Below are 57,671 nucleotides of genomic sequence, written 5' to 3' on the forward strand. Positions count from 1 at the left end.
CCCCCGCCCGCCGCGTGCCCCCGCCCCCGGCCGGCCCGATGAACGGCAACGCTCCTGCCGCAGCCGGCGTCGCGGCGGGCCAGGGCACGAACGGCCCCGGCGGCAACGGCCCGGGTGGAAGCGGCCCGGGTGGAAGCGGCCCGGGTGGAAGCGGTCCGGGCAGCCCGAAGAGCTCCTCCGGCGGCCCCAAGGGCCCCGGGGCCCCCGGCCCCAACAACGGTCCCGGCGCCGGCCCCGGCGGTGGCCCGAACGGCGGTCCCGGCGCCGGCCCGAACAACGGCCCCGGGAAGGGTCCGGGCAGCGGCCCGGCCAACACCGGCGCCAAGAACGGCGGCCCTGGGAACGGCGGCCCCGGCAACGGCGCCTCCGGTAACGGCGGTCCCGGCAAGGGACCCGGCGCCCCCGCCCGGCCGTCCGGCGCCTACACGCCCCGCGGCTCGTCCTCTTCGTGACCACCACGTCGGTCCGCCCCCCGGAACGGCCTCCCGCCGCTCCGGAACGGCCGGCCCCCGCAGACACCCCGCGGTCCACGCCGTCCACGCCGTCCACGCCGTCCACGCTGAGCCTCGCGATCCAGCGCAACGGCGGGTACCTCGCCGCGCTCGGCGTCGCCATGGTGATCCTGGCCTTCACCGTCGGGCCACAGATGGCGCTGATCGTCGTCGGCGCGATCGTCGCGGTCGCCCTCGTCGCTGCGGCCGTCATGATCCCGACGGTCGCGCTGTTCCTGATGGTGGCCAGCGAGTTCGCCAACGCCAGCGGCGTGATCGCGACCCCCGTCTCGATCTACACCGCGCTGCTCGGCCTCTGCGGCCTGTCCGTCGTCGTCGGGTTCGCGCGCAAGCGCTACCGCGACCGCATCCGGCCCGGCTGGTGGATCCCCGCCGCCCTGCTGCTCGCCTACCTCGTCGCCATCGTGCCGTCCGCGGCCATGAGCCAGGATCCGGCGTCGACGACCTCCGCGCTGTCCGACCACCTCAAGGACATCGTCTTCGTCGTCATCGTCTCCCTGCTGCTGCAGATGTCGTCGAAGCCCTGGTACACGATCGTCGCGATCCTCGTGCCGCTCGCCGGGATCTCGGTGCTCACCGCGCTGAGCGAGTACGTCGTCGGCAACTCCCAGACCTTCGGCGGCTTCTCGACGATCCAGTCCAACGCCGGCGCCGGCATCGCCGCCGCCCGCCACTCCGGGCCGCTGCCCGACCCCAACTTCTGGGGCCGCTTCCTCATCCTCGGTCTCCCGTTCGGGCTGGCGTTCGTGCACCGCGCCCTGGCCCGCCGCAGCCGGTTCGAGCTGCTCTTCTCCGCCGGCGCGACCCTCGCGATCCTGCTGGGCCTCTACCTCACGCAGTCGCGGGGCACGATGCTCGCCGCCGGGCTCACCGTCGCGGTGTGGCTCGTCGTCGCCGGGCCGCGGGTGCGTCGCCGCGCCTTCTTCCTCGCGCCGCTCTCGCTGCTCGTGCTGCTGCTGCCCGGCATCGGCGACCGCCTGCTCACGCTGACCCAGGCCGTGTCGTCGGCGCCCGACTACGCCGCCGACCAGTCGCTCACCGAGCGCGGCAACATCGGCGACGTCGCCTTCGGCGTCTTCAGGGCGAACCCGCTGTTCGGGACGGGCCCGGGTTCCTTCGCGACGTCGATGCAGCAGTACGCGCCGCTGACCGACGCCGGCCCCACCGGCGACATCACCGCGACGCACAACCTCTACCTCGAGCTGCTGTCCGAGACCGGCATCGTCGGGATGCTCGGCTGGTCGGTGCTGATCATCGGAATGCTGGTGCTCGGCTACCTGGCCACCACGCGCCTCGCCGGGGCCTACCCCGACGCGCGCGGCGGCCGGCTCACCCGGGGCGTCGGCGCGGCAGGTATCGCGGCGATCGTCGGCTTCTCCGCCGCCAGCCTGTTCCTGCACCTCGCGTACTCGCGGACGTTCCTGCTGGTCTGCGCCCTCATCGGGTTCGTCCACAGCGTCGCGCGCACCGACCGCAGCCTGCGCCGGCGCATGCCAGTCCGCGCGACCGCGGAGGCGCGCAAGGGCTTCTTCTTCGCCGCCGCCGTCACCGTGGCGACCGCGGTCGCGGCGACCGTCGTCGGCGCCACGCTGGTCATGGTGCTCGCCCGCGACACCTACGTGGCGCAGAGCGAGCTCACCCTGCAGGCCACCGGCGCCGGCTACCCGGGCTACGCGATGGACATCCGCCGCCGCACCGCCGTCCTGCCGGCCTACGCGTCGATCATCCAGGGTGGCGCCGCCACGCAGGAGACCACCGTCGTCGCCGACCCCACCCGGGGCGTCATGACGGTCCGCGCCGTCGCCGACTCCCCCGCCGAGGCCATCCAGCGCCGCGACGCGGTGGTCGTCAACGCCCCGAAGGCCATCACGCAGCAGGGCCTCGACGCGGTCTACAACGTCGTCACCGTCTCGGTTCAGGACGTCGCCGAGGAACGCGTCGTCGACGGCACCACCCTGCGCATCGTCCTGCTGGCCACCGCGGGCGAGATCGCCCTGGTGCTCTTCCTCTGCGGCCGAATCCGTCGCGAGGAGCGCCGCCGCGGCGTCTGGCTGATCTGAGAGGGAACGAAGAAGGACATATGGGCACCTACACGAACAAGCGACTGCTGGTCACCGGTGGGGCCGGGTTCATCGGCTCGGAGCTGGTGCGGCAGCTGGTCGATGACGGCGCGCACGTCACGGTGCTGGACAACCTGACAGCCGGGCACCGCCACAACCTCGACGGTGTCTCCGCGGACGCGCACCGCCTCGTCGTCGCCGACATCCGTGATCTGGAGCGGGTCGACGCCCTGCTGCCGGGTATCGATGCGGTGTTCCACCTGGCCTGCCGCGGTGTACGGCACTCGATCCACTCGCCCCTGGAAAACCATGCCGTCAACGCGACCGGCACGCTCGGGTTGCTGAAATCGGCCCGTGCGGCGGACGTGCCTCGGTTCGTCTACGTGTCGACCTCCGAGGTGTACGGCTCGGCGCCTCAGGTGCCGATGTCGGAGGAGAATCTGGCGCTGCCGACCACGGTGTACGGCTCGTCGAAGCTGGCCGGCGAGTGCTACACCCGCGCGTTCCACCGCACGTACGACTACCCGACGGTGGTCGTACGCCCCTTCAACTCCTACGGGCCCCGAAGCCATCACGAGGGTGACAGTGGCGAGGTGATCCCCAAGTTCATGCTTCGCGGCATGGCGGGGCTGCCGATGGTCGTGTTCGGTGACGGCAGCCAGACCCGGGACTTCACCTTCGTGGCCGACACCGCCCGGGGCATCCTGGCGGCGGGTGCGAGCGACGCAGCGGTCGGTGAGACGATCAATGTCGGTAGCGGCAAGGAGATCACGGTCGCCGAGCTGGCCGCGACAGTCGCGAAGGTCGTCGGGGCCGGGGATGCGGCGATCGAGCACGTGGAGCCGCGCCCGGCCGACGTTCTCCGCCTGAAGGCCGACGTGTCGCGCGCGACAGCGCTTCTCGGCTGGGCACCGTCGGTCGCGCTCGTCGACGGTCTCTCGCAGCTCCGCGACTGGTACGCGCAGGGCGGGTCCACCCCCGAGGAACTGTTGGCCGACGAGAAGGTGCGCAACTGGCAGCTGGCCTGAGCCGGCCACGCGAGACGAACGGCCCCGGGAGTCCTCCCGGGGCCGTTCGTCGTCGGTGAGGCACGCGGCGCGGTGTGTACGGCCGTCGACCGGCCTGCCCCGGCCTGGTGTGCGCAGGCCCCCGGTCAGTCGTCGTCGCCCCCGTCGCCCCCGCCGTCGTCCTGCAGCGGCGGCTGCTGGACGGCCTGGTTGCAGCGGTTGGTGATCGGGGGGCCGTCGTGCTTGTCGAACTGCGGACCGTCGTCGACGACCTGCAGTGCGTCGAAGGGGATGTCGCTGACGTCCTTCCAGAGGTCGTGCGTCCAGCTCTGCGGGTAGGGGAAGGACTCGAAGCTCTGCGGGGAGGCGGCGTAGAGGGTGAAGCCGCCGGAGGTGTCGGCGAGGATCATGCCGTACTTCTGCAGGGCCTTGGCGATGACGGTCTGGGCGGGCGGGAGCCCGAGGGAGTCGACGTCGATCGACGGATCGAGGCGCAGCCTGGCGCCTTCGGGGAGGGCGTCGGCACCGTCGGTGGTGCCGTCGCTGGAGGTGGCGGGGGCCACGGGGCCGCCGGATCTCGTGTACGGGTAGGCGAACACGAGGGCGTGGTCGATCTCGCCGGCGGCGAGCTCCTGGGGCCAGATCAGTCCGGCGCCGGCGGAGATTCCGGCGGCGCGGGCGGAGATGCCGTCGGGGTAGATCCCGTCGCCGTCGGCGGGGGTGGCGTTGATCCAGGAGGCGCCCCAGCCGCTGCCTTCCTTGCGGGCCTGCCAGAACTCGTAGAGGCAGTTCGCCTGCCTGTCGACGACGACCATGTGGCCGTCCTCCTGCGGGTCGGGCTTGGCGTTGGCCGGGACGGGGACGTCGGGAAGGATCCAGCCGCCATGACCGGTGTGGTCCTCGGAGGCGGTGACCGTGTACTTCGGTGTGGCGGCGTCGGCGTCGTAGACGGGGATGGTCCAGCCGCTGACGGAGACGAGCGGTCGTTCGGTGAGCAGTTTCTGGACGTAGCGGTCGGACCCGGCGACGGGTGCGGTGTCGTCGGGGACCGGTGTGGTCCAGGGGTTTCCGGCGCCGGTGAAGAGGCGGGATCCGTCGGGGCCGGTGATGTCGGCGGGGATCTTGTCGGCGTCTGCGGGGGCGTTCGTGGTGGTGGGTGTCTGGTCTCCGCCGCCGGAGCCGGAGCAGCCGGCGACGACCACGGCGAGGGTGGCGAGCAGGACCACTGCGGTGCGGGTTCGGGACGTGACGGCGAGTGCCGACGGCCGTCGATGCGGCCGGGGGAACAACATTGACCAGCCCTCCGGGTGGCGGCCGGCACGGCAACCGGGCCGGGGTTCAACGGTACCGCCGGTGCGGCGGGCGTCCCCGCGCACCCGTCGTTCGGGGCCGACACGCCGTCGGTTCCTGGGGTTCGACCGCTGGGCGACCGGTCGTCCCCGAGATGGCTGCATGTCGGCGACGGGTTTGGTTGTCGACCGTTCGGGTGGTGTTCGGGCGGGCATACTTCGTCCTCGGGAGCTGTGCGTCCCGGGGCACCCGTTCCGGGACGGTGGAGGAGTTCGGGGATGGGACCCCGGGCTCTGGTTCGAGAAGCCGACGTTGGGGCCGACGGCGAGCATTCGGAAGGACTTGCACACCGTGACTCGACACCGTCGCTCGGCGGTTCGACCGCGCCGACGTTCGACGGGCCGGCTGCTGCTGGCGGTCGCCGTTCCCGCTCTGGTGGCGTTGGTGGCCTCCCTGCTGCCGATCGTCTTGAACGCACCCGACTCCAACGCTCCTCTCGACACGTCCCCGGATCCGGCGGCGTTGGTCGTCGAGACGAGCCCTCCGGTGACGACCGCTCCCCCGCAGCCGCCGTCGAGTGTGGAGAACTCGCCGACGGCGCCGCGCCGGTCGTCGTCGTCGTCGTCGCCGTCGTCGCCGTCGACGGGGTCGCGCGGGACCGGCGGTGGCTCGACGGGCGCGGGCAGTGGCTCGTCCGCGCTGTTCGCGGGACCGGGCAGCCCATGGGGTCAGGTGCTGGCGGCGGGTGCCGCGGTGGACCCGAACTCGGCGGGCTACGTGAGCGCGATGCAGGGTGAGAAGTTCCTGATGTCGTTCAAGCAGTGGACGGTGCCGGTGTACTACGCCGACGCGTCGACGCCGCGTCAGACGGTGCGGTTGACCGAGGACTGGGGCGCGAGCGAGTTGCGCAACGTGCCGGTCCCGGCGAACGCGAAGCCGGACCCGTCGGAGGACGCGCACCTGTCGATCGTCGACCGGTCGACGGGCTGTGTGTACGACTTCTGGGGTGCGAAGGGCGGCTCGGGCGGGTTGTCGGCGTCGTGGGGCAACGCGATCCCGACGAACAGCAACGGCATCTACCCGGGTGGCATGGGGTCGCGGGGGTCGGGGTTCAGCGCGGCGGCGGGCATCGTGACGGCCGACGAGCTGCGCCGGGGCGTCATCAACCACGCGCTGGTGTTCGCCTACCCGCAGACGAAGTCGGGTGGTCCGGTGGCGCCGGCGACGAAGAGCGACGGCACGTCGGGTGGCGGCAGTGCGCTGCCGGAGGGCGCGCGGTTGCGGCTGGATCCGTCGTTGGACCTGAAGTCGTTGGGGCTCAACAAGTACGAGCTGACGATCGCGACGGCGATGCAGAAGTACGGGATGATCCTGGGCGACACGAGCGGCGGCTTCACGATCTACGCGCAGCACCCGCAGAGTGCGCCGGGTGCGTTCACGGGTCTGCTGCCCGACGAGACGTGGGTCGACCTGACGAAGATCCCGACGGAGAAGCTTCAGGTGATGAAGCTGCCGGGGCAGGCGTCGAACACGTCGTACGTGGTCGGGAACCGCTGCAACGGTTGGTGAGTCAGCTCTTCACCGGTGCCGAGGCCGTCATCGGGGCGGCCTGACCCCGGCGGGCCTTGCGCTGCACCGCGCCGGCGGCCTTGCCGCCGAGGCGGCGCAGCTCGGCGGTGAGCGGGGTGCGGTCGGCGGGCGCGGAGAATGCGGCCATCCGGCCCTTCGCGCCGCGCAGGGCGCCGACGAGGGCGCGCACGTCGAGCGCCCGGCGTGCGGCGGCGACGGCGAGCGCACGCAGGATCGTCGTCTCGTGGATCCAGACGGCGGGCCGGGGCGCGGGCACCGTGGGCAGGGGGAGGCCGAGGGCGTCGCGGACCTGCAGCACGGTGAGGTTGACCCCGGCGGCGGTGGCGATGTTGGACTGCAGGTTGGGTCGTCCGACGGTCGGCTCGGTGATGTAGAGCTTGCCGTCGGCGGTGCTGCGCTTGACCTCGAGCGAGCCGATGCCGATGTGGCCCGCGGCGTCGAGGAGGTCGCGGGTGAGGGTGTGGAGATCGTCGTCGGCGGCCGTTGCCGCCAGGGCGGTGGAGCCGGTCCCGACGGGCCACTGGACGAGCTTGCGGCCGACCTGGGAGGCGACCTCGCGGCCGGTGCGGTCGCGGTAGACGAGGCAGAACCACACGTCGGCGTCGGTGCCCGGGATCCACTGCTGCACGACGAACCGGGGTGCGGCGTCGAGGAGGCGGAACCCGAGGCGGTCGACGTCGGCGGCGGACTGGAGCCGGTAGGCCTTGTGCCGTGGGCTCGCGGCCTGCCATTCGGGCGTGCGTTCGAACGGCTTGACCACGGCGGGGTAGGGGACGCGGGCGAGTGCGGCGTCGAGTGCCGCCTGGTCGGCGACGATCTCGGTGTGCGGCACGGGGAACCCGTGGTCGACGGCCCAGCTGTGGAAGGCCGTCTTGTCGAGGAGTGTGGTGACGACGTCGGCGGGTGGGAGCACGAAGTCGACGACGGTGCGGAGCTCGTCGGCGTGGGCGGCGACGAGCTCGACGACGTCGTCACGGACCGGGACGAGGACGGGGCGCCCGTAGCGGGTGGCGGTGGCGCGGATGGCGGCGATCCGCGCCTGGGCGTCGTCGCCGCCGTCGTGGACGATCTCGTGCCACAGCGCCGAGCGGCACGGGGAGGCGGTGACGTCTGCCGCGAGGCCGACGAGGGTGAGCCCTTCGTCGCGCAGTGCGCGGGCGACCCCGAGCCCCGTGGGCGACTCGGCCCCTACGACGAGCACGACGGCACGATCGGGCTGCGGCATCGGCTGATTCTCGACCATCGTTCGGTACCGGGAGCGGCCGGGGTCACGTACGCACGGTCACGGGCGAATCGGGTGTTAAGTCCGGTTGTGCAGCTCGTCAGTGTGGCACCGCGACCGGCCGGGCCGGCTCGCGGGTGGCCACCGGCCGGGATGTCGGGGCGGTCTGGTAGACCCGACGTCGGCAATCCCCCGACCGGGTCACCGGTCGCCGGCCCACCCGAACCGGTCCCCGAGAACACCCGAGAGAGCCCGTGAACCGCAGACGCGTCGCCTTCGTCGAGTTCCCGCCCGCGGGCGGGCTCTACCAGTTCAGCGCGCAGCTCGCCGCGGCGATGGCCGAGCGCGGCCACGAGGTCCACCTCTACACGGGGCCCCGTCCGGAACTGGTGCCGCAGCACCCCGACCTGCGGGTGCGGCCGGTGCTGCCGACGTGGCACCCGGCCGACCCGAAGAAGATCCACCCGCTGCTGCACAAGGTCCGCCGGGTCCTGCGCGCGGGACAGCTGGTCGTCGCGTGGGTCGTGCTGCTGGCGTTCCTGGCGCGCGACCGGCCGGGCACGGTGATCTGGTCGAACTGGCGTTACACGGTCGACGCGGTGGGTGTGCTCGCGGTGCGCCGGCTGCTCCGCCGGTCGCGGCTGGGGCTGATCTCGCACGAGCCGGTGCTGCACAACCAGCAGAACACCACGGTCGACCGCACCGGTCGCGTCCTCGACCCGACGCTGGCGAAGGCGTGGACGTCGATGGACGTCGTCTTCGTGCTGGGCGAGGAGCCGCGCGCGCGGGTGCTGGAGCGCTGGAAGGTGACCTGCCCGGTCGTCGTCATCCCGCACGGCGACGAGAACGCCCTGCGTGGCGACGCACCGGTGCCCGACGTCGCCGACACCGGGCCCAACGTGCTGTTCTTCGGCACCTGGAGCGCCTACAAGGGCATCGACGTGCTGCTCGACGCGGTGCCCGCGATCAGGGCCGCGGTGCCCGATGCGAAGGTCGTCGTGGCGGGCGCGGTCTACGGGGTCGACCTGCCGGCGTTGCAGGCGCGCGCCGACGCGCTGGGCGTCGAGACCCATCCCGGCTACATCCCCGCCGAGCAGGTGCCGGTGCTGTTCGGGGCGGCCCGCGTGGTCGTGACGCCGTACAAGCGGGCGACGCAGAGCGGCGTGGTGCACCTGGCGTACACGTTCGAGCGCCCGGTGGTGGCGACGTCGGTGGGTGAGCTGCCCTCGGTCGTGCACGACGGGGAGACGGGCCTGCTGGTCCCGCCGGACGACGCGCCGGCGCTGGCCGCCGCCGTCGTGGAGCTGCTCACCGACGCCGAGCGGGCCCACAAGATGGGGCTGGTGGGGGCGCGGTGGCTGGCCGACGTGGCGTCGTGGGCCGCGGTCGCGGAGAAGATGGACGCGGGGCTCCTCGAGGCCGATGCGGCTCGGGCAGGTGCAGGGCGTTGATCGTGATCACCGAGATCGGCCTCTCAGGATCCTGTGGCAGGGTCGAGCTGTGAGCATCCTGTGTTACCACTCGGTCGTGCCGGGGTGGGACGACCCGGTGTCGGTCGAGCCGATCGACTTCGACGCGCAGTGCGCAGCACTGGCCCGTCGCGGTGGCGTCGTGTCGCTCGACAGTGTGCAGGCCCACGTCGCGTCGCACGGTGACGCGCCCGCAGGTGCCACGGTCCTCACGTTCGACGACGGCTTCGCCGACTACGTCGACCATGCGGTGCCGATCATGTCGCGGCACGGGCTGACGGCGTCGATGTACATCGTCGCGGGGTCGCTGCGCCCGGAGGGCGTGACGATCGACTGGATCACCGGCCTCGACCCGGCCGACGCGCCGCCGCTGATGACGGCCGACCAGATCCGGGAGCTGCACGACCGCGGCTGGCACATCGGCAGCCACTCGATGGTCCACGCCGATCTGCCGACGTTGTCGGAGGCCGAGTGCCTGGCGGACCTGACGGAGAGCCGCGAGCTCCTGTCCGACCTGCTGGGCACGGCCGTGACCACGTTGGCCTACCCGTTCGGCCACCACGCCGAGCACGTGCGCCGGGCCGCACGCAAGGCGGGCTACGACATCGCGCTCGCCCTTCCGGACAGGCCCGAGCAGGGCGAGCGCTACGCCGTTCCGAGAACGGGCGTGTACCGGGGCAACCCGATGTGGAAGTTCCGCGTCAAGAATATGGGGCTGTACGCACGCGTCCGGACGTCGTCGGCCTACCAGCACGCCACGGGTGCGGCGAGCGCGTTGCGTTCCCGCATCGGCGCCTGATCCGCGCCTTCTCCGAAACGAACCGACACTGTCGTCCGAACGTTCCGCAGGGGAACACTGTCCACACAATCGTTCCGAACCGCACGAATTCCACCACGAACCACCACACAGACGCACCGGTCACACCTCGCGCCCCTCCGTGGAGCCCGGTCGCGACTTCCGGACAGGAAGGACGCGCTGTCGCATGTCCCGCACCGAACAGGCCGCCAAGCTCCTCCGGCTCACGAGGCTCGACGCCCTCGCCCGCCGCACCTGGAGCGGCCTGCTGATCTTCAACTACCACCGGTTCGGCTCCGCAGGCCCGCACGACGACCCCGACCTCTACAGCGCGACGCTGGAGGACTTCGACACCCACCTCGCCGAGCTGGCCGACCGGTTCGAGGTCGTCGCCGCCGGCAGCGCCGAGTGGAGCGACGACGCCCCGGCGCGACGGGTCGCGATCACGGTCGACGACGGCTACCGCGACCAGGTCGGCGCGGCCGAGGTGCTGGCCCGGCGCGGCGTGACCGGCACGTTCTTCGTCTGCACCGGCTTCGTGGACACCCCGCGCCACGCGTGGTGGGACGAGATCGCGTGGCTGACCGGGGGCGGGGCGTGCGACCTGCCGCCGTCGGAGTGGTTCCCCACCGGGCTCGACTCGGCGGGCATGTCCACGGTCGCGTTCCGCCGCCGGGTGAACCTCGCCTACAAGGCCCGCGCCGGCGAGTACGGGGAGAAGTTCCTCGACGACCTGGCCGACGCCGTCGGCCGCACCCGCCTGACCGCCGACACCAGCGACCACTGGATGAGCTGGGACGACGTGCGCCGGGTGCGCGAGCTGGGCATGGAGGTCGGCGCCCACACGGTGACCCACCCCGTGCTGGCGACGCTGCCGAAGCAGCGCCAGCACGACGAGGTCGCGACGTCGGTCGAGCGGCTCTCGGCCGAGCTGGCGGAGCCGGTCGACCTGTTCAGCTACCCCGTCGGGGCGCGGGCGAGCTTCGACGACGCGACGCGCGGGGTGCTCCGCGAGCTCGGTGTGCGGCGGGCGTTCAGCTTCTACGGCGGTGTCAACGGCCGTCGCCACGACGACATGTTCGACGTGCAGCGCGCCGGGGTGTACGCGGCGCACTCGACGCCGGTGGTGCGGGTGATGGCCGACCTGCCCCGGGTGCTCTGCAAGAACTAGAACCCGCGCGCAACCTCACGGTTCTCGGGCTGCCGGAACACGACAGTGAGGTTGCGCGCGAACCCGGAGCGGACCCCTACCCCGAGCGGCCCCTGCCCCGAGCGGCGCGCGACCCGGGGGACGCGGGCCGTCAGGTCCTTACGCGGGCCTTCACCGACCGCAGCGTCCGGCCCACCGGGCCCTCGTCGCGGGCCAGCGGCGCGAGCCCGGCGCGGACGACGCGCTTGGCCCGGCGCGGCAGCGACGACAGCGACGCCGCGTCGAGCGAGCCGGTGCGCACGAGGAGCTCGCCGGTGGCGGTCGCGTCCTTGTAGTCGTGCGCGCCGCGGCCGAGGTCGAGCTGGGTGACGCCGCGCCCGGCGGCCGCCTCGGCGATGGCGAGCAGCAGCAGGATGCCGGGCGAGTAGCGACCGAACTCGGCGTCGTAGGCGGGGAACCACCACGACAGCACGGTCTCGGAGTGCACCCCGAGGTGCGCGGCGACGAGCTGGTCGCCCGCCCACAGCGCCGACACCGCGCCGGAGCATTCCGGGGCCTGCGACGCGGCGAGGGTGTGGGCGATCGACACGATGGCGGGGTCGGCGAAGCGGTCCCACTCCCCCAGCGCCGCGTACTGCCCGGACTTCCACTCCATGAGCCGGGCGAGGACCTTCGCGTCGTCGGTGTGGAACTCGAAGCGGATCTCGCCGACCTCGCGTTCGAGTTTGCGACGCTTGCGCCACGTCGACGCCAGCCACTTCTTCGACCGGGCCGAGATCGTCGTGAGGTAGTCGTCCCAGCCGGGCGAGAGGTCGAGCACGGGCGAGCGTTCGGTGTCGACGCGGTAGGCGCCTGCGGGCAGCAGGCCGTCGGCGAGGGTGTCGAAGTCCCAGCCGGCGAGGCCGTCGTGGGCGAGCAGCGCCGCCATGTCGACGGTGACGCCCGGCGCGAGGACCGGTCCTTCACTGTCGGCGAGCAGTGTGCCGACGGGCCGCGCCACCCGTCCGTGTCGTTCGTGGGCGAAGAAGCCGACGGTCGTCGCGGCGTCGTCGATGACCGTGACGCGGGTGTCGGGCCGCGCCGCACCGACCGCGACGGCGAACTCGGCGGACAGGAATGGGTTGCGCGGCAACGTTCCGGCGGCCCGCAGGGCCTGCCAGCGGGCGAGCTCGGGGGCGCCCAGTTCGCGTGGGTGGACCGTGGAGAACCGCACGCGACAAGCTCCTCGTTCGACGTCGGTGGGGGTGCTGGGAGTCTCGCACGGGTGACGCGCGGGCATGATGGCGCCCGGAGCCGGGTCGTCCGGGGACGTCGATCGGACAGGGGTGGGGTGCCGGTGCGCAAGCGGATCGTGCTGCTGACGGTGGCCGCCTCGACGGTCGCGATCCTGCTGTTCGTGCTGCCGCTCGCGGTCGTCGCGATGCGGTTCTACACGCGTATCGAGTTCGCCGAGCTGGAGAGCCGCGCGCACACCGTCGTCGACCGGATTTCCGACACGGTCCGTGACGGTGGTGTCCCCCCGCCGCGGCAGCTGCACGTCGGTGACGACGACACCGGTGCCGCTCTGTACGGGCCCGACTCGGTCCGGCTGGTCGGCGACGGCCCGCCGATGGGCGAGTGGCTCGTCGACGACACGATCCACAGCGGCGAGGTCCACGAGGGCGACGTCGACGGTGACCTCGTGGTGGCGGTGCCGATCATCGAGGACGGCGAGGCCGTCGCGGTGGTGCGGGCGGCGACGTCGAGCGGGGACGCCGCGTCGCGGATCGCGACGCGCTGGGTCGAGATGTTCGGTCTGGCCGTGGTCGCGCTGATCGCGACGTGGGCGTTCGCCCGCTACCAGGCGAGGCGCCTCGCCGACCCGGTCGAGGAGCTGGCCCGCGACGCGGAACGCCTGGGCGACGGCGACTTCAGCGTCGAGGAGCGGACCGTCGGCATCCCGGAGGTCGACGAGGTGCGCACCGCGCTGAACGCGACGGCGTCGCGGCTCGACGCGCTGATCGCGCGCGAGCGTGCCTTCTCCGCGGAGGCCTCCCACCAGCTGCGCACCCCGCTCACCGGTCTGCAGCTGCGGCTGGAGGCGGCGTTGCGCACCCCGGGCAGCGACCACACGGCGGCGATCCGGGCGAGTCTCGCCGAGGTCGACCGTCTGGAGCGCACGATCGCCGATCTGCTGGCGCTGGCCCGCGGCACCCGCCAGCGCGGCGTGCTCGACCTCGACGCGCTGCTGCTGGAGGTGGGGCAGGTGTGGGGGCCGCGCCTGGGCAGCCAGTCGCGCACGTTGTCGTTCGCCGTCGAGCCCTCGATCCCGCCGACGGAGGCGTCGACCGCCGCGATCCGCCAGGTCTTCACCGTGCTGTTGAGCAACGCCGTCGAGCACGGCGTCGGTGGGGTGACCGTGGGGGTGCGCGACATCGGCGAGGCCGTCGCGATCGACGTCGCCGACGAGGGCCGGGTGACCCACGGCCCGGACCTGTTCGAGCGCCGTGAGCCCGACTCCGACGGGCACGGCATCGGCCTGGCGCTGGCGCGGCGGCTGGTCGAGGCGGAGAGCGGGCGACTCCAGCTGACCAGCGCCGACCCGACCCGGCTCACCGTCTTCCTGCCCATCGTCACCCCTGCTGTCGACGACGCCGCCCCTCCCGCGCCCCCTCCCGTGGCGGAGGTCCCCGACGAGGCACCGGCCTCCCGCCCGTAACCTGACCGCCGTGGCCCAACTGCTGCTCGTCGAGGACGACGCGACGATCGGGAACGTGCTGCAGGCCAGCCTGGCGTCGTCGGGGCACGAGGTGACCTGGCACTGCGAGGGCCGGCCCGCGATCGAGTTCGCGACGACCGCCCAGGTCGACCTGGTGCTGCTCGACCTCGGTCTGCCCGACATCGACGGCATCGACGTGTGCCGCCGGGTCCGTGCGGTCCAGCCGGGCTGCGTGATCGTGATGCTGACGGCGCGGCACGAGGAGATGGACGTCGTCGTCGGGCTCGAGGCGGGTGCCGACGACTATCTGATCAAGCCGATCCGGCTCGGTGAGCTGCTGGCCCGGGTCCGGGCGCACCTGCGCCGGGTCGTCGCCGCGGGGTCCGACGAGACGCAGGTGATCGGCGACCTCGTCGTCGACGCGGGGCGCCGGCGGGTCACGGTGGCGGGCGAGGAGATCGCGTTGCGCACCAAGGAGTTCGACCTGCTGGCCCGGTTGGCGGCCGAGCCGGGGGTGGCGTTGAGCCGCAACCAGCTGATGGCCGACGTGTGGGACACCAACTGGTTCGGCTCCACGAAGACGCTCGACGTCCACGTCGCGGCGTTGCGCCGCAAGCTGGAGTCGGCCACGGATGCCGCAGCTCGGGTGCCGCAGATCGTGACCCTGCGTGGCTTCGGCTACCGCCTCGAAGAGACCTGATCCGCCGACTGGACGAACCGGGCAGGCGGGGACGAACTGTGAGTTAGGAAACCCTTGCCCGACGGTAGCGCTGACTTTGCCGAGCGCTAACCCACCGGAGCCGAGACTGGTCCCATGACCGCGACGCTCCCCGTCCCCGCCCCGACCGCCACCGTTCCCGCCTCGCGTCGGCAGCGGATCCTGGTGACCGGGGTCGAGCACGCCGGCGGCCTCGCGGCGCTGCGCGGGCTGGCCGCCGCCGGGTACGAGCCGTGGGCGGCGACCGACGACACCGCGTCCTACGGCGCCGTCTCCCGCGCGGCGGGCGGCGTGGTCGAGGTCGCCGACGCACGACTGGACGGCGATAAGTTCGCGCGCGACCTCGTCGAGGCCGCCGCCCGCATCGGGGCGGTCGCCGTCCTGCCGGGCACGGAGGCCGCCCTCCTCGCGCTCGGCCGCCACCGCCACCTGTTCCCCGCCGACGTCGCCGTCGGCGCCCCCGACGTCGACGACACCGTCGCGGCGCTCGACAAGGACGCCTTGGCCGGGCTGGCCGCGCGTGCCGGGTTCCGCACGCCGCCGACGCTGCGGCTGGCGGTCGCCGACGTCGCGGCCGCCGACGTCACGTTCCCCGTCGTCGTGAAGCCGGTGCGCTCCGAGCTCGTCACCGAGGACGGCCTCGCCCGCTTCGAGGTGACGCGTGCCGCCAACGCCGCCGAGCTCACCGCGACGCTGGCCGCGCTGCCCGGCCGCGAGGGCCTGGTCCAGCCGTACCTCACAGGGCGCATCCGCACCGTCAACGGTGTCGCCTGGAAGGGCGAGACCCTCACGACGGTCCACAAGCTCGCCGAACGCACCTGGCCGGCCGACTGCGGTGTCGTCACCTGGGCCGAGACCGTCGAGCGCGACCCGGGTCTCGACGTCGCCGCCCGCGCCCTGATGGCCGAGCTCGGCTGGAGCGGGCTGTTCAACCTGCAGCTGATCGAGTCGGCCGGCCACCACTACCTGATCGACGTGAACCCGCGGATGTACCACTCGCTGGGGCTCGCGGTCGCCGCCGGGGTGAACCTGCCCGCGATGTGGACGGCGCTGCTGCTGGGCGAGCGTCCCGAGGTCGTCGAGTTCACCCGTGGTGTGCGCTTCCGCTCGGAGGAGGACGTCCGCAGCCTGTGGGCGATGTTCCGGTCCGGGCGCCGCGGCGCGGCGATCCGCGGCCTGCTCCCGCACGCGCGCACGACGCATGCGGTGCTGTCGGTGTCCGACCCGGCGCCGCTGCTCGGGGTGCTCCGCCGCGCACAGCGCGTGCTGACGCACCGTAGCTGACCCCGGAGGAGCGGGAGTCACACGAGTCACTCCCGCCTCTTAACACGACTGGGTCCTCTGTTGTCTACGGCTTCACCCTGAATGGTGATCTTCCGCGCGCAGCTTCGGCGTGGCGTGACGGATGTGGCTAGCGTCCCGACGTCACCGCCACTCCATCGGATAGATCGGCCGAGGCACCCATGTACGCAAAGCGACCGGCACGGAGCCGTCGCCGCCCCCTCGCGGGCGCCGCATCCGCCGTCACCCTCGCCGTCCTCGTCGCGGCCGTACTCACCTCCGCCCCACCACGACCCGGCGACGACGTCGATCTCGCCGCAGCCGTCGTCCCCGCCCAGGCGGCCGCCGGCGCCACCCTGCGCGTCGGTCCGGGCGCCCAGTACACGACGCTCGCCGACGCCGCCCGCGCCGCCAGGCCCGGCGACACCGTGCTCGTCACCCCCGGCAACTACGCCGGGTTCCAGGCCCCCACGAGCGGCACCGCTGGCGCGCCCATCACCTTCAAGGCCGACGGCGGCAAGGTCACGCTGACGAGCGGCGGTACGAGCAACGGCCGCCTCGACCTCAGCGGCCGCTCCAACCTCCGGTTCGTCGGGATCGACGTCTCCAGGTCCAGCCGGTTCGGCATCTACGCCACCAACGCCCAGAACATCACGCTGCAGGACTGCGAGATCGCCGACTCCCAGGACGGCGGCGCGGTCTTCGTCGGCGGGTCGAACATCCGCGTCATCGGTTGCGACGTGCACGGCAACAACGCCCGCGGCACCAGCGCCGACATGGAGGGCATCAGCCTCGAGAACGTCGACGGCTTCGAGATCGCCGGCAACCACGTGCACGACAACGGCGAAGAGGGGATCGACGCCAAGTACGAGGCCCGCAACGGCACGATCCACGGCAACCGCGTCGAGAACAACCGCGGCCCGAACATCTACGTCGACTCCGCGCACCAGATCAAGGTGTACGACAACATCTCGATCGGTGCGAAGGAGAGTTCGAAGGCGGGCATCGCACTGGCCGTCGAGAACTACTCGAAGACCCGCAAGACCTACTCCGTGCAGATCTACAACAACGTGATGATCGGCAATGCCGGTGGCGGCATGAGCTTCTGGACCGAGGGCAGCGGCTCGTTCACCGACATCTCGGTCGTCAACAACACGTTCGTCAACAACAAGAAGGCGGGCATCTCGATCGCCGGCGGTCAGTTCGCGGGCACGAACATTCTGCGCAACAACCTGTTCAGCGGGAACCCCACCGCCGTCTCGGGCAGCGCGTCGGCGTTCAAGGCCGACCACAACCTGTTCTCCGGCAACGGGATCGGCACCAACCTGGTGACGGGCCTCGTGACCTTCGTCAACGCCGCCGCGAACGACCTGCGGCTCGCCCCCGGCTCCGCGGGCCTCGACGCCGGCTCGACCGACGCCGCCCCCACCACCGACATCACCGGCGCCCCGCGCCCCAGCGGCAGGGGTGTCGACCTCGGCGCCTACGAGCTGCAGGTCTCCCCGCCGCCCGTCGCCCCGACGACCACCGCCCCGACGACCACCGTCCCGGTCGCGCCGACGACCACCGTCCCGACCACGACCGTCCCGGTCGCGCCGACCACGACCGTGCCGACGACGACCGTGCCGACGACGACCGTCTCGGCGACCACGGTGCCGACGACCACCGTCCCGACCACCACCGTGCCCACCACCACCGTGCCCACCACCACCGTCCCCACGACGACCGTCCCGACGACGACCGTGCCGGTCCCGGGAGCCACGACGACCACACCGGTCGTCCCCGCGGAGGCCGTGACCGCCACGTCGCAGACCCCGGCGAAACCGGTCGTCACCCCGGGCACGTGCATGCCGCTCGTGGTCCAGGCGGTCGCGCCGGGCGGCGCCAGGACGATGCTGTTCTTCCCCCTCGGCCTGATGCTCGTCCCCGGGACGGTGCCGTTCTACCTGCCGTGCACCCTCCCCACCGCGACGTGATCTCGCACTGACCCGACGCCGGGCCGGTCACCGCGTACGCGGACCGGCCCGGCGTCGCGTCAGTTGCGGCCGGGGATCCGGTCGTCGACGCTGTCGGCGGCGGGGTCGGCGGCCACGAGCCGCAACCGTGCCACCGTCCCCGGCCCGTCGCCCCCCGGGCGGAGGACGAGGCTGCCGCCGTCGTGCTCGGCGAGCCGGCGGCTGATGTGCAGTCCGAGGCCCGACCCGCCGGCGTCGACGTCGCGGGTGCCGCGCTCGAACAGGCTCTCCGGGTCCCCCGGCGGCAGCCCGGGGCCGTGGTCGCGCACGTCGACGACGACCGCGGGCCCGTCGGCACGGGCGGTGAGCGTGACCGGGGCGCCGGGGGCGTGCCGGTCGCAGTTGGCCAGCAGGTTGGACACGACCTGCGAGAGCACCGCGGAGTCCCCGCACGCCCGCAGCCCCGGCTCGGCGTCCAGCTCGACCTGCGGTTCCGGCCCCGCGGCGCGCAGCGCCACCAGCCCGCTCAGCACGGGCTCGACCGCGTACGTGCCGTCGACGGTGAGCTCCTCCCCGTCGAGGATGCGGTGCAGCCGCCCCAGCTCCGACAGGACGGCCAGCTTGAGCCGCTCGTGTTCGTCGTCGCCGCCGTCGGCGCCGAGGAGGTGGGTGATGCCGGCGAGCCCGGCGATGCCGTTGCGCAGCTCGTGGTCGCGTTCGGCGGCGTGCTCGGCGGCGCGTTCCATGTGCCGGGCGGCGGTCTCGAGCTCCTCGCGTTGCACGGTCTCGCGACGACGCACCGAGCTCAGCGCGGCGGCGGCCAGCTGGCCCACCCCGAGCAGGACGATCGCGAGGCCCAGGAACCGCAACGCTCCGAAGGCCATGCCCGGCGTCGCCCCGGTCGGCGCGACCAGCCGGTACAGCTGCGCGGCCGCGATCACGACGAGCCCCAGCCCGATCCGGGCCCGCGGCATCGACCGTCTGCCCAGCGCGTCGACGACGAACCCGACCGCGACGATCACCCACCCGACGAGCACGACGAACGTCGGGATGGGGCCCTCGACGATGACGCGGACCGGCTCGGTGCCGGGCACGGTGAGCGCCGAGACGGTGGCGACGGCGCCGAGCGCGGCGACGACCCAGCCGCCCCACCAGCCCAGCCGCCGCGGCGGGCGGACGGCGACGACCAGCAGGATCAGCGCCGTCGCGTACGCGACGAGGCGGGCGAGCCGGTGCGGGACGTCGAGGGTCGCGCCGGGCGCGGCGGCCGTCCACGGGAGCACCACGAGGCAGTAGAGGACGAGCGCGGGCGCGACCCACGCCATCCGCAGGTCACCGAACAGCCGCCCGACCACCACCGACAGGATCGCCGCACCCGCCCCGACCGTGGCTGCGGCGACGGTCAGGGTGGCGGTGGCGAGCGCCGGGTCGACGTCGGCGACGGGCCCACTGAGCAGCCCGCGGGCGACGAGGACCCCGACGCCGACGCACACCACTGCCACGACCAGCACGTCGACGGCCAGCCGCGCGGGGAACCGCACCGCGTTCGACACCTCGACCCTTCGCCTCCTGCTACGGAGTGAATGGGATCACACCCAAGGTGCTCATGCTAACCGTGCGCGTACAAATGACACGTCAGGGGTAACCCGAATGCCGGGTCAGACCGCGACCTGCTCGCGGATACCGACGTGCTGGACGGGGGCGTGCCGCCCGGCCTGGTCGGCCAGCATCCGCAGGCCGCTGAGCAGCCCGCCGACGAGGTCGCCCTCCTTGAACGACGCCACCATGCTCATGATGGCCAGCTTCGCGCTGCGGTCGGGCAGCCGGACCTTCGCGTCACGGCCCGTGAGGACCTCGACGAACCGCTGCCCGGGGCTGACCGCGATCAGCACGGCGTCGACCGCGCCCTCGACGCCCGCGTGCAGCTCGCCCGTGCGCGCTACCGGGTCCTCACCCAGGTCGCCGACGTAGACGTTGAACCGCAGCCCCGTCGAGCGGCTGGCCAGCATCATCGCCTCGTCGATGCGGGCCAGCTGCTGCGGCGAGAACGGCTCCGCCTCCGGCGGGTTGGCCACGTAGTCCTCGGCCGCCGAGACGCGCCCCGACTGGGTCACGACCGCGCCCTCGGGGAGATCCTTCGGATCGACGACGGTGCCGTGCCCGTGGTCGCCGTGCCCGTGCTCGACCTCACCACTCACCGCGCGCACCTCCTCGTCCGGTCGCCGCGGCCGGGTCGTCGACCCGCCCCGGGGGCAGACCGGTGCCCGCCGGGTTCGCCGTCCAGAACAGCGGCTCGTGCGTCCACGGCTTGCCCACGCGGTAGCGCGACCGGCGGCTGCGGTTGCGGCCGACGATCACGGCGAAGAAGGCCCCGTAGACGGCGGCCGGGATCAGCACGTAGATGCCGATGGTCTGCCACACGCTCATGTCCCCAGACGGTAGCCGACCCGGATCCGGCGCAGGTCACGGGCCGACCACCATCACACTGATCCACATCCCCCGCGCGAGGGAGATGGGCGGCGGAACGCGTCCCCGGCACCGGGCTCGACGGCCGAGGGCGGGGCACCTTCCCGCCGGCCGTCACCGACACCGGCGCAGCAGGTCCTCGGGCCCCGGCCACAGGCGCCGGGGCGGGGCGCGCACGGAGCCGATCCTTCGGGCCCGTTAACGCCATGACGACGGAGAGCGACGTCTATGACGCTGACGCTACGCCAGGAGGGGTAGAGATGAAGGTTGTCCTGTTCTGTGGCGGTTACGGAATGCGCATGCGTGACGGCCGATCGGATGTACCGAAGCCGATGACAACCGTCGGTCCACGCCCCCTGATCTGGCACGTGATGCACTACTACGCCCATTTCGGCCACAAGGACTTCGTCCTGTGCCTGGGGTACGGGGCGCACTACATCAAGGACTACTTCCTCAACTACTCCGAGACGGCGTCGAACGACTTCACCCTCGCCGGCGGAAAGGTCGAGCTGCTGGGCTCGGACATCCAGGACTGGAACATCACGTTCGTCCACACCGGACTCGACTCCTCGATCGGTGAGCGCCTCCGCCGGGTGCGCCCCCACGTCGAGCACGAGGAGATGTTCCTCGCGAACTACGCCGACGTGCTCACCGACCTGCCGCTCAACGACATGATCGACACGTTCAAGGCCAGCGAGGCGGTCGCGTCGCTCGTCGCCGTGCCGCCGCAGACCGCCTTCCACTGCGTCGAGGTCGACGACAGCGACCACCTCACCGGGATCAAGACGCTGCAGGAGATGCCGGTCTGGCTCAACGGCGGCTACTTCGTGCTGCGGCCCGAGGTGTTCGACTACGTCCCGGAGAACGGCGACCTGGTCGCCGACGCGTGCACCGCGCTGGCCGCCGAGGGCCGGATGCTGGCCTACCGGCACCGCGGCTTCTGGCACCCCGCCGACACGGTCAAGGAGCGCACCGCGCTCGAGGCCAGCTACCGCGCGGGCAAGAGCCCGTGGATGGTCTGGGAGACCACCCCGCAGCGCGACCCGCTCCAGGCGGTCATCGCGGGTCTCGGCGCGGCCGAGCACTGACGGGTCCGGCCCGTACCGCCCCCGGAGAGGGGGCCCCACCGCCGCACGCACTGCCCGTGCCGGCCCGTCGGCACCTGCTGGTCGTCGCGGCGGTCTGCGGTGTGGGCGCGGCCGTGATGGCCGTCGCGGTGGCGGGCACGTCCGTCCCCACCGCGACGGACGCCGCCGTGTCGGGCCGGGTCGACGCACACGAACCCATGCCCTACGCGGTCGCCCAGGCACTCGACGTCGTCGGCACCGCGCCGGTGGCGACCGCGCTCGCGGTCGTCGTCGCGGCAGCCTGCCTGTTCGCGCGGCACCGCCGCGGTGCCGCCCTCGCCCTCGCGGGCCCGGCGCTCGCCGTCGCCACGACGAGCGGGCTCAAACCGGTGGTCGGTCGCACGATCCACGGTGAGAACCTCGCCTTCCCGAGCGGTCACACGGCGGTGGCGACGGCGATCGTCGTGACGGCGGCCCTCGCGGTCGCCGGGGCCGCCCGGCTGCGGGCGCCTGCCGCGCTCGCCGTGGTGCTCACGGTCGCCGTGATCGGGGGCGGGGCGATGGCGCTGGGCCAGGTCACGCTCATGGCCCACTACCCGAGCGACACACTCGGCGGTCTCGCCATCGCGTTCTGCGTCGTCGTGCTCGCCGGGGAGGTGGTCGACCTGGTCGCCGACGGCCGGGCCCGCCGCCGGCACCGGGACTTCCCCACGGAACGTAACGGTGCCGCAGGGCCGGGCGAGTGACCTGTCGTACGGGTCCGAGCACGGGTCCGGTCAGCACGAACCGCCGGAACCGAGGGGAAACGTGGCAGTACAAGGCCCGCGGACCGAAGACACGCACGCCACGGCACCTCCGACGACCACCTCCCGGGTGACCGCCGGAGACGCCTCTGCAGCGTCGACGCGGTCACGGGCAGTGAGATCGATGGCGCGCCGTGTCGGCTGGGGCCTGGGCGACCAGGCGGTCTCGAGCATGACGAACTTCGTCGTCGGGGTGTACGTCGCCCGCTCGCTCGACGCGACGGCGTTCGGCGTCTTCAGCCTCGTCTGGGTCACCTACGGCGTGCTGCTCAACGTCTCGCGCGGCCTGGGCACCGACCCGCTGACGGTCCGCCACAGCGGTGACCCGACGCCTGAGTGGCGCGAGGCCGTGGGCCAGTCCTCCGGCACCGCGCTCGTGCTGGGCGCGGCGGGCGGCCTGGTGGGCATCGCCGTCGGGGCGCTGCTCGGCGGGTCCCTCGGCCACGCCTTCATCGCGATGGGCGTCGTGTTGCCGGCGCTGCTGCTGCAGGACAGCTGGCGGTTCGCGTTCTTCGCGGTCGGGCGCGGCCAGTACGCGTTCGTCAACGACGTCGTGTGGGCGTGCGCCCTGGTGCCCTCGATGGTCTGGGCGACCCACCACGGCACGGTGTCGGGCTTCGTGCTCGCGTGGGGCGGGTCGAGCGCGGTCGCCGCCGCGCTGGGCGCCCTGCAGGTCCGCATCATGCCCCGGCCGCTGGCCGTCAGGACCTGGGTCCGCCGCCATCGCGACCTCGGGTCCCGGTACCTGATCGAGAACGTCAGCATGAGCGGCGCCTCCCAGCTGCGTGCCTACGGTCTCGGCGCCATCGCGGGCCTGGCCGCGGTCGGCACCGTCCGCGGCGGTGAGCTGCTCGTCGGGCCGTTCCTCGCCGTCCTGATGGGGCTGAGCCTGGTGTCGGTCCCCGAGGCCGCGCGCATCCTGCGCAGGGCCCCGCACCGGCTGCCGCAGTTCTGTGCGGTGCTGGGCGGCGGACAGGCCGCCGCTGCGCTGCTGTGGGGCTGCGTGCTGCTCCTGCTGCTGCCCGCGTCGGTCGGCCACTACTTCCTCGGCGACGTCTGGGAGTCCGCGTCGCACCTGATCGTGCCGATCACCGCGTCGGTGATGTTCGCGAGCTTCATCACCGGGGCGGCGGCAGGTCTGCGCGCCCTCGGCGCCGCACGGCGCAGCCTGCGCGCCCAGCTCGTCGCCGCCGTCTGCTACCTCGGCGGCGGGCTCGCCGGCGCGGCACTCGGCGGCGCCTACGGGTCGGCGTGGGGCACGGCGATCGCGCAGGTGGCCGGCGCCGTCATGGCGTGGTGGCAGCTGCGCCTCGGGATGCGTGACCACCTCGCGCAGCTCGACCGGGCCACGCCCACCGAACCCCTCCCCGTCACCCCGGACGCCGACCTCACCACCCCCATCCCCGTCGTCGACGGACACGCCCACCGCGGCCACACCGCCGACATCCACCGACTGCTCGACGACCCCGCCGCCGCGCTCCCCCGCACCACCCCGCCGGCGCCTTCCCCCCGGGGCGCCGACGCCTCCCGCAGGCACGTGGTTCCCGCACGATCCGGAGCGGACGCCGACGTCCCCGCCGGAGCATCCGAGAGGAGAGACACGTGAGATCGACACCGCGCCTGACCATCGGACTGCCCGTCTACAACGGCGAGTCGTATCTGGCCGAGTCGCTCGACGCGCTGCTCGGCCAGACCTTCCGCGACTTCGAGCTGATCATCTCCGACAACGCTTCGACCGACGGGACCGAGCAGATCGGGCGCGCGTACGCGGCCGAGGACGACCGGGTCACCTACATCCGGCAGCCGCGCAACGTCGGCGCCATCCCGAACCACAACCTGCTCGTCGACCACGCCCGCGGCGAGTTCTTCAAGTGGGCCTCCCACGACGACCTCTACGCGCGGACGCTGCTGGAGCGGTGCATCGCCGAGCTCGACGCGCACCCGGACGCGGTGCTCTGCCACGCCTGGCAGGCGATCATCGACGAGCACGGCCACGTCGTGCAGGAGGTCGGCTACCCGCTGGCGACCGACTCGGCGAGCGCACCGGAGCGGTTCCGCAGTGTCCTGTTCACTGTCGGCGGCGACGACTTCTACGCCGTCATGCGCACCGACGTGCTGCGCCGGACCCCGCTCAACGGCAGCTACCACCACTCCGACCGGACGATCATCGCCGAGCTCGCGCTCCTCGGGCGGTTCCTGCAGGTCCCCGAGTTCCTGTTCTTCCGGCGCGACCACCCCGACCGTGCGGAGCGGGCCCGGCCGACGAAGCGGGCCCGCGCGGCCAACATGGACCCGCGCCGCGGCGACCGGCTGCGCAACCCGACGGTGCGGCTGGTCGGCGAGTACGTCTGGGGGTTCGTGTCCGCCGTGCGCAGGGCGCCGCTGTCGTCGGCGGACCGGCGCGCGTGCTTCGGGCACCTGGGCCGCTGGCTCGTCGACCGTGCGCGCACGGGCGGCAACACCGACCGTGTCGAGGACCGCTGGTCCGACGAACCCCCACGGATCTCCGTGGACCTCGACGAGATCGTCGCGGGACGGGTGCGGAGGACGGCATGACCGCCGGCGTCGGCCGCGCCCGTCGAAGACGTCGGCCGACCGTGGGGCTCTTCGGCCAGCTCGGGTCCGGCAACGTCGGCAACGACGCATCGATGCGGACCGTCGTCGACCATCTGCGGTCCCGCCATCCCACCGTCGACCTGAGGGTGATGACGACCGGGAACCACGAGGTCGCCGACCGCTACCGCGTCCGCGCGAGCCCGCTGCACGTCGTCGACGCGCTGCCGAGCAGGCCGCACGGCGCCGTCGGCATGCTGGTGCGCCTGTGGGGCAAGGCGGCCGACGTCGTCGCGACCGTCGTCTGGCTCGTCGGGCTCGACGTCGTGATCGTCCCCGGCATGGGGGTGCTGGAGGCCAGCGTCCCGATGTGGGCGTGGCAGTTCCCGTTCGCGCTGTTCACGATGTGCCTGGCGGCCCGGCTGCTCGGGGTCCAGGTCGCGCTGGTCGGGGTCGGGGCGCAGGCGGTGACGCAGCTCCCGCTGCGGTTCCTGCTCGTCCGCTCGGCCCGGACCGCCCGCTACCGGTCCTACCGCGACGAGCTGTCGCGGACCGCGATGCACGACATGGGTGTCGACACCAGCAGCGACCCGGTCTTCTGCGACATGGTGTTCGCGCTGCCCGTGCCCGTCGGGGTGATGCCGACGCCGGGCTGCGTCGGTCTGGGCGTCATGGACTACCACGGCCGCAACGCCGCGACGGACCGTCGCCGCGACGCGGAGATCCACGCCTCGTACCTGATGATGCTGTCCCGCTTCGCGCTCCGGTTGATCGACTCCGGCCGGAGCCTGCGACTGTTCGTCGGGGACCGGGTCGACGTGGAGGTGGCCGAGCACCTGCTCCACGAGCTGCGGGCGGCCCGCCCCGGTCTCGCCGACGACCGCGCGGTGCTCGTCGCCGCCGACGACTTCGACGCGCTGATGACCGCGATGGCACAGGTGGAGATCGTCGTCGCGACCCGCTACCACAACGTCGTCGCCGCGCTGAAGGTCGGGAAGCCGACGCTCTCCCTCGGGTACGCGCCGAAGAACGCGGCGATGATGGAGTCGTTCGGGCAGGGCCGGTTCGCGCTTGCCTTGGCCGGCGTCGACTTCGAGCAGCTCTGCGACCGGTTCGACGAGCTCGACGCCGACCGCTCCGCGGCGGCCCGCGCGATCGAGGAGTCCTCGGCGCGGTACCGGACCCGCGCCGAGGAACAGCTGGCCGACCTGTCCCGGCTCCTCGAGCGGCGCACCGGGTCGAGCCCGAGGCCCGGGGTGCCGGCGTGAGCACCGTGCCGCCGTCGAGGACCTGCCCGTGACCGTGTCCGCCGCCGTGCGCTCGACCGCCCGGAGAGTCGTGACCCACCTGGTGAACTCGGCCTCCGACGTCGTCGGCGACGACATCCTGGGCCGCTGGGTGCGGCGCCGCGTGCTGTGTGCCGCGGGCGCGACGATCCCGGCGTCGAGCAGCTTCCACGGCGGCACCCACTTCAGTCGGCCCGCGCACCTCCGGGTCGGCGAGGGCTGCTTCGTCAACCGGCGCTGCTACTTCGACCTCGACGGCGTCGTCACGCTCGAGGACGACGTCGTGATCGGTCACGGCGTGACGATTGTGACCTCCACCCACGAGCTGGGTCCGTCGACGCGGCGGGCGGGTGCCGTCACGCCCCGGCCCGTCACCGTGCGCCGCGGTGCGTGGCTGGGTGCGAACGCCACGGTGCTGCCCGGGGTCACGGTCGGCGCGGGTGCGGTCGTCGCGGCCGGGGCCGTGGTCACCGACGACGTCACGCCGGACACGCTGGTGGCGGGGGTCCCGGCCCGGGCGGTCAGGCGACTCGCCCCGCCCGGCGCCGACGCCGCGGCCCGGGCCCGGTGGCGCGAGGAGCAGGTGGGCTGACGTCCGGGACGCCGTCGCCGACCGCGCGTGCGCCGGTGGCTGAGTCGTATCCGGCCAGGAGTGCGGCGAGCCCCGCCGTGGGCGAGAAGTCCCGCTCGTAACGGCGCCGGGCCGCGCGGCCCATCTCGGCGTTGCGTGCGGGCTCGACGATCCCGGTGATGCGGCGGGCCAGGTCGGCGGGGTCCGCGGGGGTGTGGAGGAGCCCGGTGACGTCCTCGTCGACGAGCTCGGTGAACGCCCCCGTCGCCGACGCGACGGGCGGGACGCCCGCGGCGAGCGCCTCGACGACGACGAGCCCGAACGCCTCCTTCCAGACCGACGGCGCGACGACGGTGACGGCCTGCGCCGTGAGCTCCGCACACCGCTGGGCGGACTGGAGGCCGAGGACGCGGACGTCGGACCGGCCGGCGGCCCAGCGTTCGACGTCGGCCTGCATCGGCCCGGACCCGGCGACGACGAGCGGGAACCGTTCGCGCACGGCCGCGGGGACGAGGTCCCACGCCTGCACGAGCGTCCCGACGCCCTTCTCCCCGGTCAGCCGGCCGACGAACAGGACGTGTGCACCGGCGCCGTCGCGGCGGGCGGCGGGCTCCTCGACGAAGTTGTGCTTCACCGCGAGCCGCTCCCCCGGCACGCCGAGCTCGACCAGGGTGTCGCGCTGGGCGCCGGAGATGCAGAAGAAGCGGTCGACACCCTCGAGCAGGCGCCGGCGGTTGAACGCGGTCCCCGCGGCGACGGGGATGCTGGCGAGCCGGGACCCGCGGTAGCAGCCGTGGCGGACGGCGGGCAGCGGCAGGCCGCCCGCGCAGTCGGTGCAGACCTTCCCGTCGCGGTAGAAGCTGCCGACGGGGCAGAGCAGCGAGTAGTTGTGCAGCGTGGCGACGACCGGGGTCCCGGTCGCCGTGCAGGCGTCGACGACCGACGGGCTGATCAGCGGGAACGTGCTGTGGATGTGGACGACGTCGGGGCGCTCGCGGCGCAGCACCTGCTCGAGCGCGGTGCGCGCGGCCCGGCTGTAGGGCACGCGCAGCGGTACCGCGACCTTGGCGGGCACCGACATCGCGGCGATGTCGTCGCTGTGCCGCTCGAACATCGTGACGCGGTGCCCGGCCCGGCGCAGCAGGGCCGTCTCCTGGTCGACGACGCGGTCCTCACCGCTGGGCTGTTCGGTGCGGTAGCGGTTGTGGACGACGAGGACGTGGCGCGGCGCGCCGGTGACGGTCATCGGCCCTCCGCGGGCAGGGCGTCGGTCGCAGGGGTGCGCCGGTACACCAGCAACGACGCCGCGACCGCCATGTTCAGCAGGTACGGGGACGCGTCACCGAGGCCGACCTCGGTGTAGGAGGCGACGAGCCCGTACACGAGGATGAACACGGCGCAGGTGCGTGCCGGCGACGGCGGGCGCAGGAACGCGACGCAGAGCATCGTCACCAGCATCGCGGCGACCAGCACGATGCCGATCAGGCCCTGCTCGTTGAACACGGCGAGCCAGGCGTTGTCGATCGGCAGGCCGCCGAACGACTTGTCGGTCAGGCCGACCCCGAGCAGCTGCTCGTCGAGGGTGCGCGGCTTCGCCAGGAGCGGCCCCCACACCTTCGCGCGGCCGGTGAGGCTGGCGAGCTGGTCGGCGTCCTGGCCGCGTTGGAGCCATTCGATGATGACGCCGCTGAACAGCAGCGCCACGACACCTGCGGCGACGACACCGCCGGAGAAGACCTGCCGTGCGCGCTTGCTGGTGAAGGCGACGCTGAGCCCGGCGACGGCGAGGCCGACCGCGAGACCCAGCAGTGAGGTGCGGGTGTGGCTGAGCAGGACCAGTCCGAATGCCGGGATCGCGACGCAGGCCGCGAGCCTGCCGGGGACGGCGCGCTCGATCCACAGCAGCAGGCACAGCCCGATCGTGATCGCCCCGTACATGCCGACCTGGGGCGCGGGGATGGGCCAGATCGCGCCGACGAGCCGGCCGTCGGGGCCCGAGAACGCCGAGCCCGGCGAGATGACCAGACCGAGCAGCACCGACCCGAGGACGACCGCGAGCGCCCGCAGGTGGTAGCCGACGAACCGCAGGTCACCACGCCACCACGGGGTGAGCAGCCACAGTGTCGTGACGAACAGCGTGAGGCGGAAGCACCGGAACAGGGCGCCGTAGCCGGCCTCCAGCCGCAGGCTCGACACGACGCTGACGACGAGGATCAGCGTCAGGAACAGCAGGTAGGCACTGGGCCGGATCCGGATCCGTGGGTTGAGCATCAGCGCCAGGCCCAGGGCCAGGGCCAGCGCCGCCATGGTGACGACCTGGCCGACCTGGCGCGGGAACGGGATGATCTGCGCGACCGTCGTGAAGCCGAGGGTGTTGAGCACCATCAGTGCCCAGACGGCGCCGACGAGGCGCGGCACCGGAGGCTCGGTGGCGACGGACCCGGACGCGGACGCCGGCGCGGTGGTGGGGGCGATCATCGTCAGCACCCCGCGGCGGTGTCGGGGGTGAACGTGCTGCCCTGGTCGCGCGGGTCGGGCCCGCCCTGCCACTGCGTGACCGACTCCGTCTTGTCGACGGCGGCCACCACGAAGGTCCACGAACCCTGGTAGGTGTTGGACCGCCAGCCGACGTTCTGGGTGGTGCTGATGGCCGTCTGGATCACCTCGCCGTGGTAGGGCGACCAGTCGGGGTAGGTGCCGTAGTTGGCGAGGACCGCCATCCGCGACGCGTAGCCCGGTGCGCAGCCGATGACGGCGGTGTCGGCGACGAAGGTGTTGTCGTGGACGTCGACGTTCTGGGTCTTCCAGCGGCAGTCGCCGTAGAGGGGCGGGGTGGCGATCCCCGGCTGGACGCACTTCTCGACGTCCGGGACCAGCAGCGTGCACACGCCGGTCGAGGTGTTGGCGGGGCTGTTGCAGAAGCGGTCCGAGTTCTCCCAGGCCGTGATGCCCGACCAGTTGTCCTCGAAGCGGTTCCCGTAGATGTCGATCTTGTCGGTGCGTGCGGGGATCCGCGGCTCGCCGCCCGACTCGCTCAGGTACACCGCGCCGATCGGGAAGGAGTCCTGCTGGTCCGCCTTCTCCTTGCCCGCGACCATGGCGTTCCTGCGGATCAGGTTGTCGCGCAGCACCAGGTTGTAGCTCGTCTCGTAGAACAACGCCTCGCTGTCGTTGTTCTCGACGAGGTTGCCCTCGATGAGGAAGTCGTTGTTGTTCGTGTCGGCCCAGATGCCGGGCCCGCGGTTGTCGTGGATCCAGTTGCCGCGCACGTCGGCGCCGTTGACCGACCAGAACTTCATGCCGCCGCTGCACCCGCAGCCGGGGACCTTGTGCTCCCAGTCCTGGGTGTTGTTGCCGGTGATCTCGTTGCCCTCGACGACCATCCCGGTGATGCCGTTGCCGGGCTGGTAGGCGTTGAGGCCGTACTGGCCGTTGTTGCGCAGGCAGTTGCCGCGGACCTGCTGGCGGGCCCCGGCCATCAGGCCGGCGCCCTGGTTGTCCTCGATCGTGTTGGCGACGATCGTCCAGCCGTTGCCCGAGTCGTGGTTGACGACGCCCTGGTCCTGCGGCGGGTTGAAGCCGCGGATGGTCAAGTGGCTGATCGTCACGTTCTCGGCGGTCTCGACGAACGCGTAGTTGTTGAGGCCCTTGCCGTCGACGATCGCGCCCGGGGCACCGGTGAAGACGTCGCCGGTCTTGGGGGCGACCTGGTCGTACTCGTGCGTGCCGAGCGTGTGCACGCCCGCGGCGAGCCAGAACGTCGTCCCGGGCGGGCTGGCGTCGGTCTTCGCGACGAGGTCGCCGGGGACGGCCGGGTCGATGACGACGGCTCCCGGTGGGGCGCCGGCCGGGCCCGGTTCCGTCCGCCCGCACACGGCCGCGGGGATACCGCTCGGGAGTGCGGACGCACTCGTCGCGACGGTGCCGCCCTGGTCGGGGACGGCCGTGGGCGCGCTGCTGCACGCCGCGACGACGAGGAGGGCGAGGGCGAGCAGCGCAGCTGCTGCGACGCTGCGCGGTCGGGTCATCCGGTACCACTCCCGGGGGTCGGGTCGTCGAGGCTCAGGACGGTGTCGAGGCCGTGGGTGGCGCCGCAGCGGCCGTGGCCGACGAGTGTGACGGCAGGTTGCCTGCGGCCGAAACCGGCTGAGTACCAGCCGAGCGGCGGCCGGGTCTCGGCGCGGTGGGCCGACCAGGTCAGGGACGGGGGCAGCGTGAGCCGTCCGCGGACGGTGCGGCCGTCGTCGCCGCGCCACGAGAGCTCGGCGACGGCACCGGTCAGGTCGACCTCGACGGCCGGTCCGAGGTGGAACGCCAGCCGGCAGTCCTGGGCGGCGCCGGTGACCTCGTCGACGATGCGGAGCGTGCCGTCGGCAGCCAGCGCGACGGTGCGGCGGTGGGTACCGGAGCCGTCGCGAGTGCGGTAGCCGTCGTGCTCTCCGACCCAGCGGGCCGTACCACCGTGCGGGGTGTCGAGGTCGACGAGCCGGCTGCGGGCGTGGCGGACCCACAGGAACGGTCCACCGGACCGCGACTGGTCGCGCCCGGCCAGCTCCAGGGTGTTGTGCCCGATCGTCGATCGGAAGTAGCCCCGCCAGGCGGGTTCGCCGTGGTAGCAGTAGGTGCCGGGGTCGGCGAGGACGTCGACGCCGTCGTGGCGGACCTCGACCGACAGCGCGTCGGCGTGGGCGTGCGCGGCGATCGCGAGGAAGCCGTGCGGGCCCGCGTCGCAGCGCACCCACACCTCGCCGGTCGGCGCCGCCGCCCGCAGCACCGTCATGCCCGCGTCGGCGAGCTGGACCGGGCGTGACCACGGCCGCTGTCCCGGCACGACGCCCGGGCGCGCGAGCGCGGCCAGCGCGGCGGTCCGGACGTCGGTCCCGCCCGTCGCGGGCCACCAGTCGCACGCGCCGAACAGGGCCGCACCGGTCGCCAGCAGCCCGCCCCAGCGATCGACGCCCGCCCCGTCGAGAACCAGCCCGTGCCCGTCGTCGGCGTCGCCCTGCCGCGGCGGCCGGAGCCGGGCGTCGACGACGGCGGCGAGCGCGTCGGTCATGCGGCGCAACGTCTCCCACAGTGCAGGCGGCACGGCGGAGCCCGCGGCGTCGGCCTCGGCGGCCGCTGCGAGGCCCAGCTCCAGGACCAGGCCGTGGTACTCGCTGGCCAGTTCGCGGTTGAGCCCGGACCCGAAGGTGTTGGCGGCGAGGTGGTGCTCGAGCGCGCGCATCGCGTCGGCGCCCCAGCCACGGGACCCGGCGAACCACGGGAACGCCGCCGACGCCACGACCTGCCCGGCGAGCTCGGCGATGACGTGGTTGTTGGCCGACGACCCGCGGCTCGGGAACGCGGCCAGCCAGCTCTGGTGCGCGCCGACCTGCTCGACGGCGACCGGGTTCTGCTCGAACAGCGCCGCGGCGCCGCCCCAGCCGTGCAGCAGCCGGCGCGCCCACACCCAGCTCAGCAGCCGGATGCCCAGCTCGATGCCGCTGAGCCAGTGCGGGCCGCGCATCGGCGGGTTCGCGGCCCACCACGACTTGAGGTGGTCGGCGACGCGGTGGGCGTACCTGTCGTCACCGGTGACCGCGTACGCGGCCGCGAGGACCGTCAGGTGCTGGTGGCGGGAGGGCTCCCAGATCTGCTTGATGTCGCCGACGGCGTCCTCGTCGCGGTAGGGCACGTCGAAGGCGTAGACGTCGGCCGGGGCGCGGCGACCGGTCTTCGGGTCGGCCGACCAGTCGGGCAGCTCCATGTCGTCGCGGACGACGCCGAAGAACTCCGCCCGGCCGGCCATCAGCTCGTCGGCCGTCGCGACCAGCGCCCCGACGACACCGGCGGGCAGGTCGTCGAACGTGCCCGCCGGCAGCGGCGCGGGAGCCCGGCGGCTCCCGAGCGGGACCGGTACCGGGAACGACGTGCGGAACCGCCGGACGCGGGCGGCCGTGACCGCCCGGCCCGCGATCTCCGCGGGTCCCATGCGGGACAGCCGCCGCAGGTACCAGCCCGGACCCATCACGACGGCGCACCCGCCAGGGCATCGAGCCGGACGGTCGCGCCGCTGCCGAGGCTCGCGTCGACGGCCAGCGTCGCGCGGGTCGTCGCGGCGATCGAGGCCACCGACGACGGGAACGGGCCGCCGGTGCGCGCGGCGGTGACGAACGCGTCGACCTGCGCGGCCTGGCCCTTGTCGCGCCCGCGCGGGATCCGCGACGACGCCCACCTGCGGGGGCCGTGCACGGTGGCGCGGGCGAAGTCGTCGAAGCGCAGCACCGAGCCGTCGGCGAGGACCTCGATCGTCTCCTTCGGGAACCGCGCGGCACCCGACGTCGCGTAGGTGATCACCGCGGTCGACCCGTCCGGGTAGGTGAGGACGGCGTGCAGGTCCTGCCGGCCGGGCGCCGCGGCGGCGAACACCGACACCGGGTCGGCGCCGAGGAGCCAGCTGACGGTGTCGACGAAGTGCCCGCCCTCGCCCGCGAAGCGCGAGCCCTCCGTCGCGCTGCGCAGGTACCAGCTCTGCGCGTCGAGGCGGCCCGCGTTGACGAGATAGCGGACGGTCGCCGGGCCGACGCGGCGGCCCAGCCGCTGCGACGCCTCCACCAGCAGCGGCGCGAAGCGGCGGTTGAACCCGACCTGCAGCCGGTCGTTGCCCGACTCCGCGACCGCGTCGAGCACCGAGCGCAGCCCCGCCTCGTCGAGGGCGAGCGGCTTCTCGACGAACACGGCCTTGCCCGCGAGCAGCGCGCGGCGGGTCAGGGCCGCGTGCGAGCTGTGCCGGGTCACGACGAAGACCGCATCGATCGACGGGTCGTCGATGACGTCGTCGAGGTCGGTCGAGCTCTCGGCGAAGCCGAACTTGCGCCGCGCGTTCGCGGCCGACAGCGCCGAGGTCGTGACGACGCGGGTCAGCTCGGCGTCGGCGCGCTCGGCCAGGTGCGGCAGCAGCATCGACGTCGCGTAGTTGCCGGCGCCGACGAACCCGATGCGCAGCGGGCGGCCCAGCGGGATCGAGGCCGTGCGCTGCTGCGGGACGACGGGCACGACCGGGCTGGTCGTCGCGGAGGGCGCCGTCGCAGGCACCGGCGTGCCGGCCTCGGGCTGCGGGTAGCGGAACAGCACCGCGACGGCCTTCAGCTCGCCGGCCTCGAGCCCCCGATAGGTGGCGACGGCGTCGTCGAAGTCCGCGACGTGCGAGACCAGCGGCCCGACGTCGACCCGCCCGCGGGCGACGAGGTCGAGGAAGCACTCCAGGTTGCGGCGCTCGGTCCAGCGCACGTAGCCGATCGGGTAGTCGCGACCCTCCAGCTCGTAGGACGGGTCGTAGCGGCCGGGCCCGTACGACCGGGAGAACCGGACGTCGAGCTCCTTCTCGTAGTAGGCGTTCCACGGCAGGTCGAGCCGGGTCTTGCCGATGTCGACGACCGTGCCGCGGTCGCGGCTGAGCTTCGCGGCCAGCTCCACGGGCTCGTTGCTGCTGCCGCCGGCCGCCAGGTAGACCTGGTCGACGCCATGGCCGCCGGTGATGTCCGCGACGGCTGCGTCGACCACCCCGGACGACGGAGCGCTGCACACCGACGCGCCGAGCTCCTCCGCCAACGCGCAACGCGCCGGGTCGGGGTCGACACCCACGACCTTCACGCCCGCCGCGACCAGCAGCTGGACGACGAGCTGCCCGATCAGGCCGAGGCCGACGACGAGCGCGACGTCGCCGAGCTGCGGCTCGCCGCGCCGCACACCCTGCATCGCGATGGAGCCGACGGTGCCGAACGCGGCCTGGCCCGCGTCGAGACCCGCGGGCAGCGGGCTGTAGAGGTTGACCGGCACCCAGTTGAGCTCGGCGTGCAGCGCGTGCTCGTTGCCGGCGCAGGCGACGAGGTCGCCGACCTTGACGTCGCGCACGCCCTCGCCGACCTCCTCGACGACGCCGCACGTCGAGTAGCCCAGCGGGGTCCAGGAGTCGAGCTTGCCCGACACCTTGCGGTAGGTGGCCGACAGGCCCTGCGTCGACACGCTCTGCACGACCTTCGCGACCTGGTCGGGCCGCGCCTTGGCCTTCGCGATCAGCGACATGCCGGCCTCGCCGACCTTCATCATCTCCGTGCCGGTGGAGATGAGCGAGTACAGCGTGCGCACCAGGACGCCGCCCGCCTTGCACATCGGCTCGGGAACGTCGAGCAGTGCCAGCTCGCCGCTCTTGTAGTTCTGGACGACCTGCTTCATCGGGCTCCCCCGCTCACGGCGGTCCGGACGTCGCCGGCGCCTGCCGACATCGCGTTCCGGTACCAGTACTCCAAGGTCACGATGTGCCAGAGGTGCTTGGACCGGTCCTCGCGGCCGGCCGCGTCCTCGGCGACCAGCCGGGCCGCGGCGTCGCGGCGCAGGAACCCGGACCGGACGAGGACACCGTCCTCGACGACCTCCCGGACCAGCGGCGCGAGATCGCGGCTCATCCACGCCCGCAGCGGCGCGCTGAACAGGCCCTTCGGCCGGTGGACGATCTCGGCGGGCAGGATCGACGTCGCCGCCTCCTTGAGGACCGCCTTGCCCGAGCGGCCGACGATCTTCTGGTCGCCGCGCAGCCGGAACGCCGCGGTGACGACGTCGACGTCGACGAACGGGACGCGGACCTCCGTCGACGCCGCCATGCTCGACCGGTCCGTGTAGCCCAGGTTGAGCCCCGGCAGGAAGAGCCGGGCGTCGGCCAGGCACATCCGGTTCACGTGGTCGGTGAGCAGGGTGTCGTTGTAGACGTCGGCGTGCTCGGTGAGCACGTCGTCGACCGCACCGGCGAGGTCGGGGCTGACGAGGTCGAGCAGCTCGCCCCGGTCGTACATCGTGTAGCTGCGCCGGAAGGCGGCCTCCTCCCCCAGGTCGGCGAACGACAGGAAGCGCTTGGCGAACCGCACTGACCGGTAGCCGCGCGTCGAGCTCGCGACGGGCAGCCGGTCGACCGCGGCGTGCAGCGGCCGGCGCACCGCCCGCGGGACGCGCTGGTACCGCACCGCCAGCCGGTTCGCGAGGTGCTTGCGGTAGCCCGCGAACAGCTCGTCGGCCCCCATGCCCGAGACCATGACCTTGACCCCGGCCTCCCGGGCGGCGCTGCAGATCAGGTAGGTGTTGATCGCGGCCGGGTCGCCGATCGGCTCGTCGAGCGCCCGCGTCATCAGCGGCAGCAGCTCCAGGACGTTCGGCGCGATCTCGATCTCGTTGAGCTGCACACCGAACTGCCGGGCCACCTGACGCGCGTAGCGCAGGTCGTCGGGCATCGCCTCGAACTTCGCGTCCTCGGCGCGGAAACCGATGGTGTACGCCGAGATGCCCGGCTGTTCGCGCGCGGCCAGCGCCGTCAGGTAGCTGGAGTCCAGGCCGCCGGACAGGAACGTCGCGACGGGCACGTCGGCGATCAGGTGGCGGCGGGTGGAGTCGGCGACGATCTCGTCGAGCTCCGCGGCCGTCGGCGCGGGCTCGTGCGCGGCCCGCTCGGCGACCTCGCGCAGCGACCAGTAGGTGCCGCGGGCGACGGCACCGTCGGGACGGATCCGCAGCCAGCTGCCGGGCTGCAGCTTCTCGGCCTCCCGGTAGGCGCAGCGGCTGTCGGGGACCCAGTAGTAGAGCAGCGACGCGACGAGCGCGGCCTCGTCGACGTGCAGCTCGCCCCCGAACGCGTCGGCCAGCGCCTTGAGCTCGGAGGCGAACGCGAGCCCACGGCCGCGGCGGACGACGAACAGCGGCTTGATACCGAGCTGGTCGCGGGCCACGAACAGCTCGCCCGTCGCGGTGTCGAACACCCCGAACGCGAACATGCCACGCAACCGCGGCAGGCACTCGACACCCCAGCGCCGCCACGCCTGCAGCAACACCTCGGTGTCGGACGTCCCGCGGAACCGCACCCCCGACGACCCCAGCTCGGCGCGCAGCTCGGCCGCGTTGTACAGCTCGCCGTTGTAGGTGAGCACCAGCCCGTCGGCGGCCATCGGCTGGGCGCCGGTCGGTGACAGGTCGACGATCGAGAGCCGGCGATGGCCGAGCTCGACCGTGCCGTCGCCGACGGGATGCGACCAGCGCCCGGCCGCGTCGGGGCCGCGGTGGGCGACCGCGTCGGTCATCAGGTCGGTGAGCCGGTCACCGTCGGGAATCAGGTACGTCCCCGCGATACCGCACATCGTCGTCTCGCTCCTCAGGATCCGATGAGTCGGTCGTAGACGCCGACGTAGGGCGGTATCTGGTGACGCCAGGCGAGCACGTCCTCGACCCGGCGCCTGCCCGCCTCACCCATCTGCTTGCGCGAGACCTCGTCGTCGAGCAGCGCGAGCACCGCGTCGCCGTACTCCGCGACGTCGTTCGGAGTCGCGTACACGGCGGCCTCGGCGGCCGACACCTTCGTCTCCACCAGGTCGAACGCGACGACGGGAAGCTCGAAGGCCATGTACTCCATCGTCTTGTTCATCGTGGAGACGTCGTTGAGGGCGTTCTTCGGGTCGGGCGACAGGCCGAGGTCCGCCGTGGACATCACGCCCTTGACGACGTCGTCGGGCGCACGGCCGGTGAACGTGACGTGCTCGTCGAGCCCCAGCTCGGTGGTGAGCGCCCGCAGCGCGGGTGCGGCGTCACCGTCGCCGATCAGGGTCAGCGCGACGTCGGTGCGCCCGCGGGTGCCCACGATGTGCTCCATCGCCCGGATCGCGAGGTCGACACCGTCCTGCGGGCCCATCACCCCGATGTAGACGAGCAGGTGCCGGTGCCCGCGACGCAGCGCCGCGTCCGGCTCCCGGCGGCGCATCCTGTCCGGGTCGGGCCCGGTGCGCACGACGGTGACGTCCGACGGCTTCTTGCGGCCACGGGTCATCGCGACCCTGCGGTAGGACTCGTTCGTGGAGATGACGTGCGACGACAGCGCGTACGTCGCCCGCTCCGCGAGCACCAGCGCCTTGTAGGGCAGTGCCGCGGGCGACTCGAACCGCGACTCGTACAGCTCCGGGCACAGGTCGTGCTGGTCGAACACCATCCGGACACCGAACAGCAGCGTGAACGGCAGCACCGCGGTCCACAGCACGTCCGGCGGGTTGCAGACCTGCACGACGGTGAACCGGCTGCGCCGCCAGACCTTCGCCAGCCCGAGCAACGTCGCCAGGATCGAGTACGCGTACTCGGCCAGGAACATGACCTGGCGGGTGATCGGTGGGAACGCCCGGTACTTGACGATGTGGACGCCGTCGAGCTCCTGGTAGGACGGGTCGCCCGGCCCCTTCGGGCACACGACCGAGACCTCGTATCCGGCGGCCACGAGCGCCTTGCACTCGAGCCACACCCGGCGGTCGAACGGCACCGGCAGGTTCTGCACCACGATGCAGACGTGCCGGCCGGATACGCGGCGGCGGAACCTCACCAGCCCACGCCCTGGTATCCGGGCAGCACCTCGAGCGCCGCGAGCCGACCGTTGAGGTCGATGACCACCGCCGGATCGGCCGCCACGATCGCGTCGACCACCCGCGGCGCGGCCGAGGACACCACCGCGACCAGCGAGCCCGAGAGCGCCGACGACGGGTCGTCGTGCAGCACCTTCTGCAGGTGCGGCAGCTTCGACTCGACGTAGCGCAGGTTCGCACCCGACAGCTTCGACATGCTGATGATCGGGTCGTAGATGTGGACGTCGACGCCCTTGCCGATCAGGATCTCCGCCAGCGCCACGTTCGGGCTCTCACGGAGGTCGTCGGTGGCGTGCTTGAACGCCAGCCCGACGAGCGTCACCCGCCGGTTGCCGCCGCCACGGGCATCGATCTCCTGCAGGATGCGATCGGCGACGTCGCGCACCAGCATCTCGTTCGAGGCCAACGTGCCCGCCAGCACCGGCAGATCGACGTTGTTGACCCGGCCCAGGTGCAGCAGCGACCGGACGTCCTTGGGCAGGCACGAGCCGCCGAAGGCGAACCCGGGACGCAGGTAGGCCGGGGAGATGTTGAGCTGGCGGTCCTCGACGAAGACCTTCATGACGTCACGGGCGTCCACGTCCAGGGCGCGGTAGAGCCGCGAGACCTCGTTGGTGAACGCGACCTTGAGCGCGTGGAACGCGTTCGACGCGTACTTGACGCTCTCCGCCGCCCGCGTGTCCACCACGTGCACCGAGCAGGTGAGGAACGCGAACAGCTCACGCAGCGCCGCGGCAGCCGCCGGGGACCCGCCGATGACGAGGAACGGCGGCTCGAAGAAGTCCTCGACGCTCGACCCCTCCCGCAGGAACTCCGGGCACATCGCGACCTGCAGACCCTCACCCACGGTCCGGCCCGACGTGGCCTCCAGCAGCGGGACCACGACGTCGGCGACCGTGCCGGGCGGCACCGTCGACCGGACGACGACCGTGTGCGGACGCGTGCTCTCCGCCAGCGCGGCACCGATCTGCGCGACGACGCGGCGGACATAGGTCAGGTTCGTGCTGCCGTCGAGCGCCGACGGCGTCCCGACACACACCAGCGACAGGTCGCTGTCCTCCATGCCCTCCGACGCCGAGATCGACGCCCGCAGCGCACCCGAGGCGACGACACGCTCCGCGATCTCGTCCAGGCCCGGCTCGATGACGGTCGGGCGGCCCGAGTTGACCGTCGCGACCTTGCCCGGGTCGGTGTCGACGCCGACCACGCGGTGGCCACGATCGGCCAGGCAGGTGGCCGTCACCGACCCGACATAACCGAGGCCGAACAGTGTCACGTTCATTGCTACTCCCGGTGATCTGCCGGCGTGGAGGCCACGACCGGGACGCAGGAATCCGCGTCCGTCGCGCCGTCCGACGCGGTGGAGCCTGCGGTGTTGTTCGTGGTGGACCGTCGGCGGTTCGACGTCCGCGGTGCGGCCTTCGACCGGCCGCGACCGGTGGTCGTGCGCTCCTCGCCCTGAGCGGGAACCTGGTCCTGTGCGGCGGCCTCGGCCGCCTCCTTGCGCCGGCCCCGGCGGGAGGTCCGGGGCTTGCGCGGACGCGCCGTGGACGCGGCCCGACCTGTTCCGGACCGGCCGGCGGACGCTCCGGACGTCGGCGGGACGTCGTCGACCTGCGTCGTGGAGCCGGTGTCGGCCAGGTCCCGCTCGGCCGTGGCGACCGCGGACATCGCCGGGACGGTCGGCGACTCGTCCCCGCCCCGCGCGACGGCACGGAGCTTGACGGTCTCCACGTCCACATCGGTGAAGAGCCCGACCGAGCCGGTGGAAGCCACCTGCACCCGGCCGAGGGCGGGGAGCTTGACGGTCTTCTCCTCGACCGCGGCAGCCTTCTCGGCGGCGGCCTTCTCGGTGGCGACCTTCTCGGCGGCGACCTTCTCCGCGGCAGCCTTCTCAGCAGCAGCCTTCTCAGCGGCGAGCTTCTCGGCGGCGACCTTCTCCGCGGCAGCCTTCTCAGCAGCAGCCTTCTCAGCAGCGAGCTTCGCGGTGGCGGCTTTCTCCGCTGCAGCCTTCGCGGCGGCAGCCTTCTTCGCTGCAGCCTTCTCGGCCGCAGCCTTGTCCGCAGCCGCCCTCTCCGCAGCACGCCTCTCCGCCGCAACCTTGTCCGCAGCACGCTTCTCCGCCGCACGCTTCTCCGACGCAGCCTTCTCCGCCGCAGCCTTCGCCGACGCAGCCTTCTCGACGTCGTCCGTAGCGGCCGCGTTCGCGCCCTCGACAGCAGCTGTCTTCACAGTGGGCGTCTCCACCGCAGGCGTCTCCACCGCGGGCGTCTCCACCGCGGGCGCGTCCGTGACCGCGGCGGGCGGGTCCACGGCCGCGGCGTCCGTCGGGCGGGCGAGCACCTGCTGCCGCAGGGCGGCGTGGCTGCCGTCCCAGAGCGTTCCGTCGGAGCGGTCCCGCGGGTCCGGATCCACGAGGACGACGCCCAGGCACTCGACACCGGCGTCGTCGAGACGCCGCGCGACGGTGTGCAACCACGCGGTGTCCGCGCTCCCGGCGCGCACGACGACGAAGGCGGACGCCCCGTCGAACAGCGGTCCCGACCAGGTCGTTCCCGGAGCGGCCGAGGTCAGCCCGACGACGGTCGCCGCCGCGGCACGCTCGTCACCTCGCGCGAACCCGGCGCCGTCGACCACCCGGACCGCGACGTCCTCCGCGGGCGTGACGCGGCGGTGGTCGCCGGGGAGGTCGTCGACGACCAGGACCTCGCCGCCGTCGGCCGCGAGTTCGGTGGCGATACCCGTCGCGAGCTCGGCGGCCACGTCGGCGGCGCCGACCTCGACGAGGACGACCTCGCACGACGCGGCTCGAACGGTCCGTGCCAGCTCGACGACGACCCGTTCCTCGTCCCGGTGCGACCCGGCCGAGCGGCCCGGCCGTAGCAGCCGCCGGCCGCCGATCTGGGCCACGACGGAGCTGCGGAGATGCTCGGCGATGTCGCGGCGCAGCATCGGGCGGTCGCCCACGACGGTGCGCAGCAGTGACACCAGCAGGCCGAGCAGCAGACCGAGCAGCAGACCGAGGCCACCGTCGATCACCATCGCCGAGCGCAGCGACCGGGTGGTGGAGTGCGGGGCGTCGATGACGCGGGTGCCGGCGACGACCTCCGGGGCCCCGAGCGTCGCCTGCTGCGTCTGCTGGGTGAGCCCGTCGATCTCGGCCTGGAGCTGCGCCCGCGCGACGGGGTTCGGGGCGGAACCCGGCCGGTCGAGCTGGTCGAGCTGGCCTCGCAGGTCGGTCACCCTGTCCTGCAACGCTTTCGTGTAGGCGTCGGCCGCGGCCTGCGCCCGTCCGATGTGGTCGGCGACGAAGGCGTCGGCGATCGCCTGCGCGGTGACGACGGCGGTCTGGACGTCGTTGGCCCGGACCGTCAGGTCGATGAGGTTCACCCCGGTCGACGTGGCGGTGTAGGTCTTCATGAAGTCGCGGGTGGGCGTGGTCGAGCCCAGGGTGCGCAGTGCGGCGTCGGCGACGGTGCTCGACTGCATGATCGCGACGGCGGTCTGCATCCGTGCCTCGCCGGTGTTCGTCTGGTCGGAGTCGACGACGAACACCCGGGCCCCGGCCGTGGCGCTGCCGGGCATCACGATGGGCAGCGCGGCGCCGGCGACGAGTCCCACCAGTGCGACGAGCACCCAGACGCGCATGCGGCGCCGGACGCCCGCGACGAGGGCGTGCAGGTCGAACAACGGGGTCGGGCTGCTGGAACCGGCGGGGGCCAGATCGAACAACGTCACGACGACCCCACCGTCACTCCGTTGGTGTGGCCGTTGGTGTCGCCGTCGGGCGGTGCGGCGTCGGTGGCGTCGGGCGGGTCCGCGGGCGCGGTGTGCTCGTCGGGCGCCCGGCGCGGCTGTACCAGCAGCACCCCGGTGACCGTGTGGCCCGCGTCGAGGACGGCCCCGGCCAGGTCGGACAGCTCCGGCACCGTGCGGGCGCCGACGGAGGTGACGACGAGGGTCGCGTCGACAGGGCCCTGGTCGGGCACGGTGGGGCGGACGCCGTCGACGTCCACGGCGACGATCCGCACGCGGCAGAGGTCCGGCTCCGGGAACAGTGCGTCGTCGTCGCCGACCGTGACGGGCAGGCCGTCCGCGCAGGCCTCGGCGAGTGCTGCGCGCACCGGCTCGGAGTCGGTGACGACGGCGACCCTCCCGATCGGGTCGTGCGCGGCGGTGACGAACCCGGCGGTGGCCCGCACGGCGGTCTCGTCGTCGGCGGCGACGACCACCAGCAGGTCGTGGGTCCCGGCGACGTCCTCGCCCCGCACTCGGCGCAGCGCGCGCCGGTAACGAACGGTCTCGTCGTCGACGCGGCCGGCGGGCAGTGGCGCCAGGTCGTCGACGGCGCGGTCCGCGAAGAGTGCGGCGACCGCTCCGCCGGGTCGGCCGGCCGCCGCCGCGGGGGCGGCTGCGCGGGCGACGGTGACGGTGGCGACGACCGGGGCGCCCAGTGTCGCCTCGACCGTCGTCGCGTCGGCGACCCGACCGCTGCGGCGCCGGTTGCGCAGCATGACGAGCAGCCCGACGAGCGCGAACAGGATGGCCCCGCCACCGATGAGCTGTGTCGGGCTGGGGGTCGCCGCGCCCTGGTCCTGTGCCTTCTCGAGGATCGAGACCGAACCGGTCGTCGCGCCGGAGGAGGAATCGGTGGCGGCCTGCCGGTCGAACTCGTCGAGCTGGGCCTGGGCCGCGTCGCGCGCCGACCGCAGCTGCTCGGGGGTGCGGTTCTCGTCGTCGGCGACGGTTCCGGGTGGAGCGGCGATCTTGCGGTCGAGGTCGGTGATGCGCGACTGGATCTGGTCGCGCTGCAGCTGCCGCGCGTCCCGGGCGCTCTGCGCCGCGTCGGCGGTGACCTTGGTCGAGTAGTCGACGTAGGCGGTGGCTGCGGTGTCGGCGAGCGCCCGGGCCGCGTCGGCCGATGCTGCCGTGGCGGAGATCTGGATGACGTTGCCGTCCAGGACGGCAGCGTGGACGACGCTCTGCAGGTCCTGACCGGACCGGCCGTCACCCAGCTTCGCGGCGACCTGGTCGGTGACCGAGGTGCTGGTGGCGATCTGTGTCTCGGTGAGCAGTTGGTCCGCACTCCGCTGGCCCTGGAGGAGGGCCTTGGCGGCCGCCTCCTGGCCGGGAGACAGGACGAAGGACGCCCCGAACCCGATCACGGCACCGGCGACGGCGAGGGCGACCAGCCCGCGCCACCGTCCGCGGACCACGTCGCCGACGGCCGACAGGCGGACGACATCGTCATTCGCCATGGGCGCCGACCTCCCCCTGACGGCAGGAAAGTCGCGTCGGCGCCATTTCGGCGCGCGGCCCGGTGAGCCGTTCCATCGATTTCTCCCAATGCCCCGATCACGACAGCGGTCGGAATTTCTTGGCCCACTCGACCGCTCGTACTGAATGACTCTCGACGGAATACTCGGCCGATCCCCGCTCTCCGTTACATCAACCAGGGGATACTTTGCGTACGCACTGTCACGATTTGGTGACCAGCAGGCGTCGGGGTGCCGCCATCAGGCGATGCGCCGGTGCGACGGGCCGACCGTCGAACAGGTCCTCCGGCCGCCCGGTCTCGAGCGCCTTGCGGTAGGCGGGCATCGCGGCGCGCGCGGCGTCCACGGTGTGCTCGACGTCGGCGCGCGTGTGCGCCGCGGAGATGACGTAGGACTGGCCGAGCACGCCGTGCAGGAGGTTCTCCCGGAGGTAGAGCGTCCGCATCGCCTGCGACGGTGTCCCGGTGGCGTCGGCGGTCCGGAAGACCTGGCAGGAGGGCCTGCCGACGACGTCGAGGAAGTCGGAGATCCCGGCCTCCGCGGCGGCCTGGTTGACCCCCTCGGCCAGTTCGGCCCCGCGGGCCTCCATCGTCGCCACCGGGTCGCCGTCGCGGTAGGCGGCCACGACCGCGCGGAACGCGGCGAGCGACACCGTCTCGGCGCCGTTCGTGCTCGACAGGACGAACACCCGTGGCCGGTCGGTACCGAGCCCGCCGAGCTCCATGAGGTCTCGCCGGCCGGCCAGCGCCGCGATCGGGAACCCGTTCCCCATGGCTTTTCCCCAGGTGGACAGGTCGGGGCGGACTCCGTAGACGGCTTGGGCCCCACCGAGGGCCCAGCGGAACCCGGTGATCGTCTCGTCGAGGATCAGCACCGCGCCGTGCTCGTCGCAGAGTGCCCGGACGCCCTCGAGGTAGCCGGGCGCCGGCTCGGCGAGCGCGGTCGCGGCCTCGAGGATCACGCAGGCGACGGGCTCGGCCCCGAGGACCGCGGCGAGCGAGTCGAGGTCGTTGTAGCGGAACTCCCGCACGAGCGAGCGGACCGCCTCCGGTACGCCGGTGCTGATCGGGAGGGTGCCGACGAACCAGTCCTGGGCCGAGAAGTAGGGCTGGTCACCGCACATCGCGACGACGTCGCGGCCCGTGGCACCGCGGGCGAGGCGGACCGCGGCGCTCGTCGCATCCGACCCGTTCTTGCAGAACTTGACCATGTCGGCGCCCGGGACGATCGACAGGAAGTCCTCGGCGGCGGCGAGCTCGAGATCGGTCGGCCTGCTGAAGGAGATCCCGCGGTCGAGGACGTCCCGCACCGCGGCGAGCACCGGCTCGAAGCAGTGACCGAGAGTAACTCCTCGCATACCCATTCCGTACTCGACGAATTCATTACCGTCGACGTCCCACACACGCGCACCGCGACCGCGCTGCAGAACGGGTGCCATACCTTCCGGATACTGGTCCGAGCCCTTTGCGAACGTATGCGCCCCACCCGGAACGACACGATGCAGTTCGGCCTGCAGATCGGTCGACCGCCGGAATCCGTTCGTCACGAACATCCCCCTCAGTAGGCACCCCGGCTCGAGACCACGGCACCGAACGTCTTCCAGAGGATCAAGGCGTCCAGGGCGAGGTTCCAGTTCTCGACGTACCGCAGGTCGAGCCGGACGGACTGCTCCCAGGTGAGGTCGCTGCGGCCACTGATCTGCCACAACCCCGTCAGCCCGGGGCGGACGAGCAGGCGGCGTTGGGCCGCGCGCCCGTAGGTCGCCGCCTCGACGGGCAGCGGAGGTCTCGGGCCGACGAGCGACATGGTGCCGTTGACCACGTTGAACAGCTGCGGCAGCTCGTCGAGCGAGTACCGCCGCAGCACGGTGCCGACCCGGGTGACCCGCGGGTCCTTGCGCATCTTGAACAGGGGGCCGGCACCGTCGTTGCCGTCGTTGAGCTCACCGAGCCGACGTTCGGCGTCGATGACCATCGACCTGAACTTGAACATCGTGAACTCGCGCCCGTGCCGCCCGACGCGCGTCTGCCGGAACAGGACGGGACCGCCGTCGAGCTTGACCGCGACCGCGACCGCGAGGAGGACCGGCGCGGTCAGGAAGAGGAGGAGAACCGCGCCGAACCGGTCCACGACGTGCTTGGCGATCCAGGCGACACCCGTGAACGTGGGCCGGGTGAGCCGTAGCAGCGGCAGTCCGTCGACCGGGTCCACGTGCAGCCGCGGTCCCGAGACGTCCATGAGACCGGGGTCCACGACCAGTTCCGCGGCGAGGTCCTCGATGCTCCAGGCGAGCTGGTGCAGCCGGGTGGGCGACCAGCCGGGTGCCGGGCACACGGCGACGATCCGGTGCTGCCCCTCGTGGGCCACCTCGGCAACGGCGTCGAGGTCACCGAGGACGGGCACGCCGGCGACGCTGTCGGCCCCGTCCTGACCGACACCGGTCGGCACGCAGGCGCCGACGACGACCCAGCCTCGCTGCTCGTCACGTCGGATCCGGTCGATCAGGTCGGTGACCGACTCGAGGTTGCCGACGGCGAGGACCGGGAGCGCACACCGTCCGCGTGAGCGCAGCCGGCGGATCCGCGCGCGGAGCAGGAGCCGCCCGACGGCGGCGAGGACGCCCGCCAGCGGGATGAGGCCGAACACCCAGGGGCGGGCCGCGAGCGCCTGCCCGGCGAGGCCGATCAAGCCCAGTGCGACCGCGGCGCTCAGCACGGCGCGGAGCAGGCGACCGAACTCGTCGGACCCCTGGCCCAGCACTCGCGGGTCCCACGCACGGCAGAGGTAGAGGAAGAGGAGGACGAGCAGGCCGGCGAGCACGCCCACGCCGGGTGTGACCTCGCCGATCCACGGGACGTGCGTGCCGAGACCGAGCAGGTATCCGACGACGACCGACACGATGACCGAGGTGGTGTCGGAGGCGATCGTCGCGACGACGTAGCGGGTCTCCCACCGCTCCCGGGTGACGGCCACGCGCGGACGCACACCTGGCGTGGGACCGCGCGGGGCAGGCGGTGCCGCCCGCTCGGAAGCCCGCACGTGCTCTGCCGGCCCTCCGACGTCCAGATGTGAGCTCACTGGTTCCCTCGCTCCGACCTTCGCGCGTGGTGATCTTCGCTGCGCGGCCCCGGCTCCCCGACCGGCAACCGCACGAGAACACCGTCCTCGGCGGTCAACTCGCTCCCCCCTCGCCGTCCGTTACAGGGAGCGATTATTGATTGGGCTGATCGAGTGATCAGTGCAGTCGTCATGGACCCGACCGGGCTACGCGACCGCGTCGATCGACGATGTGTCGTAGACCACTTCTCGCAGTCGTCCTGGACCGATCGGCGCAGGCCGGGCGCGACTGTTCGGAGTTGCGTCGATCACGTGACCGACTGCGCGCACCCGCACCGACGCCCTCGAGGCATCATCACTCCGGGTAGCAGCTGCTCCACCATTCGTGGAGATTGCGGCACCGGGCGGACCGGGCCGGGACCACGCACACCGTCACCCCACGGCCCGATGGACGATCTCGTGATCGGCCTCGGTCTGGTCGGCATAGCGGCGGGCGAAGGTGCACAGGGCGCGCTCCAGGTTGTCGCCCCGTCCGCAGTACCCCGCGATCATCGACGCCCCACTCGTCCGCGCGTGGCCCTTGGCCAGCATCAGCCCGCAGACGGCGGCGTAGTCGGCGAGGGCGGCGGCGTCGATGCCGTCGAGGACGATCGCGCCCTTCATGTCGCGGAACTGTCGCACGTAGTACTGCCGCTCCCCCACCGTCGTCCACCCCAGCAGTGGGTCGGACACCGTCTGCAACGCCTGCTGGTACTCGACGACCCGCTGGCCCTGGTGGGCGTGCCAAGCCGAGTCGCCGTGCACGTACGGCGCCACCACCGAGCGGCGGGCCTGCTTGAGCTGCAGGAACAGCACGTCCTCCGACGTGGACCCCTCGCACAGCGCCAGGTAGGCCCGCAGCCCCACCGAGCCCACGCCGACGACCTTGTGGGCGATGTCGACGACGTGGTAGCCGCCGACGACCCGCCCCCAGTGCGCGGGAAGCGTCGTCACGTACTCGTCGAGGCCCACGACGAGCTGGTCGTACTCCGCCGGCGCGGGCCGGGTGATCAACGGCGGCTCGGTGACGATGCGCCGGGCCCCGCCCTGGTCGGTGGTGAAGCGCGGCAACGCACGGTCGCTGGTGCGGCGCCGCGCCCGCTCGGCGGCCTGCTGCACCGCGGCCCGGCTCGACCGGCCGCTGACGTAGCCCTGCATCGCGTCGGCGTCGATCCGCTCGTAGGAGCGGGCGAGCAGCGGCTCCTCCGCCAGCCGCCGCAGGTTCCGGCGGTAGGCGCGCACGCACCGGTACACGGCGTGCTCGCAGTCCTGCTCCGACGCCCCCGCCTGACGGCCCGCCACCCAGGTGCTCGACGCCAGGCGGCGCAGGTCCCACTCCCAGGCGCCGGGGTGGGCCTCGTCGAAGTCGTTGAGGTCGAACACCAGGTCACGCTCGGGGGAGGCGTAGAACCCGAAGTTGCCGACGTGCGCGTCGCCGCAGATGACGGGCTGGATGCCGGTGGCGGGCAGCGTCGCGAAGTCGGCGGCGTTGATGCCCGCCGCGCCGCGCAGGTATCCGTAGGGCGAGGCCGCCATCCGCTCGAGCCGCACCCGCACGAGCTCGGGGACGCGGCCCTCGTGCGCGGTGCGCAGCTGCGCGAGGACGTCGACCCGGTCCGGCGACGGCGTCCACTCGGCCAGCGAGGCCCGCGGCGTCCGCTCCCGCAGCAGCTTGCCGATCTCGGTCCGTTCCGCCCGCGGGATCGCGGCCCGCGACAGGGCCCCGAACGCGGCCGCGTCGACCGCGGAGGTCGACCCACCGAGCACGACGTGACGTTCCGATGACGGCACGAGAATCTCCTGGCGACGAACGGGGCGGGTCGGGACTTCATCATCGTCCCAGCGCCGCTACCTGCCGCCACCCGAGCGGGGGGCGTGTCAGGCGATCGGGACGACGTCGACGAGCGGAGCGAGGCCCTCGAAGTCGCGCGGGTTCGCCGTGAGGACGGGACAGCGGGCCGCTGCCGCCGTCGCCGCGATCTGCAGGTCCGTCCGCCGTGGGCGCGGATCGCGGCCGGAGCGCCGGACCATCGCCGACAGAACCCCGTAGAGCTTGGCCTCCTCCACCCCGAACGGGATCACCTCCAGGGTTGCGAGGACGACCTTCAATCGCTTACTTCGCAACGCATGTTGGACGGCGTCCACGGTGTCCAGGCCGTACGCGAGCTCCCCGATCGTCACAGCGCTGACGACTGGTGCTTGGTCGGCCACGCTCACGTCGGGTGTGTACCCGCCGATCACGACGGACGTGTCGAGCAGGATCGTCATGAGTCGATGTCGTCGGGGCCGAAGATCTCGTCGGCCTCTTCCCGCTCGCGGCGCCATTGCTCCGGGTCGATCGGCGGCAGGTCAGCAAGCAGTTGCATCGCTTCGCCGAGCGTGATGCGCGGCCGCACAGGTGCACGGGGGACTATGTCCGCGACAGGCCGACCGTTGCGGGTCACGGTGAAGGTCTCACCCGCCTCGACCCGCCGCATGATCTCGGCGTTGTCGTTGCGCAGCTCACGCTGGCTGATCGTCTCGCCCACACCTCCATCGTATTCAGGTGTAGCGCAACAGTGCTACGCCGCGTGGCGACCGGCCGTGCTTCCGTCCACTCCGTTGCAGACCTTGCCAACTTCTCAACTCGCCAACCCGTAAGCTGCGCCGATGCGGCGTGTGCGTCCGAGAGCCTCACCATGACGACGGTCCGACGCCCGAACGTGTTGCGCTGGCTGTGGTACGCACTCGGGGGATCGCTGCCCGCGCGCCACCGCGAGTGGGTCCTTCACGACGCAACCCGCCCCACGTGGCAGCTTCGCCACTTCGCCCGGGCGTGCGTGCAACTCGGGCTGATCACGGTGCCGGTGTTGCTGCTGGTTTCCGGGCCGCTCTGGGTCAGAGCAGTCGCCACCCTGCTCGGCTGGCTGGTGGGCCTGCAGTACGTGCTGTACACCGCCGACGGGTCGGTCGAGTACCGGGTCCAGCGGGCGGGCTACCCGCCAGGTCTCGCGAAACGGATCCGCGACGACGCCACCGCCGACGAGCGGGCTGCTGCTGCCGCCCGCTACGCCCGCCGGTACCGCACCTGACCATCGGGCTCCCCCTGCAATCCCGTGCGGCGTGGATTCAGGCTGTGCCGAGCAGCTCGCGCAGCCGCTCCTCGTCGCCGCCGTCCACGTCGACGATCTTGCGTCGCGAGGTGGCGCCGCTCACCAGCCGAACCGCGCCGCGCGGCACGCCGAAGGCACGGGCGACCGCCCGCAGCGCCGCCGCCGTGGCGGCCCCGTCGACAGCTCGCTCGTTCACCCGCACGACGAGGGCGTCGGCGTAGGTGCCGCCGACCGCGGTCCGCGAGGCACCGGGCCGCACCCGGATCGTCAGCCGCAGCGTCGTCACGCGCACATTGTCGCGTCGCGTGTTGTCGCGTCGCGTGGCCGTCCCCTGCGACGGGGTGGCGCCCGCCGCTGGGCGCATCGCGGCGGTCGGTCGCAGCTGCTCAGGCGGCGGCCTGCAGCCACGGCTCCCAGGTCGGGTGGGGTTCGACGGCCAGCACGAGGATGCCGCCGGCCCGTGAGGGCGGGGCGGGGGGAACGGCCAGGGTCCAGCCGATCTCGTCGAGCATCCGGTCGGCCTTGCGGGAGTTGCACGCGCGGCAGGCCGCGACGCAGTTGTCCCAGCTGTGGGCGCCACCGCGGCTGCGGGGGACGACGTGGTCGATCGTGTCGGCGCGGGCGCTGCAGTAGGCGCAGCGCCGGTTGTCACGCCGCAGGACACCGGAGCGGGTCATCGGCACCGCCCGCCGGTAGGGGACGCGCACGTAGCGCGAGAGGCGCATCACCGAGGGAGCGGGGACGGTGAGGTTCTCGGAGTGGAACGCGCCGCCGTCGAGGACGTGCTCCACGCACTCCGCCTTGCCACTGAGCATCAGCACGATCGCGCGCTTCGCCGTGACGACCGCCAGGGGTTCGAAACTGGCGTTCAGCAGGAGCACCCTGGACCCCGCTGGGACCACGCCCGGGCTCGGCATGATCCTCGGTACCTCCCCTGGGTCGGGGTCGGCGCCGATGGGGTCGGGTTGTCGATGGGGCACGCGACCACCTCCCGCTCGTCGCACCTAGTCGACCATACGGAGGGTCTTCGGCGCGACTGTGATCTCGACGTGTCCCACAGGTGGCTGACCGATGGCGACGAACGTGCGGCGGCGGCAGCCGAGCGGTCGGCCAAGATCGGTTGCCCGGGCGTGATTCACGTCATAACCCGGGTCTTGTAACGTGGGGTCCTTGAAGCGCGAACCTTCTCGCATGAAGCTCGGTCGGATCGGGGTCCGTCCTGCTGCCGTCGACTACGTCGATTACGTGGTCGAGGGGCCGGACGGCGACTTGCTGTGCGGCACCTTCCGTCTCGAGGGCAGCCGCACCGAGGACGAAGCACGTACCTTCATCGCCGGTCGCCTCGGCGAGGCGCACGGCATGCGGGTGTCCTGGCGCGACGTGCACCTGCTCCAGCCCGCGTCCTGACCCGGCCCCGGCGGGGTCGTTCCCGGGCACGGTCGACGCAGCGTCACCCACAGGCGTCGAGGGCACCCCGCACGTCGTCGACCAGGTCGGCGGTGTCCTCGCACCCCGCCGAGAGCCGCACGAGGCCGGGCGCGACGTCGTCGCCCCAGCGCTCGCGACGGTCGGCCGAGGTCCGCAGGCCGCCGAAGCTCGTCGCCGACTCCACGAACCGCGAGGCGGCGAGGAACGTGCCGACGGCGGCGGTGTCGCGCAGGGTGAACCGCAGGACGCCGTTCCAGCGACGCATCTGCCGGGCCGCGACCTCGTGGGCGGGGTCGTCGGCCAGGCCGGGCCACCGGACGTCGCGCGCCGCGGGGTGCATGCGCAGGGCCGAGGCCAGCGCGCGGGCGTTGGCGGCCTGGCGTTCCAGGCGCAGGTCCAGCGTCCCCAGGCCGCGGTGGGCGAGCCACACCTCCATCGGTCCGGGGACGGCACCGCCGCGGGTCCGGGCGTCACGGATGCGGGCGGCGAGGCCGGCGTCGGTGGTGGTCGCGTGCCCGAGGACGACGTCGCCGTGCCCGGCGACGGCCTTGGTGTCGCTGGCCACGACGACGTCGGCACCCAGCTCCAGCGGCCGCTGCCCGAGCGGCGTCGCGGTCGTGTTGTCGACGGCCACGAGCGCCCCCGCCGCGTGCGCGCGGGCGGAGACGGCGGCGATGTCGCAGACGTCGAGACCGGGGTTGGACGGCGTCTCCAGCACGACGAGAGCCGCACCGCCGAGGTCCGCGTCCGCCATCGCGGTGGTCGGCGCCGTGCGCACGGTCAGGCCGAGGTCCGCGGCCAGCGCCCGGGCGAGGTAGTAGCCGTCGGATGGGAGCACGACGGTCCCGTCGCGCCCGCACGTCTGGAACAGGGCGGCGATCGCCGCCATGCCCGACGCGAACAGCGTGCACTCCCCGCCCTCGAGCCCGCCGATCGCGGCCTCCAGCGCCCGCCAGGTGGGGTTGCCCGCGCGGCCGTAGAAGTCGGGGCCCTGCTCGGTGCCGGCTCCCAGCGCGAACGTCGAGGACAGCACCGGCCCGGGGTGCAGGGGCTCACCGACACCGGGCGCGGAACCCCCGCCGTGGACGCAGCGCGTCCCGTCGCCGAACGCGGTCATTCCGGCTTGGGGGCCCGCGTGATCAGCTCCTTGGCCATGGCCGGCGCGGAGAGGCCCTCGTGGCAGACGCGGCGCACGGCGTCGGCGATCGGGAGCTCGACGCCGTGGCGCGCACCGAGCTCGCAGATCGACTGGCACGACTTCACGCCCTCGGCGACCTGGCCGTGATTGGCCTCCTCGGCCTGCGCGAGGCTCTCGCCGCGGCCGAGGCGCTCGCCGAAGGTGCGGTTGCGCGACAACGGCGACGAGCAGGTGGCGACGAGGTCGCCCAGCCCGGCGAGGCCCGCGAACGTCATCGGGTCGGCACCCAGCTCGGTGCCCAGCCGCGAGATCTCGGCGAGCCCCCGGGTGATGACCGACGCCCGGCTGTTGTCCCCCAGGCCCATCCCCGCCGCGATGCCCACCGCGAGGGCGATGACGTTCTTGCCCGCCCCGCCCAGCTCGCAGCCGACGACGTCGGTGTTGGTGTAGGAGCGGAAGTAGTCGGTGGTGCAGGCGTTCTGCAGGGCGACGGCGCGGTCGTGGTCGGTGCAGGCGATGACGGTGGCCGTCGGCTCCTCACCGGCGATCTCGCGGGCCAGGTTGGGCCCGGACACGACCGCCACCTGCTCCGGCGAGACTCCCGCGACCTCGGCGACGACCTCGCTCATCCGCTTGAGCGTCCCCAGCTCGATGCCCTTGGCGAGGCTGACGAGCGTGCGCCCCGGCGGGAGCAGCCCCGCCCAGCCGGACAGGTTGGTGCGCAACGTCTGCGACGGCACGGCGAGCACGACGACGTCGGCGCCGTCGAGGGCGGCCGCGGCGTTGGTGGTCGCGGACAGTCGCGACGGCAGCTCGACACCGGGCAGGTAGCCGGGGTTGGCGCGCTCGGAGTTGACCGCGTCGGCGATCTCGGGGCGGCGCGCCCACAGCGTCACGTCGCGGCCGGCGTCGGCGAGGACCTTGCCGAACGCCGTCCCCCACGACCCGGCGCCCAGGACGGCGACACGCTGCACGGCGCGGCTCACGCGGTCCCGCCCTTGCGGAAGAAGGCGGCGGGGGCGGGCTCGCCCCGGACCTCGGCCAGCAGGTCGCGTACACGGACCATGAGCAGGTCGGTCACCTCGCGCAGCAGGGCGGCGTCGACAGGGCGGCCGCGGTACTCGGACAGGTCCACCGGGTCACCGGCACGCACGACGATGTCGCGGCGCGGCAGCGGCCGGAACTTCTTGCGGTAGTGGTCGTAGACCTCGCGGGTCCCCCAGTGCACCACCGGGATCACCGGCACGTCGGCACCGAGGGCGAGCCGGGCCACCCCCGTGCGCGCGTGCATGGGCCAGCCGGCGGGGTCGCGGCTGATCGTGCCCTCCGGGTAGATGACGACGATCTTGCCCTCCCGCAACGCCTTCTCGCCCTCGCGCAGGCTGTTCTGCGCGTCGACGGACTCGCGGTAGACGGGGATCTGCCCGGACGAGACCAGCACCCGTCCGAACACGGGGATCTTCCACAGGCTGGCCTTGGCCAGGAACCGCGGGATCCGCCGCGACGTGTGCACCCACAGCGCGGTGTGCACGGGGTCGAGGTAGGAGATGTGGTTGGCGACGACGAGCGCGCCCCCCGTGCCCGGCGTCGGCAGCCGGTCCCGGCCCTCGTAGCGGCACCGCCCGGTCAGGAACGCGATCGGGTAGAAGAACACCGCCGCGAACCCGACCCAGAAGCCGCCCTTCTCACGCCTCACCCGCGCCCTCCCGTCCGTGATCTCGCCGTGAGTCTCCCGGGACGGGCCCCGCGGGTCCACCCACGGGGGTCCTCCGATGGTGGCGGCGGCGCGGATCCGGACGTCACGGCCGCGTCGCGTGTCGTGACGGTGGCTGCTCGGCGGCGGTGCCGGTGATGCACGATGGGGGCGTGCCGCCGCCCGCCGCCGCCCCCGTCGACATCGTCGTCCCGGTGAAGTCGCTCCGCGCGGCCAAGTCCCGCCTGCGCGGCGCCGCCGACGCCGGGGTGGGTGATCCTGACGCCCACTCCCGGCTGGCGCTGGCCCTCGTCCTCGACACGCTGACCGCGGCCCGGCTCGCGCGGGTGCGCACCCTGCTCGTCGTGACGGCGGACCCGGACGTCGAGAAGGCCATCGACGACGCGCTGCGGCAGGCCCGCGTGCCGGGTCGGTCCCCGGCCGATCGTGTCGCCGAGATCGACGTCGTCGCCGAGGGAGGGCTGCCCGGGCTCAACGCGGCGCTCGCGCACGGGGCGGGTCTGCTGCGGGCCCGCGACCCGCACGGGATCGTCGGCGCGCTCCAGTCCGACCTGCCCGCGCTGCGCCCCGGCGAGCTCGACACCGCCCTCACCGCGGCGACCGCGCTGTTCGCCGGGGGGGCCGCGCGCGCGTTCTGCACCGACACGCCCGGCGACGGGACGTCGTTGCTGCTGTCGGCCCCCGGCGTCGCGCTCGACCCGATGTTCGGGGCCGGTTCGGCCGCGCGCCACGCCGGGTCGGGCGCCGTCCCCGTCGAGGGGTCGCTGCCCGGGCTGCGCCGCGACGTCGACACCGCCGACGACCTTCGCCACGCCGTCGCGCTCGGCGTGGGCACGCACACGACGTCGGCGCTGGCCGTGGTCGCCCGTGGCGCCTGATCGTTCGGGCAGGTGCGCCCCGACCTCGTTGCGGCACAACGATCCGTGACGGTGGCGTCGTCGTCGCGTCGCCCAGAGTTCACTCGGATGCCACCTGCCTCCGCGCTTCGTCCCGCACGGTTTGCGGAAGAATCCCGACTGTGAGTGACGACGCGCGGAACCCGGACCAGGACGAGCCCGGACAGTCGGCCGACGAGGCCGGCACCTCCGCGCGCGCCCGTCGTACCGGCCGGCGCGCGCCGCGCCCGTCGAGCAGACGGGTCTCCGCCACCGCGAGCCGTTCCGACACCGCCCAGCCGGCCGCGCCGCGCACCCGCGGCACCGTGCGGCGCGCCGCGGCCGCCACCGCGACGACGTCGTCGACACGCACCGCGGCCCCGCAGCCCGACGCCACCCCCGCAGCTCCTCCGCAGGCCGCGTCGACCACCGCGACGACCCCGACGAGTGTCCCCGCGGCCGGCGCCGCGCCGATCGGGCCGCCCGCCCCGACAACGGCCCCGGCCGCGTCGGCGGCGCCCCCGCTGCCCGACGACCGCTACCTCAACCGCGAGCTCTCCTGGCTCGACTTCAACGCGCGCGTCCTGGCGCTGGCCGAGGACCCCAGCCAGCCACTGCTCGAACGGGCCAAGTTCCTGGCGATCTTCGCGTCGAACCTCGACGAGTTCTACATGGTCCGCGTCGCCGGGCTGAAACGTCGCGACGAGACGGGGCTGGCCGTGCGCAGCGCCGACGGGCTCACCCCGCGCGAGCAGCTGGCCCGCATCACCGCCCGCAGCCAGGTCCTCTCCGACGCGCACGCCCGTGTCTTCCTCGAGGAGGTGCGGCCCGAGCTGGCCGAGCACGGCGTGCACATCCGACGCTGGACCGACCTGTCCGACGACCAGCGCGAGCGCCTGTCGAACTACTTCACCGACCAGGTCTTCCCCGTTCTCACCCCGCTCGCGGTCGACCCGGCGCACCCCTTCCCCTACATCTCGGGGCTCTCGCTCAACCTCGCCGTCACCGTCCGCGACCCCGAGGGCCGCACCGAGCGGTTCGCGCGCGTCAAGGTCCCCAACAACGTGCCGCGGCTCGTCCGCGTCGCCGACGACGACGGCGTCGACGAGCGGGGCGTCACGTTCCTGCCCATCGAGGACCTCATCGCCGCCCACCTCGGCAAGCTGTTCACCGGCATGGACGTCGCCGAGGTGCACGCCTTCCGCGTCACCCGCAACGCCGACCTCGAGGTCGAGGAGGACCGCGACGAGGACCTGCTGCAGGCCCTCGAACGCGAGCTGGCCCGTCGCCGGTTCGGTCCGCCCGTGCGGCTCGAGGTCGTCGACACCATGAGCGAGCACGTGCTGGAGCTGCTGCTGCGCGAGCTCGACGTCGACCCCGGCGACGTCGTCACCGTCCCCGGCCTGCTCGACCTGACGTGCCTGTGGGAGGTCTACGGCGTCGACCGGCCCGACCTCAAGGACGAGCCGTTCCGCCCCGCCACCCACCCGGCCTTCGCCGACCGCGAGACCCCCCGCAGCATCTTCTCCACCCTCCGCGAGGGCGACGTGCTCGTGCACCACCCCTACGACTCGTTCTCCACGAGCGTGCAACGCTTCATCGAGCAGGCCGCGGCCGACCCGAACGTCCTCGCGATCAAGCAGACGCTCTACCGCACCTCCGGCGACTCGCCCATCGTCGACGCCCTCGTCGACGCCGCCGCGGCCGGCAAGCAGGTCGTCGCGCTCGTCGAGATCAAGGCGCGCTTCGACGAGCAGGCCAACATCCGCTGGGCGCGCGAGCTGGAGAAGGCGGGCGTGCACGTCGTCTACGGGCTCGTCGGCCTCAAGACGCACTGCAAGACGTCGCTGGTCGTGCGCCAGGAGGGCAGCCAGATCCGGCGCTACTGCCACATCGGCACCGGCAACTACCACCCGAAGACGGCCCGGCTCTACGAGGACATCGGCGTGCTCACCGCCGACCCGACGATCGGCGCCGACCTCACCGACCTGTTCAACACCCTCACCGGCTACTCCCGCCAGACGTCCTACCGCAGCCTGCTCGTCGCCCCCTACGGCGTGCGGCGCGGCATCGTGCGGCGCATCGAGGACGAGATCGAGGCCTTCCGCGAGGGCGACACCGGCGCCTGCGTCCGCATCAAGGTGAACTCGCTCGTCGACGAGCAGGTCATCGACGCCCTCTACCGCGCCTCACAGGCAGGGGTGCCCGTCGACGTCGTCGTCCGCGGCATCTGCGCCATCCGCCCCGGGCGCGAGGGCATGTCGGAGAACATCCGGGTCCGCTCGATCCTCGGCCGCTTCCTCGAACACTCCCGGATCTTCCACTTCGGAGCCGCCGACGAGTACTGGATCGGCAGCGCCGACATGATGCACCGCAACCTCGACCGTCGCGTCGAGGTGCTGCTGCGGGTGGCCGACCCGCGGCTCGCGGGCCAGCTCGGCGACCTGTTCGACTCCTGCCTCGACCCGGCCACCCGCTGCTGGACGCTGCAGGCCGACGGCAGCTGGGAACCCTCGCCGCCACCCGGTTCCGACATCGACCGGGTGCGCGACCACCAGGCGGAGATGATGGCCCTGCACGCCGCGGCCGCGATCGTCGAGGCCGAGTGACCCACGGCGACCTCGCCCGGACCCTCGGGGTCGACGTGCTCGCCGCCGGCGCCGTGCTGTGGCGCGCGGGCACGACCGGCCCGGAGGTCGGCCTCGTGCACCGCCCCCGCTACGACGACTGGTCGCTGCCCAAGGGCAAGCTCGACCGCGGCGAGCACCTCGCCACCGCGGCCGTCCGGGAGGTCGTCGAGGAGACCGGGCACCACATCCGCATCGGCCGCCGCCTGGGCGACACCCGCTACGACGTCGAGGACGGCGCGAAACTCGTCCGCTACTGGGCGGGCGAGTCCCTCGGGGGTGCGTTCGAACCCAACGACGAGACCGACGAGCTGCGGTTCCTCACCCCCGCCGACGCCTGCGGCCTGCTCACCTACGCCCACGACCGGACCGTGCTGCGCCGGTTCGCGGCGCACCCGCCACCCGTGTCGACGCTCGTCCTCGTCCGCCACGCCAAGGCCGGCAGCCGCGACGGCTGGAACGGCGACGACGTGGCGCGCCCCCTGTCGGCCACCGGGCGCGCCCAGGT

At 73.0% G+C, this 57,671-nt stretch carries 48 protein-coding genes (1 of these 48 running past the window's edge); 22 read left to right on the forward strand and 26 right to left on the reverse strand.

Going from position 1 to position 57,671, the window contains the following annotated elements; all coding sequences use genetic code 11:
- The 3 genes from PSU4_RS31380 to PSU4_RS17245 form a co-directional block, all read left to right on the forward strand.
- On the forward strand, positions 1–452 hold a 452-nt coding region (locus PSU4_RS31380), incomplete at its 5' end, for a hypothetical protein (RefSeq protein WP_222596305.1).
- Entirely contained in the window at positions 449–2,572 is a 2,124-nt protein-coding gene (locus tag PSU4_RS17240; protein ID WP_147109485.1) for an O-antigen ligase family protein, read from the forward strand. The genes PSU4_RS31380 and PSU4_RS17240, both read left to right, overlap by 4 nt.
- A gap of 20 nt (positions 2,573–2,592) precedes the next feature.
- On the forward strand, positions 2,593–3,600 hold the full coding sequence (locus PSU4_RS17245) for a dTDP-glucose 4,6-dehydratase (RefSeq protein WP_147109487.1): 1,008 nt from the start codon (positions 2,593–2,595) through the stop codon (positions 3,598–3,600).
- A gap of 125 nt (positions 3,601–3,725) precedes the next feature.
- Here the strand turns inward: PSU4_RS17245 and PSU4_RS17250 are convergent, their stop codons facing one another.
- Positions 3,726–4,871, reverse strand: a complete 1,146-nt coding sequence (locus tag PSU4_RS17250) for a hypothetical protein (protein WP_147109489.1) — start codon at positions 4,869–4,871, stop codon at positions 3,726–3,728.
- Positions 4,872–5,220: 349 nt separating this feature from the next.
- Between PSU4_RS17250 and PSU4_RS17255 the strand changes: the two genes are divergently transcribed.
- Positions 5,221–6,438, forward strand: coding sequence for a hypothetical protein (locus PSU4_RS17255; protein WP_147109491.1), 1,218 nt, complete (start codon positions 5,221–5,223; stop codon positions 6,436–6,438).
- 1 nt (position 6,439) lies between these two features.
- Here PSU4_RS17255 and PSU4_RS17260 read toward each other — a convergent pair whose 3' ends face one another.
- A complete protein-coding gene (locus PSU4_RS17260) occupies positions 6,440–7,684 on the reverse strand; it encodes a carboxylate--amine ligase (RefSeq protein WP_147109493.1) in 1,245 nt (414 codons plus the stop codon).
- 251 nt (positions 7,685–7,935) lie between these two features.
- On the opposite strand from PSU4_RS17260, the gene PSU4_RS17265 reads away from it, so the two are divergent.
- The 3 genes from PSU4_RS17265 to PSU4_RS17275 all read left to right on the forward strand — a co-directional run bounded on the left by PSU4_RS17265 (position 7,936) and on the right by PSU4_RS17275 (position 11,117).
- Entirely contained in the window at positions 7,936–9,132 is a 1,197-nt protein-coding gene (locus PSU4_RS17265; RefSeq protein WP_147109495.1) for a glycosyltransferase family 4 protein, read from the forward strand.
- A 49-nt stretch (positions 9,133–9,181) separates the two neighbouring features.
- On the forward strand, positions 9,182–9,949 hold the full coding sequence (locus tag PSU4_RS17270) for a polysaccharide deacetylase family protein (protein WP_186817014.1): 768 nt from the start codon (positions 9,182–9,184) through the stop codon (positions 9,947–9,949).
- 184 nt (positions 9,950–10,133) lie between these two features.
- The gene (locus tag PSU4_RS17275; RefSeq protein ID WP_147109499.1) at positions 10,134–11,117 is read left to right on the forward strand and encodes a polysaccharide deacetylase family protein; all 984 of its coding nucleotides are present in this window, start codon (positions 10,134–10,136) and stop codon (positions 11,115–11,117) included.
- Positions 11,118–11,247: 130 nt separating this feature from the next.
- Here the strand turns inward: PSU4_RS17275 and PSU4_RS17280 are convergent, their stop codons facing one another.
- Positions 11,248–12,309 carry a GNAT family N-acetyltransferase gene (locus PSU4_RS17280; RefSeq protein WP_186817015.1) on the reverse strand — a complete coding sequence of 354 codons (1,062 nt, stop codon included), beginning with the start codon at positions 12,307–12,309 and terminating at the stop codon, positions 11,248–11,250.
- Positions 12,310–12,432: 123 nt separating this feature from the next.
- Between PSU4_RS17280 and PSU4_RS17285 the strand changes: the two genes are divergently transcribed.
- The 4 genes from PSU4_RS17285 (at position 12,433) to PSU4_RS17300 (ending at position 17,769) form a co-directional block, all read left to right on the forward strand.
- Positions 12,433–13,794 carry a sensor histidine kinase gene (locus PSU4_RS17285; RefSeq protein WP_147109503.1) on the forward strand — a complete coding sequence of 454 codons (1,362 nt, stop codon included), beginning with the start codon at positions 12,433–12,435 and terminating at the stop codon, positions 13,792–13,794.
- A 10-nt stretch (positions 13,795–13,804) separates the two neighbouring features.
- Positions 13,805–14,494 (forward strand): response regulator transcription factor, encoded by a 690-nt coding sequence (locus PSU4_RS17290; protein WP_147109505.1) that lies wholly within the window; start codon positions 13,805–13,807, stop codon positions 14,492–14,494.
- A 114-nt stretch (positions 14,495–14,608) separates the two neighbouring features.
- On the forward strand, positions 14,609–15,796 hold the full coding sequence (locus PSU4_RS17295) for an ATP-grasp domain-containing protein (RefSeq protein WP_147109507.1): 1,188 nt from the start codon (positions 14,609–14,611) through the stop codon (positions 15,794–15,796).
- A 179-nt stretch (positions 15,797–15,975) separates the two neighbouring features.
- Entirely contained in the window at positions 15,976–17,769 is a 1,794-nt protein-coding gene (locus PSU4_RS17300; protein ID WP_147109509.1) for a right-handed parallel beta-helix repeat-containing protein, read from the forward strand.
- Between the two features lie 59 nt (positions 17,770–17,828).
- Here PSU4_RS17300 and PSU4_RS17305 read toward each other — a convergent pair whose 3' ends face one another.
- From PSU4_RS17305 to ctaJ, 3 genes are all read right to left on the reverse strand, one after another.
- Complete coding sequence (locus PSU4_RS17305; RefSeq protein ID WP_147109511.1) at positions 17,829–19,289, reverse strand: sensor histidine kinase; 1,461 nt, start codon at positions 19,287–19,289, stop codon at positions 17,829–17,831.
- Between the two features lie 117 nt (positions 19,290–19,406).
- A complete protein-coding gene (locus tag PSU4_RS17310; protein WP_147109513.1) occupies positions 19,407–19,946 on the reverse strand; it encodes a DUF5130 family protein in 540 nt (179 codons plus the stop codon).
- Positions 19,936–20,175 (reverse strand): aa3-type cytochrome oxidase subunit CtaJ, encoded by a 240-nt coding sequence (gene ctaJ / locus PSU4_RS17315; RefSeq protein WP_147109514.1) that lies wholly within the window; start codon positions 20,173–20,175, stop codon positions 19,936–19,938. The genes PSU4_RS17310 and ctaJ overlap by 11 nt, the downstream gene beginning before the upstream one ends.
- 299 nt (positions 20,176–20,474) lie before the next feature.
- Between ctaJ and PSU4_RS17320 the strand changes: the two genes are divergently transcribed.
- The 6 genes from PSU4_RS17320 to PSU4_RS17345 all read left to right on the forward strand — a co-directional run bounded on the left by PSU4_RS17320 (position 20,475) and on the right by PSU4_RS17345 (position 26,515).
- Complete coding sequence (locus tag PSU4_RS17320; RefSeq protein ID WP_147109516.1) at positions 20,475–21,302, forward strand: sugar phosphate nucleotidyltransferase; 828 nt, start codon at positions 20,475–20,477, stop codon at positions 21,300–21,302.
- A 56-nt stretch (positions 21,303–21,358) separates the two neighbouring features.
- The gene (locus tag PSU4_RS17325; protein ID WP_147109518.1) at positions 21,359–22,027 is read left to right on the forward strand and encodes a phosphatase PAP2 family protein; all 669 of its coding nucleotides are present in this window, start codon (positions 21,359–21,361) and stop codon (positions 22,025–22,027) included.
- A gap of 181 nt (positions 22,028–22,208) precedes the next feature.
- The gene (locus tag PSU4_RS17330; protein WP_307724793.1) at positions 22,209–23,690 is read left to right on the forward strand and encodes an MATE family efflux transporter; all 1,482 of its coding nucleotides are present in this window, start codon (positions 22,209–22,211) and stop codon (positions 23,688–23,690) included.
- Positions 23,687–24,640: a glycosyltransferase family 2 protein gene (locus PSU4_RS17335; protein WP_147109520.1), complete on the forward strand. Its 954-nt coding sequence runs from the start codon at positions 23,687–23,689 to the stop codon at positions 24,638–24,640. Before PSU4_RS17330 ends, PSU4_RS17335 begins: the two co-directional genes overlap by 4 nt.
- Complete coding sequence (locus tag PSU4_RS32455; RefSeq protein WP_147109522.1) at positions 24,637–25,905, forward strand: polysaccharide pyruvyl transferase family protein; 1,269 nt, start codon at positions 24,637–24,639, stop codon at positions 25,903–25,905. The genes PSU4_RS17335 and PSU4_RS32455 overlap by 4 nt, the downstream gene beginning before the upstream one ends.
- Before the next feature lie 28 nt (positions 25,906–25,933).
- Positions 25,934–26,515, forward strand: a complete 582-nt coding sequence (locus PSU4_RS17345) for an acyltransferase (RefSeq protein ID WP_246115174.1) — start codon at positions 25,934–25,936, stop codon at positions 26,513–26,515.
- On the opposite strand, the gene PSU4_RS17350 is transcribed toward PSU4_RS17345, so the two are convergent.
- The 15 genes from PSU4_RS17350 to PSU4_RS17420 all read right to left on the reverse strand — a co-directional run bounded on the left by PSU4_RS17350 (position 26,445) and on the right by PSU4_RS17420 (position 48,817).
- A complete protein-coding gene (locus PSU4_RS17350) occupies positions 26,445–27,740 on the reverse strand; it encodes a glycosyltransferase family 4 protein (RefSeq protein WP_147109524.1) in 1,296 nt (431 codons plus the stop codon). The genes PSU4_RS17345 and PSU4_RS17350 overlap by 71 nt on opposite strands.
- Entirely contained in the window at positions 27,737–28,972 is a 1,236-nt protein-coding gene (locus tag PSU4_RS17355) for an O-antigen ligase family protein (protein ID WP_246115175.1), read from the reverse strand. The genes PSU4_RS17350 and PSU4_RS17355 overlap by 4 nt, the downstream gene beginning before the upstream one ends.
- 2 nt (positions 28,973–28,974) lie before the next feature.
- Positions 28,975–30,522 carry a right-handed parallel beta-helix repeat-containing protein gene (locus PSU4_RS17360; RefSeq protein WP_147109526.1) on the reverse strand — a complete coding sequence of 516 codons (1,548 nt, stop codon included), beginning with the start codon at positions 30,520–30,522 and terminating at the stop codon, positions 28,975–28,977.
- A complete protein-coding gene (locus PSU4_RS17365; protein WP_147109577.1) occupies positions 30,519–32,504 on the reverse strand; it encodes a heparinase II/III family protein in 1,986 nt (661 codons plus the stop codon). The genes PSU4_RS17360 and PSU4_RS17365 overlap by 4 nt, the downstream gene beginning before the upstream one ends.
- Positions 32,504–34,711: a bi-domain-containing oxidoreductase gene (locus PSU4_RS17370; RefSeq protein WP_147109528.1), complete on the reverse strand. Its 2,208-nt coding sequence runs from the start codon at positions 34,709–34,711 to the stop codon at positions 32,504–32,506. The genes PSU4_RS17365 and PSU4_RS17370 overlap by 1 nt, the downstream gene beginning before the upstream one ends.
- Positions 34,708–36,654, reverse strand: a complete 1,947-nt coding sequence (gene asnB / locus PSU4_RS17375; protein ID WP_147109530.1) for an asparagine synthase (glutamine-hydrolyzing) — start codon at positions 36,652–36,654, stop codon at positions 34,708–34,710. The genes PSU4_RS17370 and asnB overlap by 4 nt, the downstream gene beginning before the upstream one ends.
- Before the next feature lie 14 nt (positions 36,655–36,668).
- Positions 36,669–37,877, reverse strand: a complete 1,209-nt coding sequence (locus tag PSU4_RS17380) for a glycosyltransferase family 4 protein (protein WP_246115176.1) — start codon at positions 37,875–37,877, stop codon at positions 36,669–36,671.
- Positions 37,874–39,199 (reverse strand): nucleotide sugar dehydrogenase, encoded by a 1,326-nt coding sequence (locus PSU4_RS17385; RefSeq protein WP_147109534.1) that lies wholly within the window; start codon positions 39,197–39,199, stop codon positions 37,874–37,876. The genes PSU4_RS17380 and PSU4_RS17385 overlap by 4 nt, the downstream gene beginning before the upstream one ends.
- A 2-nt stretch (positions 39,200–39,201) precedes the next feature.
- Positions 39,202–41,655 carry a Wzz/FepE/Etk N-terminal domain-containing protein gene (locus PSU4_RS33185; RefSeq protein WP_186817017.1) on the reverse strand — a complete coding sequence of 818 codons (2,454 nt, stop codon included), beginning with the start codon at positions 41,653–41,655 and terminating at the stop codon, positions 39,202–39,204.
- Positions 41,652–43,175, reverse strand: coding sequence for a YveK family protein (locus PSU4_RS17395; RefSeq protein WP_147109536.1), 1,524 nt, complete (start codon positions 43,173–43,175; stop codon positions 41,652–41,654). Before PSU4_RS17395 ends, PSU4_RS33185 begins: the two co-directional genes overlap by 4 nt.
- 220 nt (positions 43,176–43,395) lie before the next feature.
- A complete protein-coding gene (locus PSU4_RS17400) occupies positions 43,396–44,739 on the reverse strand; it encodes a glutamate-1-semialdehyde 2,1-aminomutase (RefSeq protein ID WP_373866066.1) in 1,344 nt (447 codons plus the stop codon).
- 11 nt (positions 44,740–44,750) lie between these two features.
- On the reverse strand, positions 44,751–46,232 hold the full coding sequence (locus PSU4_RS17405; protein WP_373866068.1) for a sugar transferase: 1,482 nt from the start codon (positions 46,230–46,232) through the stop codon (positions 44,751–44,753).
- Between the two features lie 450 nt (positions 46,233–46,682).
- Positions 46,683–48,080, reverse strand: coding sequence for a DUF2252 domain-containing protein (locus PSU4_RS17410; RefSeq protein ID WP_246115178.1), 1,398 nt, complete (start codon positions 48,078–48,080; stop codon positions 46,683–46,685).
- Between the two features lie 87 nt (positions 48,081–48,167).
- Positions 48,168–48,557, reverse strand: coding sequence for a PIN domain-containing protein (locus tag PSU4_RS17415; RefSeq protein ID WP_147109542.1), 390 nt, complete (start codon positions 48,555–48,557; stop codon positions 48,168–48,170).
- A complete protein-coding gene (locus PSU4_RS17420) occupies positions 48,554–48,817 on the reverse strand; it encodes a type II toxin-antitoxin system Phd/YefM family antitoxin (protein ID WP_147109544.1) in 264 nt (87 codons plus the stop codon). The genes PSU4_RS17415 and PSU4_RS17420 overlap by 4 nt, the downstream gene beginning before the upstream one ends.
- A gap of 150 nt (positions 48,818–48,967) precedes the next feature.
- Between PSU4_RS17420 and PSU4_RS17425 the strand changes: the two genes are divergently transcribed.
- A complete protein-coding gene (locus PSU4_RS17425) occupies positions 48,968–49,360 on the forward strand; it encodes a DUF5313 family protein (protein ID WP_147109546.1) in 393 nt (130 codons plus the stop codon).
- A gap of 37 nt (positions 49,361–49,397) precedes the next feature.
- On the opposite strand, the gene PSU4_RS17430 is transcribed toward PSU4_RS17425, so the two are convergent.
- Together PSU4_RS17430 and PSU4_RS17435 are read right to left on the reverse strand one after the other, a co-directional pair.
- A complete protein-coding gene (locus PSU4_RS17430; RefSeq protein ID WP_246115179.1) occupies positions 49,398–49,667 on the reverse strand; it encodes a DUF167 domain-containing protein in 270 nt (89 codons plus the stop codon).
- A gap of 100 nt (positions 49,668–49,767) precedes the next feature.
- Entirely contained in the window at positions 49,768–50,262 is a 495-nt protein-coding gene (locus PSU4_RS17435; protein ID WP_222596308.1) for an HNH endonuclease, read from the reverse strand.
- A 310-nt stretch (positions 50,263–50,572) separates the two neighbouring features.
- On the opposite strand from PSU4_RS17435, the gene PSU4_RS17440 reads away from it, so the two are divergent.
- A complete protein-coding gene (locus PSU4_RS17440; protein ID WP_147109550.1) occupies positions 50,573–50,788 on the forward strand; it encodes a hypothetical protein in 216 nt (71 codons plus the stop codon).
- A gap of 43 nt (positions 50,789–50,831) precedes the next feature.
- Here PSU4_RS17440 and PSU4_RS17445 read toward each other — a convergent pair whose 3' ends face one another.
- The 3 genes from PSU4_RS17445 to PSU4_RS17455 are packed head-to-tail and all read right to left on the reverse strand — an operon-like array spanning position 50,832 to position 53,643.
- On the reverse strand, positions 50,832–51,926 hold the full coding sequence (locus PSU4_RS17445; RefSeq protein WP_147109552.1) for a cystathionine gamma-lyase: 1,095 nt from the start codon (positions 51,924–51,926) through the stop codon (positions 50,832–50,834).
- On the reverse strand, positions 51,923–52,933 hold the full coding sequence (locus PSU4_RS17450) for an NAD(P)H-dependent glycerol-3-phosphate dehydrogenase (protein WP_147109554.1): 1,011 nt from the start codon (positions 52,931–52,933) through the stop codon (positions 51,923–51,925). Before PSU4_RS17450 ends, PSU4_RS17445 begins: the two co-directional genes overlap by 4 nt.
- Entirely contained in the window at positions 52,930–53,643 is a 714-nt protein-coding gene (locus tag PSU4_RS17455) for a lysophospholipid acyltransferase family protein (RefSeq protein WP_147109556.1), read from the reverse strand. The genes PSU4_RS17450 and PSU4_RS17455 overlap by 4 nt, the downstream gene beginning before the upstream one ends.
- Positions 53,644–53,813: 170 nt before the next feature.
- On the opposite strand from PSU4_RS17455, the gene cofC reads away from it, so the two are divergent.
- The 3 genes from cofC to PSU4_RS31390 form a co-directional block, all read left to right on the forward strand.
- The gene (gene cofC / locus PSU4_RS17460; RefSeq protein WP_246115180.1) at positions 53,814–54,539 is read left to right on the forward strand and encodes a 2-phospho-L-lactate guanylyltransferase; all 726 of its coding nucleotides are present in this window, start codon (positions 53,814–53,816) and stop codon (positions 54,537–54,539) included.
- A gap of 140 nt (positions 54,540–54,679) precedes the next feature.
- The gene (locus PSU4_RS17465; protein WP_186817018.1) at positions 54,680–57,145 is read left to right on the forward strand and encodes an RNA degradosome polyphosphate kinase; all 2,466 of its coding nucleotides are present in this window, start codon (positions 54,680–54,682) and stop codon (positions 57,143–57,145) included.
- On the forward strand, positions 57,142–57,671 hold the 5' portion of the coding sequence (locus tag PSU4_RS31390) for an NUDIX hydrolase (protein WP_186817019.1). It continues 400 nt past the right edge of the window; only the first 530 of its 930 coding nucleotides appear in the window; the start codon lies at positions 57,142–57,144; the stop codon falls past the right edge of the window. The genes PSU4_RS17465 and PSU4_RS31390 overlap by 4 nt, the downstream gene beginning before the upstream one ends.

This window comes from Pseudonocardia sulfidoxydans NBRC 16205, from assembly GCF_007989085.1.
GTDB classification, from domain to species: Bacteria; Actinomycetota; Actinomycetes; order Mycobacteriales; family Pseudonocardiaceae; genus Pseudonocardia; species Pseudonocardia sulfidoxydans.

What these genes read in the sequence shown, in the direction of transcription:
- PSU4_RS17245 (WP_147109487.1), top strand. Translation starts at nt 2,593, where the DNA reads ATGGGCACCTACACGAACAAGCGACTGCTGGTCACCGGTGGGGCCGGG.
- PSU4_RS17250 (WP_147109489.1), bottom strand. Translation starts at nt 4,871, where the DNA reads ATGTTGTTCCCCCGGCCGCATCGACGGCCGTCGGCACTCGCCGTCACG.
- PSU4_RS17260 (WP_147109493.1), bottom strand. Translation starts at nt 7,684, where the DNA reads ATGCCGCAGCCCGATCGTGCCGTCGTGCTCGTCGTAGGGGCCGAGTCG.
- PSU4_RS17275 (WP_147109499.1), top strand. Translation starts at nt 10,134, where the DNA reads ATGTCCCGCACCGAACAGGCCGCCAAGCTCCTCCGGCTCACGAGGCTC.
- PSU4_RS17295 (WP_147109507.1), top strand. Translation starts at nt 14,609, where the DNA reads ATGACCGCGACGCTCCCCGTCCCCGCCCCGACCGCCACCGTTCCCGCC.
- PSU4_RS17300 (WP_147109509.1), top strand. Translation starts at nt 15,976, where the DNA reads ATGTACGCAAAGCGACCGGCACGGAGCCGTCGCCGCCCCCTCGCGGGC.
- ctaJ (WP_147109514.1), bottom strand. Translation starts at nt 20,175, where the DNA reads ATGAGCGTGTGGCAGACCATCGGCATCTACGTGCTGATCCCGGCCGCC.
- PSU4_RS17320 (WP_147109516.1), top strand. Translation starts at nt 20,475, where the DNA reads ATGAAGGTTGTCCTGTTCTGTGGCGGTTACGGAATGCGCATGCGTGAC.
- PSU4_RS17330 (WP_307724793.1), top strand. Translation starts at nt 22,209, where the DNA reads ATGGCGCGCCGTGTCGGCTGGGGCCTGGGCGACCAGGCGGTCTCGAGC.
- PSU4_RS32455 (WP_147109522.1), top strand. Translation starts at nt 24,637, where the DNA reads ATGACCGCCGGCGTCGGCCGCGCCCGTCGAAGACGTCGGCCGACCGTG.
- PSU4_RS17350 (WP_147109524.1), bottom strand. Translation starts at nt 27,740, where the DNA reads ATGACCGTCACCGGCGCGCCGCGCCACGTCCTCGTCGTCCACAACCGC.
- PSU4_RS17355 (WP_246115175.1), bottom strand. Translation starts at nt 28,972, where the DNA reads ATGATCGCCCCCACCACCGCGCCGGCGTCCGCGTCCGGGTCCGTCGCC.
- PSU4_RS17360 (WP_147109526.1), bottom strand. Translation starts at nt 30,522, where the DNA reads ATGACCCGACCGCGCAGCGTCGCAGCAGCTGCGCTGCTCGCCCTCGCC.
- PSU4_RS17365 (WP_147109577.1), bottom strand. Translation starts at nt 32,504, where the DNA reads ATGGGTCCGGGCTGGTACCTGCGGCGGCTGTCCCGCATGGGACCCGCG.
- PSU4_RS17370 (WP_147109528.1), bottom strand. Translation starts at nt 34,711, where the DNA reads ATGAAGCAGGTCGTCCAGAACTACAAGAGCGGCGAGCTGGCACTGCTC.
- asnB (WP_147109530.1), bottom strand. Translation starts at nt 36,654, where the DNA reads ATGTGCGGTATCGCGGGGACGTACCTGATTCCCGACGGTGACCGGCTC.
- PSU4_RS17385 (WP_147109534.1), bottom strand. Translation starts at nt 39,199, where the DNA reads ATGAACGTGACACTGTTCGGCCTCGGTTATGTCGGGTCGGTGACGGCC.
- PSU4_RS17395 (WP_147109536.1), bottom strand. Translation starts at nt 43,175, where the DNA reads ATGGCGAATGACGATGTCGTCCGCCTGTCGGCCGTCGGCGACGTGGTC.
- PSU4_RS17415 (WP_147109542.1), bottom strand. Translation starts at nt 48,557, where the DNA reads ATGACGATCCTGCTCGACACGTCCGTCGTGATCGGCGGGTACACACCC.
- PSU4_RS17425 (WP_147109546.1), top strand. Translation starts at nt 48,968, where the DNA reads ATGACGACGGTCCGACGCCCGAACGTGTTGCGCTGGCTGTGGTACGCA.
- PSU4_RS17440 (WP_147109550.1), top strand. Translation starts at nt 50,573, where the DNA reads ATGAAGCTCGGTCGGATCGGGGTCCGTCCTGCTGCCGTCGACTACGTC.
- PSU4_RS17445 (WP_147109552.1), bottom strand. Translation starts at nt 51,926, where the DNA reads ATGACCGCGTTCGGCGACGGGACGCGCTGCGTCCACGGCGGGGGTTCC.